We start from the raw sequence: 55,592 nt of genomic DNA, 5'->3' as shown, positions 1-55,592 counted from the left end.
GGCAGCGCCGGAATGCGGAAACGCTGAAAGCGATCGCTCACGCCCGCCCCCCGCTCATCGTGGGGCGGAGGACCATCCGTGGCCACCGCATACGTCAAGTTGCTCCTTCGATCCATCGACTGCGGGCGCATCCGATCGCCCGACAAAACGGTTGTCGTGACCGACCTTAGGCCGCGCCGAATTGTTCAGCAACGGGCACCGGGGAAGTTCGGCGTATGTATGAGTTTGCCGCCCTGTACTTGGGTTCAGGGCGCTCCCTGGCCACTCGGCGGTGTGCCGCAATGCTCAACGGAGACGTAGCCGGGCGCGCACGTCGTCCTTTCGCGCCACTTTGCGGTAAATTGGACGCGGAAGTCCGCCAGCGCACGCTCCTGCGCCTCGGTCGCCAGCCGCTCCCAGGCGGTCGCCTCCTGCTGCGCGCGCGGCAGCGGCCGGGCCGGCGCGTGCCGGATGACCTTGAACACGGCCCGCCCGTAGCGCGTGAGCCGGTTGGGGCGCGCGCGGAAGATCGCCCGGCCCACGGCGTGCGTGTCGGTGCGGTCGAACTCGCGGACCTCCCCGCCGAGCGAGGAGAAGCTCGCACCGCGCCGGAGCTTGGTCAGCGCCGCTCGCGCCGCGCGGCGGTTGTTCGTCGCGAGGTACCGCACCGTGCGCCGCTCGGGGCTGGACTGGGGGTTCGCGTCCACGTACGCCTTCACCTGCTCGGGCGTGACGGACTTCGCGGCCGGCTCGGCGATCTGCGCGTTGATCGCGGCCTGCAGCAGCTCGTGCCGCAGATCGGGGTCGGTCTCGGTCTCGACGATCCCACGCTCGCGGGCCTCGCCCTCGACCCAGTGGCGCTCGATCAGCGTCGCGAGCCGGTTCCCCGCGATCTCCCGCTCCTCGATGGTCTCGCTGTAGCCCGGCCCGGCGACCGTCACAGCCACCGCAAGCGCGACGAACTTCAACACGGGCCCAAATGTAGTTGCGCCTTCGCTACCCTGCGTTCCCGCGTGCCGTCATAGCTCAGCTGGTAGAGCACTTCACTCGTAATGAAGGGGTCCCCGGTTCGAGTCCGGGTGACGGCTCCTCTCGAAAGCCCCGGTCGCCGGGGCTTTCGTCGTCTTGGGGCGCGCTGCCGTCGCGGCGTTGCGGGCCGCCAGCTGAGCGAAGGCGTGCGTGAGCTCGGACGGGCCGATGACCTCGATGTCGGTGTCGAAGCGGTTGAGCGAGGCAGCCAGCCCGATCCAGGACCACGAGCCGGCTTCCAGGACGCAGCGGTCGGGGCCGAGCGGCTCGACCGTGCCGTCGGCGGCGAACGGCCGCACCTCGGTGGCCGGGCGGTGGAGGATGGCCCTGCCGGTGCAGGGCCAGCGGTCGGCCTGATCGGCGCCCTTGAACCGCGCGGCCACGAACTCGGCGACGTCGCCGGCGGGGAGCTCGCGCGCCGCGAAGCGCGGGCCGGTGTGGGCCCGCGGGGTCATGCGGTCGGCGCGGAAGATCCGCCAGTCGTCGCGGTCGAGGTCCCACGCGACCAGGTACCAGCGGCCCTGGGCGGTGACGAGGTGGTGCGGCTGCACCGTGCGCAGCGCCGTGTCCTCGCCGGAGTGGCTCGCGTAGTCGAAGCGCAGCACCTCGCGGGCGCGGGTCGCGGCCGACACCGCGATCAGCACGTCGGGCGCCACCGCCGCCGGGTTGGCAAGGGTGGTGAACGACAACGCGTCGAGCCGGTGCCGCAGGCGCGACGGCATGATCTGCCGGACGGTGGTGAGCGCCCGGAGGGCCGCTTCCGCGATGCCCGCCCCCGTGGCGGTGGCGGCCTGGAGTGCGACCGCCAGTGCGACGACCTGCTCGTCGTCGAACAGCAGCGGCGGGAGCTCGCTGCCCGCCTGCAGCCGGTAGCCGCCGTCCGGCCCCAACGTGGCGCCGATGCTGTAGCCCATCGCGCGCAACCGGTCGATGTCGCGACGGACGGTGCGGTGGGTGATCTCCAGCCGCTCGGCGAGCACGGCGCCCGGCCACTCGCGCCCGGTCTGCAGCAGGGACAGCAACGTGAGGAGACGTGAGGTGGTCGTCGACACCGCCACGAAACTATTCCACGTATAGGACCGGAACGGTCCTATACGGGTGCGAGAGTCGAACCATGAGCATCAAGACGACGACGCACCTCAACTTCACCGGCGACGCCCGCGCGGCGCTGGAGTTCTACGCGTCCGTGTTCGGCGGTCAGCCCGTCATCCGGACCTACGGCGACTTCGGCATGCCCGAGGACGCGCCCGGCGCCGGCAACGTCGTGTTCGGCGAGGTCGCGAGCGACAGCGGGTTCCGGGTGATGGCCTACGACATCCCGGGCCGCGGCGGCGGCGCGCGGGACAACGCGACCCGGCGTGAGAACGGCGTCACGCTCACCGACCAGCCGTTCTTCGTCTCCGTCAGCGGCGAGACCCTCGACGAGGTGCAGGGCCACTGGGACGCGCTCTCCGCCGGGGCGACGATCGTCGAGCCGCTCGCGGCCTCGGCCTGGAGCGCCGGCTTCGGGATGCTCACCGATCGCTTCGGCGTGACGTGGATCCTGGGCGTCGACGGATAGTCGCTCGCCGTCGGAGGCCGCCTACGCTCAGGCGTCGTGTCCGGCGAGCGTCCGCCACGGTTCGACTACGAGGAGCGCGTGCGGCTGGTGCGCGTGACGGGCGACGCTCGAGAGCGTCGACCCGCGGCCCGGCGGCGAGTGGCGCGACGACGTGCTGCTGTGGCTCGTCACCGACGCCTCGGAGCCGGAGGCGCTCGCCGCGCTCGCCGGCTCGGTGACGCAGCGCTTGTCGGCGCTGCCCGAGGTCGACGACGTCGCGTACCGCATCGACCCGCCCGACGCCCTCACCGTGTGGGTGTGGAGCACCGGCGACGCGCTCGAGCTGTTCGGGCGCATCGTCGGGCTCGCGGCCTCCGGGTGGGAGCACCGCGACTCGGTGTTCATCGGCTCGCGCTGGACGCGATCGCGCGCCGCGCCGGAGTTCTTGGTCCCGGGCATCCACGAGGCGGATGTCGCCTACCGGCGCTGGACCGGGCCCGCCCGCCGATCGCGCGCTGAGCTGACCGGCTGAGGGGCGAAACCCCCACGCGGGGTCCGGAGCGCGGCCGTCGAGCCACGTGGGTGAGCCAGGCGCGGCGCTCGAAGTCGAGCGATCGATGAGTTGGCCGAAAATCGACGCACCGTGTCTCGAATGCCACCCTGCCGCGGGTCGATACTGCCGGCGTGAGCTTTCGACGACAGGCGCTGCACCCTGTGTCCGACCCACCGGCCGCGCATCGCGTGAGCGTGCTCGTGCACGACGGCATGGCGCCGTTCGAGCTCGGGATCGTGACCGAGGTCTTCGGCCTCGCGCGGCCCGAGCTGGACGTCGCGTGGTGGTACGAGCTGTCGGTCGTGGCCGAGCGCGCCGGCACGCCGCTCGGCAGCATCGGCGGTCTGCGCCTGTCCGCCGAGCACGGCCTTGAACGTCTCGCGAGCAGCGACACCGTGATCGTGCCGGCCTGGCCGCCCGATCGCGAGGCGTCGCCGGCCGTGCTGGCGGCGGTGCGGGCGGCGCACGCGGGCGGCGCACGGCTGGTCTCGATCTGCTCGGGCGCGTTCCTGCTCGCTCAGGCCGGTGTGTTGGACGGCCGCACGGTCGCGACGCACTGGCGGTACGCCGACGCGCTGGCGCAGCGGTTCCGGCGCCTGCGCGTGAACTCCGACGTCCTGTACGTGGACTGCGGGGACGTCGTCACCTCGGCCGGCAGCGCGGCGGGGATCGACGCCTGCCTGCACGTGGTGCGCAACGACCACGGCAGCGCGGTGGCCAACGTCGTCGCCCGCCGGCTCGTGATCGCGCCGCACCGCGACGGCGGACAGGCGCAGTTCATCGAACGGCCGGTGGGTGCGGCGGACGCCGACGACCTGCTGCGCGAGGCGATGGAGTGGGCGCTCGCCCATCTCGGCGAGCCGATCCGCGTCGAGGACCTCGCCCGGCGCGCGTTCATGTCGCCGAGGACCTTCACGCGTCGCTTCGCCCAGGCGACCGGCACGAGCCCGCTGCGATGGCTGATCGAGCAGCGGGTGGCGGCCAGCCTGGCGCTACTGGAGTCCACGACGCACCCCGTGGATCACGTCGGCACGTTGGTCGGCTTCACGCACACGGCCACGTACCGCCACCACTTCGCGCGGATCATGCGGACCTCGCCGTCGGCGTACCGGCGGGCGTTCCGCGAGCGCCGGCGTTCCGCGTAGGCGCGAACCACGCGGGATCCGGCCGGTTTCGCTCTGGCGCAGGACCCCCCGCCGCCAGAGAATCCACGTATGTCGACCATCGCCCAGCGCGCCTCGCGCGTCTCCCAGATCGCTCCCGCGCCGCCCGAGATCGCCCACCGCCACTTCGTCGACCGCCTGAGCGTGGAGACGGACTGCGCGGACGTCGCCGCCGACCTCGCCGAAGAGATCGCCGACTACACGGTCGTCGACGTGCGCGGGCGCGCCAGCTACGAGCGCGCGCACGTCCCGGGCGCCCTCAACGCTCCCTCGGGCGAGATCGACGCGACGGTCGCCGCCGCGTTGCCGGAAGGCCTGCTCGTCGTCTACTGCTGGGGGCCGGGCTGCAACGGCGCGCACAAGGCTGCGCGCGCTCTGACGGCTGAGGGGCGGCAGGTCAAGGAGATGATCGGCGGGATGGAGTACTGGATCCGCGAGGGTCAGCCCATCGCGGGGACGCAGGCCGAGGCGCTGATCGACCGGGCGGACCATGCGCTCGTCGGGTGAGCGGCCGTGCCGCGCGTGTGGTTCGACTACGCCCCGAGCCCGGTCGGTCCGTTGCTGCTGACGACGGACCGCAGCTGGCGCTTGACCGGGCTGTACTTCCACGAGCATCGCGGCGGGCCTCGGCCTGACGGCTTCTGGACCCGTGCCGGCGCGCCGTTCCAGACGGTGCGCGCGCAGCTGGCCGAGTACTTCGCCGGCGAGCGGACCACGTTCGACGTGCCGCTCGCGGCGGTCGGCACACCGTTCCAGCGCACGGTGTGGGACGAGTTGCGCGCCATTCCGTACGGTCACACGCGCACCTACGGCGAGCTGGCCGAGCGGTTGGGCCGGCCGTACGGTGCCCGCGCGGTCGGCAGCGCCAACGCCCGCAATCCGATCTCGATCATCGTCCCGTGCCACCGGGTGGTCGCGGCCGACGGCGGCCTCACCGGCTTCGGCGGCGGCATGGAGCGCAAACGCCGCCTGCTCGAGCTCGAACGGCGGGCGGCGTGAGCAACGCCGAACTGCTCGCGCGGTTCTCGGCGGCGTGGCTGGCCAAGGACGTCGACGCGCTGATGGCGCTCGTCACCGACGATTGCGTGTACGCCGCGTCCGTCGGTCCCGAACCGGGCACGACGTTCCGCGGGCGCGCGGCGGTCCGCGCGGGCTTCGAGCAGCTGCTGGCCTACGACGCCGAGGCCGAGAACCGCGCCGGCGAGAGCTTCGTCGTCGGCGACCGCGGCTTCGCCGCCTGGGAGTACGTGTACACCGACGCGACCGGGGCGACGCAGACCGTCCGCGGTTGCGACCGCTTCGTGTTCCGCGACGGCCGTGTGGCCGTCAAGGACGCCTTCCGCAAGACCTTCGACAGCAAGGATCACGCATGACCACCGCCACGCCACCGTCCCGCGTCAGCGCCGTGCCCGTCGGCGACCTCGACGCCGCCAGGGCGTTCTTCGACCAGCGCCTCGCCTACGAGACCGACCCGGCGGACATCGCGGCCGACCTGGCGGAGGGGCGGGTGGACTACACGCTGATCGACTGCCGCGCCCGCAACGCGTACGCCAAGGCGCACCTGCCCGGGGCGATCAACCTGCCGCACGCCGAGATGACCGACGCCACGATCGCCGAGCTGCCCGACGGGCTGCTGGTCACCTACTGCTGGGGTCCGGCATGCAACGCCGCCACCAAGGGCGCTCAGAAGCTGCTCGCCGCCGGGCGCGAGGTCAAGGAGATGATCGGTGGCTTCGAGTACTGGGTGCGGGAGGGCAGCCCGGTCGAAGGGCGCGGTCGCGGCAAGCTCGCCTACGAGAAGGACACCACGGGGCTGGTCCTGCTGCAGGAGGACTAGCGCCGGTGTAACGGTCGTGGCGGCCTGAGGCATGAGTAGCCATGGACGCCAGCGATGCACAGCTGTTGCGGGCCGCCGCGCGGGATCCAGAGGCGTTCGGCGTGTTCTACGACCGCTACGCCGCAGCGCTGCTGGCGTGGTTCATGCGCCGGACCGGAGACCCGGTGCTGGCGGCGGACCTGACGTCCGAGACCTTCGCGAAGGCCTTCGCCTCCCGGCGCAGCTACCGCGATACCGGCGCACCCGCCGTCGCGTGGCTGTTCGGCATCGCCCGCCACGAGCTGGGGCGGTTCGCGCGCCGGCGACGCGTCGACGACCGGGCGCGCCGTCGCCTCGGGATCGCCAAGAGCGAGTACGACGACGCGTCGCTGGAGCGGATCGAAGAGCTCGCCGATCTCGACGTCGCACGGGCCGCGATCAGCGCCGCCATGGCCGCCCTGCCGCCCGAGACGGCGCAGGCGCTGACGTTGCGCATCGTCGAGGAGTTGTCCTACGACGAGGTCGCCGAGCAGCTCGGGTGCAGCACGGGAGCGGCGCGCGTCCGCGTCACGCGTGGCTTGAGACGACTGGCCAGGAGCCTGGAGGAGCAATGATCGAGCGTCCGCTCATCGACGTCATGCGCCACGAGCTGGTGGCGGGAATCGCCCACCGCCGCCGCCGCCGGCGCCGCCGCCGCGTCGCGGCCTCGGGCGGCGTCGCTCTGACCCTCGCGGCGGCGCTCGTGCTGGCCCCGGGCGCGCGCCAGCCGACCGCGTCCGCACTCGCGATCGAGCGCGCCGGGGCATGGGTCGAGCTCCGGATCGTGGACGCCGCCGCCGGCTCGGACAAGATGACCCGCGAGCTGCAAGCGGCCGGAATCGCCGCCGAGGTCCGGGTGGTGCCGGTGCCGGCCGAGATCGCCGGCACCTGGGTCTGCGTCGCCGAGCTCCCGGTCACGCTGCCGGAGCCGCGCGACACGGTGCGGCTCGACGAGGTCGAGTACACGGCCACGACCATCCGCGTCGCGTCGGACTTCGCCGACGAGCCGCATACGGGTCGCTTCGTCTTCTTCGCCGGCCGGCCCGCGAACCCGGGTGAGGCCGAGCAGTCCGAGCCGTGCAGGACGATGACGCGGTGACCGTTCCGCCGCGCTCTAGGGCCTGAGCCCGCGGAGGAACGCGGCGAACGTGTCCTCGATGTGCAGCGGCTGCTCGTCGAGGTGCTGCTGCATCTGCAGGCCGTCCATGACGGCGACGAGCACCGCGGCGAGTTGCTCGGGCGCGATCGTGTCGACCATTGCGCCCTCGGCCTGGGCTTGAGCGATCCACTCCGCGAAGCCCTCGCGGGCAGCGCGGTAGCGCCTGCGGAAGTGCTCGTGCGCCGGGTGGTCAGCGTCGATGCTCTCCGCCGAGAGGATCGTGAAGAGCCGGCCGAGGTGCTCGCGCTCGGGCTTGGCCGTGTGGCGCATGACCGCGTCGAGGACGGCGGCGAAGCCCGCGTCGGTCTCAGCGACGGTCTCCGCGAGCGCCTTGTCCTCCTCGTCGCGCTGCTCGAGGACGGCGACGAGCAGCTGGACCTTGGAGGGGAAGTGGTGCAGCAGGCCCTGACGGGTCACGCCGGCCTCCGCGGCCACGGCGTCGATCGCGGTGCCGCGGAAGCCGCGCGCCGCGAACGCGTGCATCGCGGCCTCGATGATGCGGTCGCGGGTGGCGCGGCCTTCGGGGGTGGTGTAGCTCGGCGTGCGGGCCATGGCGGCCCTTCACCGTAGCCATAGAACCGCTTCGGGCGGGGACTGTAAGAACCTGCGTGCGTCAGTTGACGGAACGACCTACAGGTAAGTAGGCTGCGCCGCCTCGACGCGGATCGGTCGCCACCGGCCCGTGGATGTCCACTGGGAGAGGAGATGTGGGTCGTGCGACTCACGAAGTCATTCGCGTGCCTGTTGGCATGCGCCGCCGCGGCCGGGGTCAGCGCGCAGGGCGCACAGGCGGCCGCGACCACCGCGAAGCTGCGCTCGGTCAGCTCGCCGCCGCCGACCGCGCTCGCGCCGGGCGAGGAGCTCACGCTGAGCGGCCAGATCACCAACCGCACGCGCAAGAGCGCGAAGGCGCGCGTCACCGTGACGCTGCAGACGGCCAAGTCGGCCACGGCGATCAGGCTCTCGTCGAAGTCGACGGGCACCATCAAGGCGGGTCGGACCGCCGGCTATCGCCTCAAGCTCACGCTGCCCGCGGTGCTCAAGGACGGCACGTACCTCGTGCGCACGTGCGCGAAGATCGGCACCGGCGCTGATTCTTGCCGCTACGCGAGCCGCAAGCTCAGGCTCGCGGTGGGCGGGCCGCAGACGAACCCGGTGCCCGCGCCGACGCCGACGGCGACCCCGGGCACGCCGGCCGCCACCGCGACGCCGGTCGCGACCGCCACGGCGACGGCGACGGCGACCGGGGAAGTCACCGCCACCCCGACCGCCACCGCCACGGCGACGGCGACCCCCACCGCAACGGCCACGGCCACGGCGACCCCGCTCCCGCAGCCGGGCACCTCCGACGGCCCAGTCTTCGACGTCCTCGTCTTCACCGGCACCGCGGCCGCGGCCGCCTACCAGAGCGGCCTCGACGCCCTCAACGCCGTCGCGGGTGACGGCGGCTTCCGCGTCCACCACACCGCCGACGCCACCGTCTTCACCGAGGACAAGCTCAAGCAGTACCGCGCCGTCGTCTTCCTCGGCGACATCGGCGCGCCGCTCAACGCCGCGCAGGAAGCTGCGTTCGGCGCCTACTACAAGGCCGGCGGCGGCTTCTTCGCGGTCGGCTCCGCGATCGAGTCCGAACCGGAGTGGGACTACCTGACCGAGCTGCTCGGCACGCGCGCCGACGGCGCGCCCGTCGCCGCGGCCAGCGCGACGGTCAAGGTCGCCGACCGCGTCCACCTCGCGAGCCGCTCGCTGCCCGAGTACTGGACCCGCAGCGATCGCTTCTACAACTTCACCGAGAACGTCCGCGGCGTCGCGCACGTGCTCGCCACCGTCGACGAGACCACCTACAGCGGCGGCACGATGACCGAGCTCGCCGACCACCCGGTCGCGTGGTGCAAGGACTACGAGGGCGGCCGGTCCTTCTACACGAACATCGGCGCCGACGGCGACCTGACCGACGCCCGCGCGCGCAAGCACCTCGCGGGCGCGATCCAGTGGACCGCCGGCGAGGCCGACCCGGTCTACAGCGACTGCGGCGCGACCGTGCTCGCGAACTACCAGCAGACCAAGATCTCGGCCAACCCGAACCTCAACGAGCCGATCGGCATGGAGACGCTGCCCGACGGCCGCGTCCTGCAGACCGCGCGCGGCGGTCAGCTGCGCCTGCACGACCCGAAGGACGGCACGTCCAAGGTCATCGGCACGCTGGACGTCTACACCAACAGCGAGGACGGCCTGTACGGCCCGGCGATCGACAACGACTTCGCCGCCAACCACTGGGTCTACCTCTACTACTCGCCCAAGACGGTCGAGAACGTCAAGCAGTCCAACGGCACCACCAAGACGATCACGACCCCGCCGAACGACTCGGCGCCCACCACCGCGCCGAACCTGCGCGCGTGGGACCCGTACGTCGGGTACTTCCAGCTCAGCCGCTTCAAGTTCGTCGACGGCGCCAACCCGACGCTCGATCTGAGCTCCGAGCAGAGAATCATGCGCGTCGACAACAACCGCGGCGCGTGCTGCCACGTCGGCGGCGACATCGACTTCGACACCGCGGGCAACCTGTGGCTGGTCACGGGCGACGACACGCCGTCGGGCGCGGGCAACTCGGGCGGCTTCTCCCCGCACAACGACCAGAAGACCGACGAGACGCAGACGGTCCGCGCCACCGCCCCGTTCAGGCTGACCTTCAACGGCCAGACGACGGCGGAGATCGCCGCCAACGCCAACGCGGCCGCGATCAAGGCCGCGCTCGAGGCGCTCTCGACGATCGACGCGGGCGACGTGATCGTCACCGGCACCGCGGCCAACGCCTCGATCCAGTTCGACGGCCAGTACGCGGAGACCAACGTCGCCCCGCTGACGGCCACCGGCGCCACCGTCACCACCACGCAGGAGGGCGACTGGTTCCAGGCCCCCTACGCCGACGCCCGCCGCACCTCCGGCAACACCAACGACCTGCGCGGCAAGGTCCTGCGCATCAAGGTCTCCGACGACGGCAGCTACTCCAGCCCTTCAGGGAACCTGTTCCCGGAGTCGCAGGACAGCGCGGGCAAGACCCGTCCCGAGATCTACGCGATGGGCTTCCGCAACCCGTTCCGGATCCAGGTCGACCACAACGACGTCGCCTACGTCACCGACTACTCGCCGGACGCCGCCACGCCGGAGACGTTCCGCGGCCCGGCCGGCACCGGCCGCGTCGAGATCGTGCGCGAGCCCGCCAACTACGGCTGGCCGCTGTGCGTCGCGCCCGAGCTCCCGTACTACCGCTGGAACTTCAACACGTCCAAGCCGCTGGACGCCACGCCGACCCAGTACGAGTGCGGCAACCCGGACAAGGGCCCGGACAACACCTCGCGCTGGAACACGGGCGCGAACCTGGACCCGGCCACCGCGCCCGGCTCGCCGAAGGTCCCGCCGATCACGCAGCCCGACATCTGGTACTCGTTCCGCGACAACGCCACCCCGGCGCTGGGCACGCCGTGCCTGGCCTCCTACGACGGCTCGGGCGGCACCTGCCCGCAGCGGTTCCCGGAGCTCTACACCACAGGCGTGGCCCCGCACGGCGCGGCGCCGTACCGCTACGACGACGCCAATCCGAATACGACGAAGTTCCCGCCCTACTACGACGGCGCGTTCGTCCTGGGTGAGTTCAACGTCGACACGCTGCGCGAGGTCCGGCTCGATTCCAAGGACCGGATCTTCAAGATCAACCGCATGCTCGACTGCGGCGTCGCGCTCTCGAGCACGTCCAAGCTCCCGTTCGAGTGCGACAACCCGATGGACATGCACTTCGGCGCCGACGGGTCCTTCTACCTGCTCACCTACGGCGACGGCTTCTTCCAGGCCAACCCGGACGCCGGCCTGTACCGGTGGGAGTACGTCAAGGGCCAGCGCGCGCCGCAGGCCACGATGAACGCGAGCATGAGCAACGGCGTCACGCCGCTCAGCGTGCAGTTCTCCAGCGAGGGCTCGCGGGACCCGGACCCGGGGGACTCGATCCGGTTCGCCTGGGACTTCGACGGCAACGGCACGGTCGACTCGACCGACCCGAACCCGACGCACGTCTACACCACCAACGGCGTCTACACGGCCAAGCTGACCGTGACCGACTCGGCGGAGAAGACGGACACCAAGACGCTGCAGATCGTCGTGGGCAACACCGCGCCGAGCATCGAGATCACGACGCCGCTCGAGGGCGACTTCTTCGAGTGGGGTGACCGGATCCCGTACACGGTCACGGTCTCCGACCCCGAGGACGGGCCGATCGACTGCTCGAAGGTGGTCACGACGTTCGTGCTCGTGCACGACACGCACGGCCACGCCGAGGAGGCCAAGACCGGCTGCTCGGGCACGCTGCAGACGCTGGCCGAGGACGCCTCGCACGGCGGCTACATCGCGGGCGGCATCTCCGCGACCTACGCCGACCAGGGTGCCAACGGCCAGCCCGCACTGTCGGCCACCGACCAGAACGTGGTCCAGGTGCGCCGCCAGCAGGTCGAGTACGTGCAGGAGCACGAGGGCACGTCGGTCGGCGCGTCGACCGAGTCCGACCCCGGCGGCGGCCAGATGCGCAACGGCCTGGACGACGGCGACTGGTTCGCGCTCAACCGGTCCGTGAATCTCAGCCACATGGACAAGCAGGTCAACATCCGGTTCGCCGGCCCGGGCTCGTTCCCGCCGATCATCCCGGTGACCCCGACCGGCACGGAGCTCGCGGACGTCGAGGTGCGTGACGGCAGCCCGACCGGCCCGGTGCTGACCAAGGTGCGCCTGAAGTCCACGGGTGACCTCAACACGTGGCAGACGTTCAGCGCCCCGCTCGACTACGAGGGCTCCAAGCGCCTGTACTTCGTGTTCAAGGCGCTGCCCGGCGGGCCGATCGTCCCCTACATCGGCTGGGGCTCGGTCAACTGGGTGTCCTTCAGCGGCCCGGGGGTCGCCGGCTAGGAGTCCAGCGCGAGGTTGTACTCCTCGCACACGCGGCCGAGCTCCGGCAGGGGCTCGGTCAATGGGAGCGGTTCGCCGTCCGCGGCGAACCGCGCCCGACCCTCCATCAACGCGATGCACGGCCCGTCGTCCAGGTTGGAGCGAAACCAGATGCCGGCCGCCCCGCGCATGTAGAGGTCGCGCGCGATCGTCTGCGAGACGACGCGGATCTTGGAGCGGATCTCCGAGATGTTGAGCTGGGTCATGCCGTGCTCGGCGAGCAGCCGGGCGTGGCGGGTGGCGAGCTTCTCGCGCAGCGCGGGATCGTCGATGTCGACGAGCTCGCCTTCGTGCTCGACGCGCGCGGGCGCGAGCTGGTGCGAGCGCCGCCACGCGGCCGTCACGGCGCGGCCCGGCACCCGCAGCGCCTCCACCGGGACGCCCTGCGCGAGCTGGAACTGCGCGAAGTCGGCCCGCGCCTTGACGTTCGGGCGCAGATCGGCGAGCACCTCGCGCAGCGCCGTGAGCTTGTGCTCGGAGCCGTAGATGGTCCGGTACTCGCGCATCGGGTCGTCGAAGCGGTGCTGCCAGGAGCAGAACTCGTAGGGCGTGTAGTCCAGCGGCGCGTCGGCGTGCCCGACCCGCCACACGCGCTCGCTCTTCACGCGCGAGCGCGCGCGAAGGCCTTGGCGGCGGGCACGACCATGCGCAGATCGTCGAGCGAGCGCGCGTGGCGCAGCACCCAGGCCGGCGCCTCGTCGTCCAGGCGCGAGTTGGAGCCGAAGAACCAGGCCTCGGCGGTCGCTTCGTCGTAGGCGGTGACCAGCAGCCGCGCGGCGCGGTAGGCGTCGCGCAGCCTGAGCCGCGTCATCTGGCCCTTCGGCGGCGTGCCACCCTCGATCCACTTGGCGACCTGCGCCGCGCCCTTGACGCCCGCCACGTACGCCGTGGCCTGCGCGCCCAGGTGGTCGGAGAGGAAGCGCGCGATCTCCGAGATCGGAGCGGTGGTGCCCTCGCGTTCGATCAACGCGGGATCGAGCAGCTGCGCCATCGCCGCCAACTATACCCCGAAAACAGGGCTGAAACGAGGGTGGAAACTACGCGCGACGGCGCGCGAGGGCGCGCGCGCCGCCCAGGTGCGTGCGCAGCAGCTCGGCGGCCTTCTCGCCCTCGCCGTTCGCGAGCGCCTCGGTGATCGCGCGGTGCTCGACGATGAACCGCTCGATCCGGGACGGGTCGCGGGCGACGGTCGTGGCGGCGATCCTCTGGTGGCGGTCGGCCAGTGCGTCGTAGGAGCGGGCGAGCAGGACGTTCCCCGCGGCGGCGATGATCGCGCGGTGGAAGCGCCGGTCGGCCTGGGCGAAGCCGGCGCCGGCGGAGCTGAGCGCGCGCTCCTGCGCGGCGATCGCCTCCTCGAGCTGGGCGGTCAGCTCCTCGCCGCCGGTCTCCGCCGCGCGGCGGGCGCAGTGGCACTCGATCAGCTCGCGCGCCTCGTGGACGTCGTCCGCCTCGGAGGCGGAGATCGGCACGACCAGCGCGCCGCGCCGGGGATAGAGCTCGACGAGCCCTTCGGCCTCCAGCTGCCCGAACGCCTGCCGCAGCGGCGTGCGGCTGATCCCGAGCTCGCGCGCGAGCGCGTTCTCGCTCAGGAGCGTCCCGCCGGGGAAGCGGCCGTCGAGCAACCGTTCCTTCACATGGGCGTAGGCGCGCTGCGCCGCGCTTTGGACGGCCGGTACAGCATCAGTGGACGAAGGGACTATCGACACGGCAACCGAACCAGCTATGGTAGGAGACATCTTGGATGCAAGTTGGCTCCAAGTTGACTCTCCTCCCCAAACCGAAGCGCCCGCGGCTCGCTCCCCTGAAACAAGAGCCGCGGGCGCGCTCCTCCCACAACTGAAAGGAGCGCACCTATGACCGGTGTGATCTTTTTGCTGGCCGTCTCCGCCCTCCTCGGCGGGTCGCTGGTCCTGTCTCGTGACGCCTAGGGCGTCGATGTCGACAGCGTGAATGTCAGCGTCCGGCTGTAGCTGCCGGTGCACAGGGCGTCGCCGGCGCCGATCGCCTGCTTGAACGCGATCGTCGTAGCGGCGTTGGACACCGGGCCGGTCCAGGCGGCCGGTGTCAGCTCCACCTGCAGCGGCTGCGGCAGCTGGAAGGGCCCGTTGGCCAGATGGCCCGGGTCCGAGACCGTCAGCTCGGCGCTCCCCGCCGTGCTGATGACGTTCGCGGTCGTCTGCGCCGTGTAGACGTTCGGCACGCCGGGCACGAACGGCTCGAAGCGGGCCGAATCGCCCAGCGTGAGCGCGAGCGTCGGCGCGACGGTGCCGCCGACGGTGCTGTCGACGGGCGTCTCGAGGTCGTAGACGTTGAACGTCGTCGTGTGGACCTTCGTGTTGCCACGGAGGTCGGTCGCGCGCAGCTCGAGCGTGTGGCCGTTCGGCTCGAGCACCTGGAACGGAGCCGTGTAGGGCGTCCAGGCGCCGCCGTCCAGGCGGTACTCGATCGAGTTCGCCTCGACGCCCACGCCCCACCCGTCGTCCGCGGTCAGCGTGACGGTCGGGTTGTGGTGCCAGCCGTTGACGGCGGCGGGAGTGAACGAGGCGGTGACGTTCGGCGCGTCGACCTCGATCTCCCGCAGCGCCGCCCGGATGTCCGGCAGCGGCCCGACCAGGCGCGTGCCGGTCTGGGGCGTGCCGGTGCGGCGCAGCAGGTCGCGCAGCTGGGCGCTCGTGTAGGGCGCCTGGGCTGTGGCCTTCAGGTACGACTGCACGGCCACGATCGCGTTGACGACGATCGGGCCGGCGCCGGACGTGCCGCTGAACGACCGCGTGTAGCGGCGGGTGAGCATCTCCGGCGCGGTGCCGCCGAACAGGTTCCCGCCGCTGCCCGTGGTGGTGATGTTCTGGCCCCAGCCCTGCAGGTCCACCCGCGTGCCGTGCGAGGAGAAGTTGAGCGCGGCGCGCGTGGTGGAGCTGCCGGCGCCGCCGATGATCGCGCCGGAGTCCCGCACGCTGCGGTCGAAGCGGCCGAGCATGTTCGCCCCGTCGAGGTCCTGGCCGCCGTTGCCGCCGGTCTCCATCACGACGATCCCGAGGTTCGACAGCGCCTTGATCGCGTCGAAGTTCGCCTGGTTCCACTCCACCGGCACGTACGCCGTGCCGCCGGCGGGCCCGACCGTCTGCTGCTCGATCAGCACCACGTCGCCCGCCTTCAGGAACTGCGCGACGTAGGTGAGCGCGCCGGAGACGCTGTACTGCAGGCGCCCGTTGTTGTTGCGCTGGGGCGAGATGCCGCGCATCGTCGCGTCCGGCACGCCGCCGGTGACGCCGAACCCGTTGTCCTTGGCCACCATCTCCCCGAACACGGCCGTGCCGTGCTCGTCGGCGAAGTTGCGGTACTGGACGTAGGTCGTCTTGCCCAGGTCGGTCGCGATCGGGTCCAGCTGCAGGTCCTCGTGCTCGGCCGTCCAGTAGTACTCGAGGTCGGCGATCGTCACGCCCGCCCCGCGCGTGCGCGGGTCCTGCAGCGAGAAGTCGGCGTCGACGCCGGCCGGCGCGGGCCGGTTGTAGCCCTGCAACGCGGTGAAGTCGGGCGTCGGGTTCGTCTGCTGCGGCGGCGGCGCCGCGTCGGGCGCGACGTAGGCCTCCGTGACCTGGCCCGAGGCCAGCAGGTCCGTGATCGTCGCGTCGGGGTCGGTGCCGGCCGGCAGCCTGAGCTGGTGCCAGGCACCCAGGTCGGGGATCGGCTTGCCGGTCTGCGCGCGTGCTCGCGCGTCCAGCTCGTCGAGGTCGACGCCGACCACGAGCGGGTCGAGATCGCCGCGCAGGCGACTGCGGTCGGCGAGCTTGACTTCGAGCACGACGTTCGGCTCCACCGGCTCGACCGACCCGTCGGAGGCGACGAGCCGCGTCGTGTCCTCGTGCAGCGCACCCGCGCGCATCAGCTTCTGCTTGTCGTAGTGGGCGATCACCTCGCCCTCGTCGAGCCCGGCCCGCTCGGGCGGGACCCCGGCGATCGTGGCGCCGGGATCGGTCACCGTGACGGGCACCAGCCCGGGCGACGCGAGGTTGACCGGGCCGGCGTACGCGGCGGGCGCGGACACGGCCGGCAGGAGGGCGGCGGCGAGAAAGCGCTTCATTGCGCGCCACCCTTTCACCGGTGGCCGCGCGGGGCGAGCGCCTACGTGCGGAAAGCGCGCTCGCGCGGTTCGACGTTTGTCGCTATCAACACGAGCGCGAGGATCGGAAACGCGACGACGGCGAGCAGGCCCGTCGTCTGGGCGATCGCGTCGCCGGTCGAGAAGCCGTCCAGATGCGTGATGTGGAAGTACGCGTGGAGCGCCGCCGAGGCGGTCCATGCGACGCACAGCGGGACGATCAGCGCCCGGGCGAGCGTGACCGCCGCCCACGCGAACAGGATCGCGAACGCGAGATAGAAGCCGCCGACGTCACGGATCAGGTGCTCGTTGTACGGCGGCAGCAACTCGACCCAGCCGCGGCCGAGCGGGAACGAGGCGTAGAACGAGCTCGGGCCGAGCGTCCCCTCCAGGCCGGGCAGGAGCGCGGACACGGCGACGGCCGCGAGCGAGATGCGCAGGGCGAGGGTCATCGCAGCTTCTCCGGGTTGCGCTGGAAGTCGATCCGGGTGATGCGTCCGGCGTCGACCGTGAAGCTCACGACGGAGTGGATGCCGTCGCGGCCGTGGCCGGCGAGGCCGGGCAGGCCGTTGATGTCGACCAGCTCCATCTCGGCGCCCCGGCCGAGCGCAGTGATGGCCTTCGCGACGCGCTCGGCGCCCTCGATCGGCTTGCGCGCCGCGTTCACGATCCCGCCGCCGTCGCTGGTGAGCACGACATCCGGGTGCAGCACACCGAGCAGGGCGTCCATGTCGCCCTCCTGCGCGGCGCTCGTGAAGGCGTGGATGATCTCGCGCTGCTGCGCGGGCGTGGCCGGGAAGCGCGGGCGGCGCGCCTCGACCGCCTTGCGCGCCCGCGACGCCTGCTGGCGGGCAGCCCCGGACGAGACGCCGAGCGCGCTCGCGACCTCGTTGAACGAGTAGCCGAACACGTCGTGGAGCACGAACGCCGCGCGCTCGGGCGCCGACAGCGACTCGAGCACCACGAGCAGCGCGAGGCTCACGTCTTCGCCGCGCACGGCGACCTCCTCCGGGCCGGGATCGGCGGACACGATCGGCTCGGGCAGCCACGGCCCGACGTAGGCCTCGCGTCGCACGCGCGCGGACTTGAGGGCGTCGAGGGCGAGACGCGAGACCGTGGTGATCAGCCACGCCTCGAGGTCGCGGACCTGGTCCGCGTCGACGCGCTGCAGCCGCAGCCATGCGTCCTGCAGCACGTCCTCGGCCTCGGCGAGGCTGCCGAGCTGGCCGTACGCGATCCGCAGCAGCCGCGGGCGCAGCGCCTCGAACCGGTCGGCCGACGTCACGCGGCCGCCAGGTAGTCGTCGAACGTCACCGTGCCGTGCGGCGCGGTCGCGCTCGTCAGGCCGCCGGCGCGCAGCGCGCGGGAGGCGGGGAGCGGAAGCGGGACGGCGTGCGAGCCGGTCGCGGTCCGCCAGCGCTTGGCCAGCTCACGCACGCTCACGACCTCCGGGCCGGTGAACTCGGCGATGGTGAACGTCGGCGCGGCCTCGGCCGCCACGGCGAGCGTCCGGCCGACCTCGCGCGGGTCGACGGGCTGCATCGGCGCGCCCAGGGACGGGACGACGCCGAGCTTTGCGCTCTTGGCGAAGATCGCCGCCACGAACGGGTGGAACTGCGTCGCGCGCAGGATCGTCCACGGCACGCCGCCGTCGCGGATCGCGGCCTCCTGCTCGAGTTTGAGCTTGTAGTACGGACCACCGACGCGGTCGATGCCGACGATCGACACGCCGATGTGGTGCTGGACGCCCGCCGCCCGCTCGGCGCGCAGCAGCCGCTGGGTGCCGTCGACGAGCACCTTGCGGGTGCCGCCCGCGGCGTCGATGACCACGTCCGCGCCGGCGAGGGCGCGTTCGAGCCCTTCGCCCGTGACGAGGTCGACGGGGTACTCCGGCGCGTGCCGGGAGAGCACGCGGACGGCGTGCCCGCGCTCGGTCAGCGCGCGCGCCGCTGCGGCGCCGACGGTTCCGGTTCCACCCACGATCGCGATGTTCATATGCAGTGGACGAGCCAGCCGCGCGAAGTGTGACGACTAGGCGACGGCGGGCAGCGGGATCACCTGGTCGAGCCGCTGCTCCTGCGCCTCGTCGGCGTGGTCGAAGATCCGGTCGCGGATCTTGGAGTCGGCGTCGAAGAGCTCCTGGTTGGCGTCGCGCAGCTCGCTCTGCACGCGAATGCGCGCCCGACGGTCGTCCGGGTTCGTGCGCAGGTGCGCCAGGAACGCGTCGAAGGCCGTGATCGTGCGGCGCGTGATGCGCATGTAGTCCGTGAGCGTCTCGCGCACCGCCGGCGACTGCAGCGCGCGCACCTGCGCCTCGGCGGCGCCGAGCTTCGGCTTCACGCGCGTGAGCGCCGTGCCGGCCGCGTCGAGCTGGTCGTCGGCGAGCGCCTCGCTGGTGGCGAGCATGTCGGCCGCGACCGGTTTGTACGCCGCCGACCAGCGCGTGAGCGTGTCCACGTCGCGGTCCGGCATCGGCTCGCCCTCACCGCACGCGACCAGCGCGAGGGCGACCGTGACCAGCATGAGAATCCTCCTCATCGCGGGCATTGTCCCTGGATAGCCTGCGGGAACATGACTTCCTTCCGCGTGGGTGTCCAGGTGCAGCCGCAGCACGCGAGCTTCGACGCCATGCGCCGGGCCTGGCAAGAGGCGGACGCGCTGGGCGCCGACACGATCTTCACCTGGGACCACTTCTTTCCGCTCACGGGCGAGCCGGACGGGCTGCACTTTGAGGGGATCACGTCGCTGGCGGCGATGGCGCAGGTGACCGAGCGCGCGCAGGTCGGCGCGCTGGTGATCTGCAACTCCTACCGCAACCCGGAGCTCCTGGCCGACGCGCACCGGACGATCGACCACATCTCCGGCGGGCGCGCGATCCTCGGCATCGGCGCGGGCTGGTTCAAACGCGACTATGACGAGTACGGCTACGAGTTCGGCGAGGCGCCCGACCGCCTGCGCGAGCTGCGCAAGGCGATGCCGCGGATCAAGGACCGGCTCGGCAAGCTCAACCCGCCGCCGCTCGGCAAGCTCCCGATCCTGATCGGCGGCAGCGGCCCGAAGGTGACGCTCAAGCTCGTCGCCCAGTACGGCGACATGTGGCACTCGTTCGGCGACGCCGAGGCCTACCGGCGCAAGAACGAGATCCTGCTCGAGCACTGCGCCAACGAAGGCCGCGACCCGGCTGACATTGAGCGCACCTGGGGCGTGGGCGACGTCGCCGACGCCGAGGCGCTGGCGGAGGTCGGCGTGACGCACTTCATCGTCGGCATCGGCGGGGAAGGCGACGGCTACGACCTGAGCCCACTGCGCGAGCTGGTCAAGTGGCGGGACGCCTGACGCCCGCGGGCGACTTCGACTACGAGCGCGCCGGCGCGGGCTACGCGCGCCGGCGCCGCACGGACCCGCGGATCGCGGCGCACGTGCACGCGGCGCTCGGCGACGCGCGGACGGTGCTGAACGTGGGCGCGGGCGCCGGCTCGTACGAGCCGGAGGACCGCTACGTCGTGGCGGTCGAGCCGTCGGCGGCGATGCGCGCGCAGCGCCCGTCCGAGCGGCCCGCGGTGAACGCCGTCGCCGAGGCGCTGCCGTTCGACGACGACAGCTTCGACGCCGCGATGGCGATGATCACCGTCCACCAGTGGGCGGACGTGCGGCGCGGCGTGAGCGAGCTGCGGCGCGTCGCGCGCGGGCCGGTGGTGATCCTCACCTTCGATCCCGACGCGCTGCTCGACTTCTGGCTCGCCGAGTACGTGCCCGCGCTGCTGGAGGCCGAGCGGCCGCGCTTTCCCCCGCTCGGCGCGCTGGGGGACCGTGTGCAGGCCGTGCCGATCCCGCTGGACTGCCAGGACGGCTTCATCGAGGCGTTCTACGGGCGGCCGGAGGCGTTCCTGGACCCGGAGGTGCGGGCGGCGCAGTCGGCGTGGGAGAAGACCGGGGTGGACGTCGGGCCCGGCCTGACCGCCCTGGCCGAGGAGCTCGCGAGCGGCGCGTGGGACGCCCGCCACGGCGACCTGCGCAGGCAACCCGAGTACGTCGGGTCGCTGCGCCTGGTCACCAGCAGTTGATGGCGGGCGACGCGGCCGGGCGCGGCACCTCGCGCACGACCGGGACGGCGAACGCGTGGGAGGCGGGGCGGCGGGGAGCGTGCGTGATGAGGGTCATGGGGTTCACCGGAAGAGGCGACGACGCTTGATGTCGTCCTGGTGTGCGGCGGCGAGGCTCAGATGGATCAGCGAGGGGTTCATGACGCTAGGAATCATCGCTTTATGAGGCCTTGATTCCGAGGCGGCAGGCAGGCGTCCGGAAGTGTGGTTCTCGCCGACCACAGGGGGGACAGCCGCACCCCCTTGCACGATGGCTTGCAGGAAGGAGGAGTTGCGCGGGCTAGGGTCGTCGGCCGCATGAGTCGTATTCGTCGCGTCCTGCCGCTTGCGGTGCTCGCTGCCGTGGTTGCTGGGACGGTGCCCGCGCACGGGCAGGAATCGCTGCGGGACCGCGCTTCGCGGCTGCGCGCCGCGGTCGCGGCCGAGGAGGCGCGGATCGCCGACACGCGCGAAGGGCTCGCGGACGCCAACGCGCGCCTCACGCGGCTCAACGACAAGCTCAGCCGCCGCCGCGAGCAGCTCGACCGCACGCAGGACGAGCTCGTGCGCACGCGCGTGCGCCTCACGCGCCTGGAGCGCAAGCAGGACGAAGCGCAGACGCTGCTGGCCGAGAACCTGCGCCAGAGCTACATGGACGGCAAGCCTTCGTTCGTGACGGTCGTCCTTAACGCCGACGGGTTCTCGGACCTGGTGGCGCGCTTCGAGTACCTGCGCCGGATCGCGCGGCGCAACGCGTCCGTGTACGGCGACCTGCGGGACGCGCGCGAGAAGGTGCAGGGCATGACCTCCGAGCTCAAGCAGCTGCGCGGAACCTACGCGGAGCTGGCGAAGAGCGCGGAGCACGACCGCGACCGGGCCGACGCGCTGCGCACCGCGCTGCTCAACCGCGAGGCGCGCCAGCTGCAGCGGCGCAACGGCACGGCGGCGCAGCTCGCCTCCGTGCAGGGCCGGATCGCCGCGATCGAGCGGCGTCAGCGGGCGGCCGCGCGCCGCGCCCAGGCCGCGCGCACCGCGACCCAGCAGGCGCCGCGCGCGTCGGGGGGCGGCTCGAACCCCACCCCGGGCGGCGACGTCGTCGGCCGGATCGTCGCGGCCGCGAACGAGATCGCGACGACGCCGTACGTGTACGGCGGCGGCCACGGCGGCAACTCGTCCGGCTACGACTGCTCGGGCTCGATCTCCTACGCGCTCGCCGCGGCGGGCCTGCTCGACGGCGCGCTCGACTCGACCGGCTTCATGAGCTGGGGCGAACCCGGGCCGGGCAAGCGCGTGACGATCTACGCCAACGCCGGCCACGCCTACATGGTCGTCGACGGGCGCCGCTACGACACCAGCGCGCTCTCGGGCGGCGGCACGCGCTGGACGTCGGAGATGCGCAGCTCCGCGGGCTTCGTCGCCCGTCATCCTCCTGGGTTGTGAGCATCCACGCGCGTACGTTCCACCGGCTCGCGGTGGCCCGGCGCGACACGGAGACGATCGCGGAGCTCGTCGCCGCCACCGGGCTGTCGCGGCGTACCGTCCAGGAGGCGCTGCGCGAGCCGGCGCAGGATCCGCCGCCGGACAAGCGCCGCCCCCTGTCGGCCGAGCACGTGGCGGAGTGGCAGGCGCGGCTCCCGGCGCCCGACCGTGACCTCGACCACGTCGGCGCCACCGCCGACACGGCGGTCCGGCGCGCCGAGTTCCTGCACGACACGTACTGGCTCGACGGCGCGCACCTGATCTGCGTCGGCGACCGGGACCTCACGTCGCTGGCGGTGGCCACGGTCTCGCCCGGGGTGAAGGTGACCGTCGTGGACATCGACGAGCGCGTGTTGGCGGTGATCCGGCGCGTGGCGCGAGACGAGGGGTTGAATGTCCAGACCGCCTTCGCCGACCTGCGGCTCGGCCCGCCGGCGTCCCTGCGCGAGGCGGGCGACCTCGCGTTCACCGACCCGCCGTACACGCCCGAGGGCATCCAGCTGTTCGCCGCGCGGGCACTGCAGATGCTGCGCCCGGACGACGACGCGCGCGTGCTGCTCGCCTACGGGTATGGCGAGGCGCAGGCCGCGCTCGGGTACGGCGTGCAGGAGGCGATCCACGAGCTGCGGCTGCTGATCGAGGCGCTGTACCCGCAGTTCAACCGCTACGTCGGCGCGGAGGCGATCGGCAGCGCGAGCTCGCTGTATGTGACGCGCCCGACGCGCCGCACGTGGGCGGCGGCGGACAAGAAGGGCCGCGCCTCGGCGCGCATCTACAGCGGCGGCAAGGCGTCGCTGGAGTCGGCCGCGCCGGAGCTCCCCGACCTGGGCGGCGCTCGCCGTGAGCGGCTGGAGGTCGACGTCTCCGCCCATCCGGCGCTCGCCGTGCGCGTACTGCTCGCGGCCCCCGCGCGCACGGTCGTGCTCCGCGGCGCGACCGACCTCCCGGACCTGTCGGCGCTCTACACGCGTGAGGGCGACACGTTCACGCTCGTCGAGGGCACGCTGCTGAGGGCGATCGCCGACCGCTCCCGCTCCAAGCTCGCCAACGCGTGGCGCGAGGCGATCATCGCGCGCACGCCGATGACCAAGAACGAGGCGCGCGCGCTCGTCGCCGAGCACGCCTCCGTCGCCGACGTGCTCGAGCGCCGGCTCCCCGAGCTCCCACGCGACGCGCTCGAGGACTTGTTGGTCGCCCTCGCGGAGTGAGACACTGACCGCGCAATGGGAGTCGAGGTCATCGACGAGCGGTCGGTGCAGTTGCGCGTCGCGCTGCTGGTCGCGCGCGAGACGCCGCTCGACGCGTTCTTCGAGCAGGTCTCCCGCGAGGCGGCGCAGCTGCTCGGGATCGACGCCACGGGCGTGATGCGCTACATCGACGACGGCCGCGCGGTCGTCGTCGGCGTCTACCGCGCGGGCGGTTCACGCATGCTGCCGGTCAACGCCGAGCTCGACTTCGACCGCACCGAGAGCGCGCTCGGCCGGGCGCGCGCGGCCCGTGCGCCCGCGCGCGTCTCCAGCTACGACCGCGCCCGCGGGGAGCTGCCCGCGGTGATGCGTTCGATGGGGATGAGCGTCTCGACGGCCACCCCGATCCTGATCGACGGCGAGCCGTGGGGCGCGCTCGTCGGCACCGCGCCGGAGGAGGACGCGCTGCCCGCGGGCCACGAGGCCAAGCTCGTCGGCCTGGCGGAACTCGTCGCCCAGGCGATCGTCAACGACCGCCGGCGCGCGGAGCTGGCCGCCTCCCGCACGCGCCTGCTGGAGGCCGGGGACGAGACGCGGCGCCGGCTCGAGCGGCTCCTGCACGAGGGCGCGCACCAGCACGTGGTGGCGCTCGCGCTCAAGCTGCGCGTCGGGCTCGGGCGCACCGACCCGGCCAGCGCGGAGGCGGAGGTCCTGCGCGACGCGCTCGCGGACGCGATGGAGGCCAGTGCGGAGCTGTCCGAGCTCGCGCGCGGTCTGCATCCGGCTGTGCTGTCCGAGCGCGGGCTGGCGGCGGCGCTGCAGGCGGTCGCGGCGCGTTCGCGCGTGCCCGTGAACCTGCGCGCGTTGCCTGGGCGCCGTCACTCGGCCGTGATCGAGACCACGGCGTACCTGATGGTGTGCGAGGCGCTGGCCAACGCGCAGCGGCACGCGCGCGCGAACGAGTGCTGGCTGCACGCCGACGACCGCGGCGGGGCGCTGATCGTCGAGGTGCGCGACGACGGCGTCGGCGGTGCCGTGGTGCGCGCCGGCGGCGGGCTCGAGAGCGTCTCGGACCGGGCGGCGGCGCTCGGTGGATCCTTTGTGCTGGAGAGCCGTCCCGGCGGCACCGCGGTGCGGATCGAGATCCCGACCGGGATGTGACACTCGTCTGATGGAGATCGAGCGCAAATTCGTGCTGGAGGCGCCGCCGGACGGGCTGGCGTCCCACGATTCACAGCACTTCGAGCAGGGCTACCTCGCCATCGACCCGGCCGGCGCGGAGGTGCGCGTGCGCCGCAAGGACGGCACGGTCTCGGTGATGACGGTCAAGACCGGCATGGGTCTCGTGCGCGGCGAGGAGGAGTGGGAGATCGAGCCCGCCCACTTCGACGCGCTGTGGCCGCTGACCGGCGACCGCCGCGTGGTCAAGACGCGCTACTTCGTGCCGCTCGACGGGGACCTGGTCGCGGAGGTCGACGTCTACGAGGGCGAGCTCGACGGCCTGGTCACCGCCGAGGTCGAGTTCCCGGACGAGGCCACGGCGCTCGCGTTCGAGGCCCCGGCGTGGATGGGCCGCGACGTCACCGAGGACAAGCGCTACGGCAACCGCGTGCTCGCGGTCGACGGCATCCCCGCGTAACGTACGCTCGTGCTGCGCGCGCTCAACCTGGCGGCGAAGGTCGCGCTGATCGGGCTGCTGCTGTTCGCGATCGTCCGGCCGGACCTGCCGCAGTTCGCGGGCAAGGCGATGACGACGCGGCTGTTCACGTTCGGGATCTCGGCCGTCCTGCTGCCGCTGATCTGGCTCGTGTTGCGGCCGCGTCGGCCCTATCCGCACGCGATCGACCTGTGCCTGCTCGCGCCGTTCCTGCTCGACACGGCCGGGAACGCGCTGGATCTGTACGGCGCCGTCGAGTGGTTCGACGACGCCATGCACTACCTCAACTGGATCCCGTGGACGACGGCGTTCGGGCTCGCGCTGGCCGAGTTCGCGCCGCCCGTCCCGCGCTGGGCGCTGTTCGGGCTCGTGCTCGGGTTCGGCGCGGTGACGCACATCCTGTGGGAGCTCGCCGAGTTCTTCACGTTCATCCGCGGCGGTCCGGAGGAGGCGACGGCCTACCGGGACACGCTCGGCGACTTGACGCTCAGCCTGTGCGGGTCGGTCACCGGCGCGCTGATCGTCACACTCGCAGCTTCGCGGACACGGACTGGCCGCCGAACGTCGCCTTGACGGTGACGCGCTTGCCCTTGGAGACCTTGAAGTCGACGGAGACCTGGCCGCGCTTGCCGACGGTGACGGACCTCTTCGTGCCGGGGGTGAGCTTGAACGTGGCCTTGCCGGGCGCGCCGGTGATGAGCGTGGCGCGCAGGCCGCCCTTGCGGCGGGCGAGCTTGAGCGTCGGCTTGCGCTCAGACTTGGTGGGCGCGCCGCCGCCGGAGGTCTGGGTCGGCGGCGTCGCCGTGATCGGGCTGGTGGCGGGGACGTCGGCCGGGCCCCAGTCCGGGCTCTTCGCGCCGGGCGCCAGCAGCGTGCCCGGGCCGCCGGAGGCGCAGTTGTCCGGGATGCTCGTGACGAAGACACCCTGCGCGGTGCCGTAGGCAAACGCCTTGCCGCTCGGCGCGAGGCTCGTGCTCTCGAACTTGCCGCCGCCGAGCTCATAGCAGCGCTCGGCGACGCGTTGGTTGACCTTGTTCGTGAACGGCGTGTGGTCCCAGTCGGGTGCGCCGAACGGGGACATCGTGGTGCGGTACACGCGCAGCTTCTCGTCCTCGCCGCCGGCGATGCCGATCACCGTGCTCAGGTCGCGGGAGAGCTCGACGGCGTCCACGCCGAAGCCCTGCTGGTCGTCGAAGAACCACGGGTCGACCGTGCCGCTGAGGGTGGTGAGGACGGCGTCGTCGTTGAAGATCTGGCCCGAGAACGACCGCACCAGCGTGTCGTTGGTCAGCCAGCTCGGATAGATCCAGCCCGTGAGCAGCGGGTACGCCTCGACGCCGGTGTAGCCGTCCGCGTTGGAGATCGCGACGCCCTGGCGCTGGGTGTAGACGTGGCAGGACGGGACGCTCGTCGCGCTGCACCCCGGCACGTTCTCGTAGGAGTCGTTGAACCACTCGTACGCGACCTTGGTGCCGTCCGGCGAGAGCTGCGGATTGAGCGGGCCGTGGAAGCGATTGACCGGGCCGGCGTTCGGCGCGCCGTCGCTGATCGGCGTGAGGAAGTCGGCCAGCACCTTGCCGTCGCGGGAGAGCTTGTGCAGCCGCTCGCCCGGCGCCAGCGCGATCATCGTGCCGTCATCGGCCTGGGACACCGACGCGTATGTGCCGGTCGACGTGATCTGCACCGTGCGCGACCCGTCGGGCGTGGCCAGGAAGACGTTCCCGCCCTGCACGTAGGCAATCGAATCGGCCAGGGCGGGCGTGGCGACGGCGAGGGTCAACGCGGCGGTCAGCAGTGAGAGGCGCAACATGCGGCCGAGACTGCGCAGTCCGCTTTGCCTCGACCTTGCCCGTGCCTTGCCACAAACTTAAAGCGGGACAGTCCCTCTTTAGGAAAGGCACCCCCGCGCCGGCGAATCGACCGCCGGCGCGAATCGGGTGCGTGCGAAGTGCGACGAGCTCCGAGCGAGCTCAGCCCGTATCGGGCGCGCGGCCCGCGGGCATGAGCCCTGCGAGCGCTGTTTGGACCTTCGACCCATGGAGGCTGGGTTCCTGCCGCTGCATCGCCGGGACCAGCTCGTGGTGGCCGTCGTCGAACACGACGAGGCCGCCGTGGACGGCCAGCCAGGACGCGTCGGCGCTCAGCAGCGCGGCCTTGGCGCGCCACTCGGCCTCGACCGCCGTCGGCGCGAGCGCCGTCGCCTGCACGACGCCCGTGAACGCCGGCTCGCCCGTCGACGGGTCCAGCAGGTGTGGTGCGCGCGGGCGGCGAGGAGCGGTTGCGCAGAGGGCATGCGACAAGGCTCGGCCCGCCCGCCGAGAGCCGTCCGAGAGGAGCCTGAGAGGATGCTGGGGATGGCGGTCCTCTTCGATCTGGACGGCGTGCTGGTGGACTCGCGCGCCGCGTTCCTGAACTCCATGACGCTCGCACTGCGTGACCTCGAGCTCCCGGCGTACCCGCGCGAGGCGCTGCTCCCGTGCATCGGCCCGCCGCTCAAGCTCGGCTTCTCCGAGCTGCTCGTGACCACCCCCGAGGACCCGCGCGTGGACGCGCTGATCGCCGCCTACCGCGGGCACTACGCGACGATCTCGCTCACCGACACGACCGTCGCGCCCGGCATCCCCGCGGCGCTGGCGGCGATCGACGAGCCGAAGGCCGTGGCGACCTCCAAGCCCCGCCACTTCGCCGAGCCGCTGCTCACGGCGCTGGGCCTGCGTGAGCACTTCACCGTCGTGGCCGGGCCGGAGCTGGACGCCCGCGGCGAGACCAAGGCCGAGACGATCACGCGTGCGCTGGCCCTCCTCGAAACCACCGACGCCGTCATGATCGGCGACCGCCGGTTCGACGTCGAGGGCGCGCACGCCAACGGCATCCCGTGCATCGGCGTGACGTGGGGCATCGGCGCTCGCGAGGAGCTCCAGGCGGCGGGCGCCGACGCGATCATCGACGCTCCGCTTGAGCTCGGTCCGGCCCTAGGCGTAATGTCCCGCGCGTGATTGCCGCCTTGAACCTGTACACGATCTCGCTGTTCATCCACATCAGCGCGGCGATCGTCGGCCTCGGGGCGACGTTCGCGCTCTCGATCGCGTTCCCGCTCGCCCTGCGGATGAAGGATCCGCGGCACCTGCTGTTCATGCACCGCCTCAACCTCGAGGTGGTGACCAAGCTCGCCAGCCCGGCGCTCGGGATCATCCTGCTCACGGGCATCATCCAGGTGATCGACGGCGACCTCTCGTTCGGCGAGCCGTGGATCAGCGCGACGTTCGTGATCGTGTTCGTGCTCGGCGGCCTGCAGGGCGCGTACTTCGCCAAGACCGACCGCAAGCTCGCGGCGATGGTCGAGTCCGAGCTGGCGTCCGGCGCCACCCAGCTCTCGCCCGAGTATCAGAAGGAAGCGCAGCGCGAGGGCAGCATGGGCGCGCTCACCGGTCTGCTCGTGCTGGCGGCCGTGTTCCTGATGGTGATCAAGCCCGGCGCCTAGGGCGTCGGCGTGTAAGGGACGCCCGCCGTGGCGGACAGCTGCGGGATCAGCATGTCGGCCTCGATCGCGGTGACCTCCGCGGCCGCCTGCGTCCGCTCCGGCGTGCCCGGTGCGGCCGCGTCCCGGATGCCCCGCCAGCGCACCAGGCGTTCCCCTTGCGCCTGGCCCGTGAACGACGCCGTGAGCACGCGCCTCGGTGACAGGGCCCGCCCCGCCTCGTCGGCGACCTTCTGCCCGTGGCGCAGCTTGACCTCGGCGGCGGCGACGCCCTCGTTCGGGTAGTCGCCCATGATCGAATGGTCGGTGTGAACGCCGGGCGAGGTCGCGGTCCGGCGGTTGACGGCGGTCGTGTCCACGTACTCGTCGAGCAGCCCCATCAGGTGCGAGAGCTCGTGCGCGTACCGGACGGGGTTGGACACGGCGCCGGTGAACCAGTTCCCCGAGTCCATCCGGCCCTGGCCCTTGTGCAACCGGACCGTGTTGTTGCCGCCCGAGGCCGAGAACTGCACGCGCAGGCGCATGGACAGCTGCTCGCCGCTGGCCGTGTCCGTGAGGATGAAGCGGTTGTCCCACAGCGAGACGAACGCGGTCTCGGCCGCGGTCTGCGTCGCCGCCAGCTCCTCGGGCGTGACGTCCGCGTCCGGGACGAGCCGGACCTTCTGCGTCACGACGATCTCGGACCCGACGACCTCGACGTCGAAGCCGGCGTGGCTTCCGTACGTTCCGCCGCCGACCCGGGGCTCGCTGATGCGGAAGGAGGCGGTGCTCGGCGTGCGGGCGACGGTACGCGAGGCGGCGAGCATGCGCGTCACGCGAGCGTTGCCGGCCGTGCGCTGGAGCGCTCCTACGACCTCGGCGCGGGAGTCGGCGTCGGTCTCCGCCAGCAGCTCCGCCGGCCCGGCCGGCGCGCGGGCGGGGGTGAGCGTCGCGGGCAGGGCCTCGACGGTCTCTGCGGGACGCGCGCGCTCGACCTCCGGCGTCGTGTCCGTCGACGGTCGAGGGTCGAGGGTTCCCATGGATCAACCCTCTTCGAGATCACCACCGCGGTCAAGCGCGCGAGCGCTTTCAGTAGGCCGCCGGCCCGTACGGCAGCCGGCCCTCGGTGACCCGCTCGACGACCTCGTCGTAGGCCCGCAGCACGCGCCCGACGCGCTCGTCGTCGAAGCGCTCGCCGGCGGGGATCTCGGCCCGATGCACGGGCGCGTCGCCGTCGCGGACCTCGACCCGCAACGTGTCCTCGCCCGTCGCCCATTCGGTCCGCGTGCTGACGAGCGTGTCGATTCCCGTCTCGCGCATCGCCTCCGCGAAGCGCGCCAGCTCGTCGGCGTCCAGCAAGCCGGTGTAGCGGCGATGGTCGCCCGCGCGGCGGTGGTCGACCTCGACCGAGCCGCCGTGGCGCACCCGCAGCGCGATCTCGCCCGCCTCGAAGTGCTCGGTGCCCGTGGTGAGCTCGACGGTCCAGTCGGCGAGGTCGGCCATGCGCGATGAAGGCGGCACAGCGCGACTATATCCGGCGGCCGCCGGGCTATTTGACCGGTGTCTTGAGCGCCAGCTCGGCCAGCTCGCCGGCCGGCATCGGGCGGCCCATCAGGAAGCCCTGGCCGAAGTCGCACCCGCTCTCGGCGAGCAGGCGGTAGGCCTCGTCGGTCTCGATGCCCTCGCCCACGGCGCGCAGGCCGAGGTTGTGGGCGAGGTCGACGATCGTCTGCACGATCGTCGCGGCCTCCGGATCCTCGTCCATGCCCAGCACGAAGGACTTGTCGATCTTGAGCTCCTGGACCGGCAGCTCACGCAGGTAGGCCAGCGAGGACGAGCCGGTGCCGAAGTCGTCGAGCGAGAGCTCGATGCCGAGCTCGCCGAGCTTGTTCATGATCTCGATCACGCGCACCGGGTCGGCGGCGACGATCGTCTCGGTGATCTCCAGCTGGAGCATCGAGGGGTCGAGCTCCCACTTCTCGAGCAGGGCCTTGACGTCGACCGGCAGGCCGAGGTCGAGCAGGTTCGGCGCGCCGAGGTTGACGGCGACCGGCAACGAGAGCCCGGCGGCCAGCCAGCGCGAGCACTGGGCCAGCGCGTCGTCGAGCACGCGCAGCGTGAGCGGGCGCATCAGGCCGGTCTGCTCGGCGAGCGGCAGGAACGCGCCCGGGCCGAGCAGGCCGAACTGCGGGTGCTCCCAGCGCACGAGCGCCTCGGCCCCGCGGATCACGCCGGTCTGGAGGTCGAACTTGGGCTGGTAGTGCACGACGATCTGGCCGGACTCGATCGCCTCGGGCAGCTCGCCGATCAGCGCCAGCCGCGCACGGGAGTGGCCGTCGCGGGACGCGCTGTAGACCTCGTAGCCGACGCCGCGGCTCTTGGCCGAGTACATGGCGATGTCGGCGCGCTGCATGAGCGACTCGACGTCGCGGCCGTGCTCGGGGAACATCGCGATGCCGACGCTCGCGCGCACGAGCATCGTCATGCCCTGGAAGCGGAACGGCTCCTCGATCGCAGCGCCGAGCTTGGTGGCCATCACCTCGGCCGCCTCGACGGCGGTGTCGAGCGGCATCAGCACGGCGAACTCGTCACCGCCGACGCGGGCCACGAGCTCGGCCTCAGGCGCGCACGCCTCCAGGCGGGGGCCGATCTCGCGCAGCAGCCGGTCGCCGGCATGGTGGCCGAGCGTGTCGTTGAGCTCCTTGAAGTGGTCGAGGTCGATCAGCAGCAGCGCCAGCTTGGTCTTGGCGGCGCGCGCGGCGGTCGTGGTGTCCTCGAGGCGGGCGAACAGCTTGCGGCGGTTGGCGAGGCCCGTGAGCGGGTCGTGCAGCGCGTCGTGCTCGCGCTGGGCGGCGAGCGCGCGCAGCTCGTCCTCGAGCTCGCGGCGGTCGGTCGCGTCGCGCATGTTGAGCACGAAGCCCTCGACGCTCGGGTCGTGCAGGCGGTTGGCGGCGACGACGTCGAAGTGGCGGTGCCCGCCGGCGCCGTGCGCGAGGCGCAGCGTGAGGCTGCGGCGGTGCTCCGGCTTGCCTTCGGCGTCGGTGAAGTAGGCGTCGAGCGCGCTGCGGTCCTCGGGATGGACCAGCTCGTGCACGCGGGTCCCGACGATCGCGTCCGGCGCGTGGCCGAGCACGCCGCGGATCGACTCCGCCTGCCAGCGCACGCGATGGTCGGCGCCGACGATGGTCACGACGTCGGTGGAGTTCTGGACGATCGAGTTCAGGCGGCGCTGGATGGTCTCCGACGTCTTGAGCGCGACGAGCAGCGCCTGGGCCAGCACCGGGGCGAGCGCCACGGCCGCGACGCGGGCGAGGTCGGCCTCGAACTGCTCGTGCCCGCGGCCGGCGTGCGCCGCCAACAGCGCGGCCATCCACAGCGCCCAGCGCGCGACGGCGCGCGCGAAGCCGCCGTAGAGGCTGCGGAACAGCACGCCCAGCAGCGGCAGGAACGGGTCGCCCGGCGCGGCGTGCAGGACGACGAAGACGGCGTAGGCCTCGACGGGCTCCAGCGCGAGCGAGAACGTGCCGCGCCGGTACCCGACGATCCAGTAGACCGCCAGCGCAACCGCCAGCACGATGCCGGCCAGCTTGGAGACCGGGCTCGCCTCGCCGCCCGGGATCGCGACGGCCGCCAGCAGCGCGCCCGCGACCGCGAAGCCGAGGAACAGCAGGCGGAAGCGTGCGAACGGCGTCTGCGGCAGCGGGATGGAGACAGGTCGGATCACCTATTCCAAGCCATCGGACGGATGACCGAGGTCTTTAGGGCGACCACCGATTCCGCGGGGGACCGAAAGATTCAAGTTTTCGGAGTAGTTCGTCGATGGGCACGTGAACCGTTCCGATCCGTGGGGGGATTACGTGCCGACTGCTGAAGAGCGCCTGGCGATTCTTGATGAAGTGCTCACCGAGGCTGCGGGCAAGGGTCTGCTGCAGCTCACACCCGACGACGACGCGCCGCTGGACGGGCGCACGATCTCGCTGAACGGCCGGTCAGTCGTCAGCTTCGGCTCCTGCAGCTACCTGGGGCTCGAGCTCGACCCGCGCCTCCAGCAGGCGACCATCGACGCCGTGCTGCGCTACGGGACCCAGTTCTCGAGCTCGCGCGGCTACCTGTCCTCGCCGCAGTACATCGAGCTGGAGGCGTTGCTGAGCGAGCTGTTCGGCGGGCACGTGCTCGTCACGCCGACCACGTCGCTCGGACATCTCTCGGTGCTTCCCGTGCTCGTGGACTCCACCGACGCCGTCCTGCTCGACCACCAGGTCCACGCCTCCGTGCAGATGGCCGCCAACCAGCTGCGCGTGAAGGGCGCGCACGTCGACCTGGTCCGCCACAACAACATGGAGCGGCTGGAGGCGATGATCCAGCGGCTGTCCAAGGACCACGACCGCATCTGGTACATGGCCGACGGCGTCTACTCCATGTTCGCCGACCTCGCGCCCTTCGCCGAGTTGCGCGCGTTGCTGGACAAGTACCCGCAGCTGTGGCTCTACGTCGACGACTCGCACGGCGTCGGCTGGGCCGGACAGCACGGCCGCGGCCCGGCGCTCGACGTCCTCGGCGGCCACGAGCGCGTGATCGCCGCCTGCTCGCTGAACAAGTCCTACGCCGCCGCGGGCGGGGCGATCGTGTTCCCGGACGCGGAGCTGCGCCGCCGCGTGAAGACCGCGGGCGGCCCGATGATGTTCTCGGGCCCGATCCAGCCGCCGCTGCTCGGCGCCGCGATCGAGTCCGCGAAGATCCACCTCTCCGACGAGCTGCCGCGGATGCAGGGCGCCCTGCGCGAGCGCGTGGCGCTGTTCACGTCGCTGTGCGAGGAGTTCGGCATCCCGCTGGCGACGACCGACGTGACGCCGATCCGCTACGTGCCGCTCGGGCTGCCGGTGGTCGCGCACGACGTGATCAAGGAGATCCTCGCCGACGGCTACTACACGAACCTGGGCACGTTCCCGGCGGTGCCGATGAAGCATGCCGGCGTGCGCATGACGATCACCCTGCACCACACGTCCGAGGACATCCGCGGCCTCGTCGCCTCGCTCGCCAAGCACGTCCCGGCCGCGCTCGAGCGCGCCGGCGAGGCGGCCAAGCGCCGCCACGCGAAGATCGTCGGCGAGCACGGGCCGGCGCTCACCATCGAGCACCACACCCGCGCGACCGCGCTCGACGAGGCCGAGTGGAACTCGCTGCTGGGTGAGCGCGGCACGTTCACCGTCGACGGCCTGAAGTTCCTCGAGGACGCGTTCGGCGGCCCGGGCGCGCGGCCGGAGGACGAGTGGGCGTTCCACTACTACGTGGTGCGCGACCGCAGCGGCAGGGCCGTGCTCGCGACGTTCTTCACCGCCGCGCTGTGGAAGGACGACATGATGGCCTCGGCCGCCGTGTCCGAGCTGGTCGAGGAGCGGCGCGCGCAGGACCCGTACTACCTGACGTCGACGACGTTCGCGATGGGCTCGCTGCTGACCGAGGGCGACCACCTGTACCTGCACCGCAACGCGGACTGGAAGGGTGCGCTCGACCTGCTGATGGCGGCCGTGGGTGAGGACGCGCGGGCCGCGGGCGCGGGGACGATCGTCTTCCGCGACCTGCACACGGCCGACGTGGAGCTGGCCGAGGCGGTCCGCGAGCGCGGCTACGTCCGGACGTCGCTGCCGCAGTCGCTCGTCTACGAGCCCGTGGCCGGCGGCGACGAGGCGTGGCTCGCGCAGCTGTCGCCGAAGGCGCGCGTGCACCAGCGCAAGGCGGTGCTGCCGTTCGACGACGCCTACGCGGTCGAGTGGCTGACCGCCGGTGGCCGCGCGGTGAGCGACGCCGAGCTCGACCACCTGTACGAGCTCTATCTGGCGGTGCAGGCGAAGGGCCGCGACCTGAACTCCTTCCCGCTCCCCAAGCGCTTCCTGCGCGACATGCTCGCGCACCCGTCGTGGGAGCTGATGACGCTGACGCTGAAGGAGGCCGGCGAGGTCGTCGCGTTCGGCGCGCACTTCGTCGGCCCGCGCCACTACGCGCCGATGATCGTCGGGCTCGACTACGCGTACGTGCGCTCACACGGCGCGTACCGGCAGGCGCTGCGCCACGCCGTCGTGCGTGCCCGCGAGCTCGGCTCCAAGCGCGTGCTGCTGGGCATGGGCGCGACGTTCGAGAAGACGCGCTTCGGCGCGCACGTGCAGGACCGCGTCGCGTTCGCGCAGGCCAGCGACCACTACTCGAGCGAGGTGCTGGCGGCGCTGGCCGCCGATTCGCACGGACACTGACCGGGGGGCTGCCGCCCCCCGGGACCCGCGCTTCAGGGCCGGTTGTGGCAGACGGCCTCGATGTTGTGGCCGTCGGGATCGAGGACGAACGCCCCGTAGTAGCCGGGGTGGTAGGCGGCGCGCTCTCCGGGCGCGCCGTTGTCTTGGTAGCCCGCCGCGACCGCCCGCGCGTGCCAGGCGTCGACGGCGTCGTTGGTGTCGACGTCGAACGCGAGGTGCACGTGCTCGGTGACCGGCTCGCCCGTGACGTAGGAGAAGTTCGCGTTCGCGGCGAGGATCTGGACGTGGTCGGGCCGGTCGACGCCGATCTCCATGCCGAGCGCGAGGTAGAAGCGCTTGACCGCGGCGACGTCCTGGGTGCGGAACCACATGTGGTCGAGCGCACCCGGCTCGCGGGTGCGGCTGGTGTGGACCGCCTCGACGCTGTTGCCGTTCGGGTCGCGCAGGAAGCCGCCGTAGTAGTCGTCGCCGTATTCGGGGCGCGGGCCGGGCGCGCCGTCGTCCTGGTAGCCCGCCTTCACGCCGGTGCCGTGGAACGCGTCGACGAGCGCGTGCGTCGGCGCGTAGAACGCGATGTGGAGGTTCTGCGCCGGCGGCTTGTCGTCGGGCACGATCGAGAGGTCGCCCCACTCCAGGTACTCGGGGTCGTCGTGGCGCTCCTTGCCGAGCACGGGCAGGACGGTGTCGTAGAAGCGCTTGGACGCCTCGTAGTCCGCGACGCGGATCGTCACATGGTCGATCACCCCACCTATTGTGCGGAAAGCAGGAACGTGACGAGTTGCTCGAGCTCGGGCGGGCTGATGCGGGTGGCGAAGTCCTCCGGCATCGGGCCGTTGCGCGGCGGCGCGACGATCGCCCGCTTGACGTCGTCGCGCGATTTGCCGACCAGCGCCACCTCCAGGTCCGGACCGATCGGTGCGCTGGAGTTCGCGGGCTCGAACGTGTGGCACGAGCCGCAGCCCTGCGCGACGAAGACGCTCAGGCCGTCGCGCGCGGGGGTCGCCCGCGCGGCGGTCGGCGCGGGGTCGTCCCCGCCCGCGGCGAAGGCGGCGATCGTCATCGCCGCCCCCGCGCAGGCGAGCCCACCGGCGGCGAGGGTGGTGGCTCTCACGCCGCCTGCGGTTCGTGGCGGTGGCGCAGCCGGGCGCCCACGAGGATCAGTGCGGCGAGCAGGAACGCGAGGGCGCCGAGCCCCAGGTAGGTCCAGTTCGGCCCACTGTCGTCGGCCGCGGTCGTGCTCGCGGCGGGGGCGCTCGCCGGGTCGCCGATCCGCACGGCCGGGAACGTGTGCGGCTGCCCGGTGATGAAGCCGTCGTTGACCTCGTACATCCACTCGCCGCCGCGCGGGAACGTCACGCTGACGGCATAGACGCCGGGCTTGTCGGTCGCGCGCGCGGCGAATGTCTGCTCGCTGCCGCCCTGGCGGATCGTCAGCGTCGGCTGCACGTCCTCCAGCGGCGTCCGCCCGTGCTGGAGCACGGTGAGGTTGACGTTCCACGGCTGTCCCGGCTCCACGCCCGCGGGCGTCGAGTCCAGCCCCACCGTGGCCCAGCCTCCGGCGAACGCGCTCGGCGCGGCGACCAGCGAGGCGGCCAGTGCAACTGCGATGAGTAGACGGTGCATGTCCCGTCTACGCCCACCGCGCCCGAGAGGTTCCGAACTTAAAGAGGGACTGTCCCTCTTTAGGAAGTGCGCCACCCCGGAATGTGCGGATTTGGTGCAGGTTTGACCTAAAGGGGACTGTCCCCCTTTAGGTTGGGGAGGGTGCGTACGTGGATCGCCGTGCTCTCCGCGTTGCCCTGGGTGGGGTGGGCCGCGCTGCGCCTGGCGGGCGTGGAACTGCCGTACCCGCTGGTCGCCGCGATCGCGTTCACGCCCTACGCGGCGCTGACGTCGCCGCTGCCGGTCGTGCTCGCGCTGATCCTGCGGCGCAAGGGCGTGGCGATCGTCGCCGCGGTCGCGGCGTTGGCGCTCGGCGCGACGATGGTGCCGCGCGCGGTGGCCGGACCGCGACCGGAGGCGGACGGCCCGCGGCTGGTGGTGATGACGTCGAACCTGTGGCTCGGGCACGCGAACGCCGACGACGTGTTGCGCACGGCGCGCGAGCACGATGTGGACGTGCTCGCGGTGCAGGAGCTGCGGCCCAAGCTCGCGGCGCGGCTGCAGGCGCGCGGCGCCAAGCAGTTCCCGCACCAGATCCTGCTGCCCCACGCCGGCGCCGCGGGCAGCGGGCTGCTCTCCCGGCGCCCGCTCGGCTCGGCGGGCGGCGACCTCCAGCCGGAGGCGGTGCTGCTCAACGGCGGCGCGCCGCCCGTGCGGATCAAGTCCGTGCACCCGCGCCCGCCGGTCACGCGCGCCGCCGAGCCGCAGTGGCGCCGTGCGCTCGCGGCGCTGCCGGGCTCGGACGGGCGCGGCGACGTGCGCATCCTCGCCGGTGACTTCAACGCCACCTTCGACCATCCCGAGTTCCGCGCGCTGCTCGACCGCGGCTACATCGACGCCGCGGACGCCGTCGGGAAGGGCTGGACGCACACCTGGCCGTCGGGCCGCGCGACCGCCCACCGCGGCACGCTGCCGATCACGATCGACCACATCCTCGTCGACCGGCGCGTGCGCGTGGAGCAGGTCACCGTGGTGGACATCCGCCGCAGCGACCACCGCGCGGTGATCGCGTGCTGCGCCTGCCCGCCGCGTAGGCTCCGCGGATGCCGAAGGCGCGCTCGTTCGCGGCGGCGCTGGTCGTCGCGCTGCTCTCCGTGCCGCTCGCGGTGATGGTCCTGGGCGCCCTGCACCCGCCCGGCGAGCCGGCGCCGGTCGGGCTCGAGCTGCTGCGGGTGCAGCCGTCGCTCGCCGCGTTCGAGCGCGCGTTCGACCTGGTGCCGCTCGGCCGCCAACTGCTGAACTCGCTCACGGTGGTCGCGATCGCGGTGCCGCTGAGCGTCGTGTGCGCTTCGCTCGCGGGTTTCGCGATGACCCGCATGGGGCGGCGCGCCCACGCGCTCGCGGTCGGCTTCACGCTCGTCACGCTCACGATCCCGGTGTCCGCGCTGTGGGTCCCGCGCTTTGCGATCTTCCGTGAGCTCGGCGTGCTGGACACCTATGTCCCGCTGATCGCGCCCGCGCTGATCGGTACGTCGCCGCTGCTCGTGCTGCTCGCGTACTGGAGTGCCCGCGGCCTGCCGCGCGACCTGATCGACGCCGCGCGCCTCGCCGGCCTCGGACCGCTGAAGGTGTGGTGGCGGATTGTCGTCCCGCTGACAAAACGCACCCTGTTGGCCATCACTGCACTCTCGTTCGTGGCCCATTGGGGCAACCTGATCGAGCCGCTCCTGTATCTCTATGACGAAGCGAAAGCGACGCTTCCGCTGGGGTTGAGCAGCCTGCGGCAACTCGGTCCCACGGACGCGCCCGTCCTGCTGGCGGGCGCGGTGGTGGCGACCGTGCCACCGGCGCTCGCGTTCGCGCTCGCACAGAGGGCCGTGCTGGACAACACGAGGAGGGCGGGATGGGTTCGACGTTGAGGGGCGTCGTCCTGATGCTGAGCTTGGGGCTCGGCCTGATGGCATGTGGCGAGGACGAGGGTCCTCCGGCCGCACAGCAGGCCGACCAGGCGCTGCCCGCGATCACGTTCCAGGTGACGGGGGACCCGGAGGAGACGCGCGTCTACAAGGAGCTCGCGGCCCAGTACAGGACGGACACCGGCAACACGGTGAACGTCGTCGAGGTGCCCGAGCGCGACGTGCACCTGGCCAAGCTCACCACGTCGTTCTCCGCGGGCAAGCAGCCCGAGGTGTTCCTGCTCAACTACCGCTACCTGGGCGGGTTCGCCGCCCGCGGCGTGATCGACGCCGCCGGCCCGCGCCTGGAGCGCTCCGACGAGCTCGAGCGGGAGGACTTCTATGACATCCCGATGCAGGCCTTCGAGTACGAGGGCACGCTGCAGTGCATCCCGCAGAACGCCTCCTCGCTCGTCGTCTACTACAACGTCGACTGGTTCGAGGCGGCGGGCATCGAGCCGCCGAAGGACCAGTGGAGCTACGAGGAGTTCGCGAAGGTCGCCGAGCGGCTGACCGGCGACGGCAAGCACGGCGTCGGGCTCGACCTGAGCACAATCCGCGTCGGCCCGTGGATCTGGTCCGCGGGCGGCGAGCTCGTCGACGACCCGGTCAAGCCGACCAAGTTCCTGTTCGACACGCCGGAGGGCCGGCGCGGCCTGGAGAACGTGATCGCGCTGCAGCGCAACGGCTGGTCGCCGAGCGCCGACGAGGCCGACGCGCAGAGCGTCGAGGACCGCTTCATGGAGGGCAAGGTCGCGATGTTCCTGTCTTCGCGCCGCGACGTGCCGGTGATGCGCCAGATCACGGACTTCGAATGGGACGTCGCGCCGTTCCCGGTCGACCAGGAGCCGGCCAGCGTCCTGCACTCCGACGGGTTCTGCCTCTCCAAGCACGACAACGCCGACGCGGCCTGGAAGTGGGTCGAGTACGCGCTCAACGCCAAGGGCCAGGAGGTGCTGGCCGCGAGCGGGCGCAGCGTGCCGTCGATCAAGGCCGTCGCGGAGTCGCCGCTGTTCCTGGCGCCGACCGACCCGCCGGCCAGTTCCAAGGTCTTCATCGACGCGCTCAGCCAGATGCACCAGCTGCCGGTGACCAAGAACTGGAGCGAGGTCGAGGGCCTGACCGACGACGCGCTCAACGAGATGTTCTACGGGCGGCTCAGCATCGACGAGGGGATCGAGCGCATCGCCCAGGAGACCGACGGCAAATTCTGAGCGTCGAAGGGCTCTCGGTCCGCTACGGCGGCGTCGACGCGCTGCGCGAGCTCTCCCTGGCGCTGGAGCCGGGCGAGCTCGTCGCGGTGCTCGGCGCCTCCGGGTCCGGGAAGTCGACGCTGCTGCGGGCGATCGCGGGGCTGGAGGAGATCGCCGCCGGACGGGTGCTGATCGGGGGCGAGGACGTGTCCCGGCTCGCCCCGGCACGGCGCGGTGTCGCGATGGTCTTCCAGTCGTTCGCGTTGTTCCCGCACATGACCGTGGAGCGCAACATCGCGTTCGGGCTGCGGGCGCGCGGCGAGTCGACGCAGGCGGTGGCATCGACCGCGGAGGCGCTCGGGCTCTCGGCGTTGCTGGACCGGCGGCCGGGCGAGCTGTCGGGCGGTGAGCGCCAGCGGGTGGCACTGGCGCGGGCGCTGGCGGCGCGGCCGCGCGTGCTGCTGCTCGACGAGCCGCTGTCGAACCTGGACGCGCAGCTGCGGGTCTCGACGCGGGGGGAGATCCGGCGCGTGCAGGAGCGCACGGGCGTGACGACGCTGCACGTCACGCACGATCAGGTGGAGGCGCTCGCGCTGGGGCACCGCGTGGCGGTGCTGCGGGACGGGCGGCTCGAGCAGCTCGGGACGCCCGACGAGGTGTGGGAGCGGCCCGCGAGCGCGTGGGTGGCGCGGTTCGTGGGGACGCCGCCGATGAACCTCGTGCCGGGTGAGCGCGGGCTGTGCGGCTTCCGGGCCGAGGACGCGGCGGCGCGGGTCGATCCGGGCGGCGAGTACGTGTTCGAGCTGGCCGAGCGCGTGGGGGCTGACGTGCTCTGGCACCTGCGGCGCGGGGAGGATCTCGTCGCCGTGCGGGCGGGCGGGGCGGCGCCCGCGGTCGGCGAGCGGGTGGCGGTGGAGGTGCCGGAGGCGCGCGTGCGCTGGTTCGACCGCGAGACGGGGCGCGCGCTGTGAGCGAGAAGCGCCAGCTCGCGCTGATGTTCGCGCCGTACGCGCTCGGCGCGCTGCTGCTGTTCATCGCGCCCGCGCTGTACTCGCTCTCGCTGTCGCTCTATGACGCGGACCTGCTCACCGAGTCGCGCTTCATCGGCTTCGGGAACTTCGCCGAGCTCGCCGGCGACGAGCTCTTCCACGAGGTGCTGTGGCGCTCGGCGCTCTTCGTGGCGATCGCGGTGCCGCTGCGGCTGTTCGTAGCGGTCGGGCTGGCGCTGCTGTTGTTCCGGGTGCGGGCGGGGCGCACGGCGGCGTTCCTGCCGTCGGTGGTGCCCGACGCGGCCTGGGCGGCGGTCTGGATCTTCCTGCTCAACCCCGTCTACGGGCCGCTGAACTGGCTGCTCGGGCTGGTCGGGATCGCGCCCGTGTCGTGGTTCTCCAGCGGCTGGGCGGCGTTCTTCGCGATCATCCTGATGCTGGCGTTCACGGTCGGCGAGGCGTTCATCGTCGCGCTCGCGGCGCGGCAGGAGCTGCCGGAGGAGCTGTATGACGTGGCGCGGCTCGAGGGGGCGCGGCCCTGGTACGTGCTGCGCGCGGTGACGCTCCCGCTGATGGCGCCGGTGCTCGCGCTGCTGGCGACGCGGGACGTCGCGGTGTCGCTGCAGGCGACGTTCACCGCCACCTACCTGCTGACCGACGGCGGCCCAGACCGCGCGACGCTGCTGCTGCCGATCTACTCCTTCGACATGGGCTTCGAGCTGCTGCGCTACGGCTACGCCAGCGCGATGATGCTGCTCGGGTTCCTCGGCTGCCTCGCGCTGGGCGTGGCGCAGTGGTTCGTCGTCAAGCGCTGGCGGCTCGGGCTATCCCACTGAGGCGGTTGTCGGCCAGGACGATCGCGGCGTCGAGGGCCTGGAGGGCCTGGCGGAGGGCTTCGACGGCGTCGTCGGCGAGCCCGGCGGACGGCTCCTCGAGCGCCAGCACGCGCGGGTCGCTCATCAGGCCGCGGGCGACCACGAGCAGCTGCTGCTCGCCGCCCGAGAGCGTGCGGGCGAGCTGCTTCGGGCGGCTCGCGAGCCACGGGAAGCGTGCGTAGACGCGCTCGCGGCGCTGCGCGACGAGCGGCTTGTCGCGGCGGGCGCGGTAGGCGCCGAGCGTGAGGTTCTCCTCGACGGTGAGGTCGCCGAACACGCGCCGGCCCGCGGGGACGAACGAGATCCCGAGCGCGGCGATCCGGTCGGGCTGGGCGTTGGCCAGCTCGACGCCGTCGAGCGTGATCGAGCCGGTCGTGCGTTCGAGACCCGCGAGCGCCGGCGGGAGGTGGGTGACCTCGACGATCTCGCCGTCTGTGACGGAGAAGCTGAGCCCGTCGACGTCCCGGACGGTGAACGTCACGCGCGCACCCGGCCGGCGTCGAGGCGCGTGACCTTGTCGGCGACGCCGCTGAGCAGGTCGAGGTCGTGCTCGACGACGAGCACGGCCCGGTCGAGCGCCTTCAAGCGGGCGAGCACGCGCAGCAGGGCCTCCCGCTCCGCGGCGGTCATGCCCGCGGCGGGCTCGTCGAGCAGCAGGATCGGCTTGCCCGTCGCGACCGTGCGCGCGATCTGCAGCAGGCGCTCCTCGCCCGGGCCGAGGTCGGTGGCGTGGGCGCGGTCGGCGAGCTCGGTGAGCTCCAGGATCGGCAGCGGATCGTCGCGGCGGGCGAGCAGCACCTGCTCGTAGGGCGTGAGCGGCGTGAGCGGCGCGGGGCGCTGGAACGTGCGCGCGACGCGCTCGTCGCGGGCGGCCAGGGTGCGCAGGAGCGTCGTCTTGCCGCTGCCGTTCGGGCCGACGAGCGCGTGCAGCTCGCCGCTCGCGAGTGCGACGTCGACGCCCTTGAGGATGCCGAGCGGGTCCGTGACCTGCTGCGCGGTGAAGCTCGCCGTGGTCGGCTCGGGTTGCGGGCCGGGCGGGACCGGCCGCGGCGGCCGGCGGCGGATGCGCGCCGCCACGTGCGGTCGCAGCCACAGGCAGGCGACGAGCGCGGCCGCGGTCATCACGCCGTTGGCGGCGTCGGTCGAGAGGCCGGTCTCGGCCAGCAGGGAAGCGGCGCGCGGGACGCCCGCGAGCACGAGCAGCGCGAGCAGCGGGCCGGCGATCGGCGCGCCGCCGCCGACGATCACCGCGGCGAACAGCTGCAGCGCGAGCAGCGGGGACAGGTCCGCGGGCGCCGCGACGCCGATCAGCAGCGTGAACCCGGCGCCGCCGGCCGCCCCGAACGCCGCGGCGAGCGCGAACAGCGTGACGATGTGGTGCGTGATCGGGACGCCGAGCTCGGCCGCGACCTCGCGGTCCTCGCGCAGCGCGAGCGCGTCGCGGCCGATCGGGCCGCGCCGGATGCGCTCGCTGATGACGAGCGCGGCGGCGACGAGGACCAGCGCGGTGACCAGGTGGACGGTCGGCGTGAGCGTGAGCTCGAACAGCGGGGTCGCGACGCGGTCGAGCGCGGGGCGCGTGAGGCCCTGCGTGCCGCCCGAGAGGTCGGGGGCGGCGACCAGGATCGCGGCGGCGAGCCAGGCGAGGCCCCAGGTCGCGAGCGCCACCCGCGGCGCGGGCGCCTTCGCCACCAGCCAGCCGGTCAGCGCGCCGAGCGCCGCGCCGCCGGCGATGGAGAGGATCAGCGCGCTGCCGATCGGGAGGCCCGCGCGCTCGAGCTGCATCGCGCCGATCGCTCCCACCGCGAGGAAGGCGCTCTGGGAGAGGACGGGGAGGCCCGCGAACGCGACGACCGGGACGAGGCCGAGCGCGGCCGCGAGCAGGTAGAGGTCGAAGACGATGTCGGTCATCGAGGTCGTCCTGCGTGGGCTCGGCGAGGGGCGCCGTGGTGGCCGGGAGCGCGCGACCCCCGTCCCGCGGAACCGGCTTCGCCGGAAAAGGGGGATGTTCCGCGGAGACGGGGGTCGCGCGCTCCCGGCACGGGCGGCTCGGCGCCGCGCCCGTGGGCCCCGCTGCGGTGGGACCGGCGTGGGCTCATCTACGGGCCGCCAGGAGCACGAGGAGCGTGAGCGCGACGACGTCGCCCCAGCCGCCGCCGAGCTCGGTCACGGCGAACGCCTCGAGCACGCCGAGGGCAAGCCCGCCGGCGAGGGCCAGGCGCAGCGAGGCGAGTCCGCCGATCAGGGCCGCGGCGACGCCCTTGAGGCCGAGCAGCGCACCGTCGGCGGGACCGAGCGCGGCGTCCGGGGCGATCAGGACGCCGGCCAGGCCCGCGAGCGCGCCGGCGAAGGCGAACGCGAGCAGGATCACGCGCTCGGTCGGGACGCCCAGCAGCGCGGCGGCGCCCGGGTCCTCGCTGACCGCCCGCACGACGGCGCCCGCGCCCGTCACGGCCAGCGCGCGCTCGACCGCGATCCCGGCGGCGAGCCCGATGGCGAGCACGATCAGCGCGCGGCCCTCGACGAACACGCCGCCGCCGAGGCCGAGCGTGCCGGCCGTGCCGAGCGGGTCCGGGATGGCGTACGCCTGCTGGGTGAACGGCAGGCCGGCGAGTTCGCGGATCAGCAGCGCGGCCGCCAGCGAGCCCGCGGCCCAGCCGATCACGTCGCCGGCGCGGCCGATCCGGGCCCGGGCGCGGAACGGCCGGATCGCGGCGACGTACACGGCGACGGAGAGCAGCGCGCCGGCGGCCAGTGCGAGCGCGACGAACGCGACGGCCGAGCCGAGGCCCAGGCCGATCGCCGCGGGCGTGCTCCCGACGACGGCGAGCACCGCGACGAACACCGCTCCGACCACGATGTCGCCGTGCGCGAACGCGATCACGGCCGTGAGGCGGTGCACGAGCGTGAAACCGAGCGCGATCAGGCCGTAGGCGGCGCCCGTCGCCAGGCCGGCGATCAGCGTCTGGAGCGCGACGGCGCCGCTCACGTCGTGCCCCTCCGGGCGCGCCGGTGCGCGCCCTTCGGGCGAGTGCTCGCTGCGACGCGAGCCGCCAGGCGAGTGTCACCGCTCACGTCAGGAGACCGTGTAGCGCAGCCGCAGCTTGCCGTCGCACAGCTCGGTGACCTGCACGCTGACCATCTGCTTGCCCTGGACGTGGCCCTCGGCCTCGATCGGCGGCTCGGCGTCCTTGGTGAGCAGCTTGTAGCCCGCGTCGAGCAGGGCCTGGGTGGCGGTGTCGCGCATCGTCTCCAGGTCGTCCACGGCGCCGTCGACGACCGCGTAGAAGCGCTCCGTCTTGCCGAACGGCCCTTCGCTCACGTACACGTGCGCGCCCGGCGGGAACGCGAGCTCGGCGGGCGGCCGGCGTTCGGGCTGCCCGTCGATGGCGGGCGGGCACGCGCGCGCGGCGCCACCATCACCGCCGCACCCGGCGACAGCGAGGACGGCCACGGCGGCCGTGAGCGATGCCGGACGGGCGAGGATGAGCGCATGATGACCGACCCACAGTCGGTTCGCTTCCGACAGGTGGTCGGTAGTCCCGAACGGGCTAGGGCGGTTGAATCCTCACCAGGAGAAAGGGTGCTGCACACACACTCCGGGTCCCGGCTTCTCCTCCCAGGGACTCGGATTTCGGTGGCGGAACCTCCCCGGTCAGGCCTGGACAACCTGACCGGGGACTCCGCATCTCAACGCCGGAGTGGACAGCGATAGGCAAGGACAACGGGGCCCCGACCGGGCCCCGTTCTCCGTTAACGGGTCAGACGCGCATCTAGGCGGCGAGCGCGAGGCGCGGGCGCGGCGGCGAGAACTCGGCCTGCAGCGTGTGCAACAGGCCGCGCAGGCCGGCGCTCTCGCCGGCGATCGCGCGCTGGCGGGGCGCGCCCGGGTCGCCCGCGAGGTGGGCCAGCAGCTGCAGCTCGCGCTCGCAGCCGAGCTCGCGGGCGTGTGGCCAGCACGCGTCCACGAGCGTCGCCAGGCGCCCGGAGGCGGGCACGCAGCGGTTGCGGTGCGGGTCCAGCAGCTGGGCCTCGATGCCGTCGCGGGCGGCGAGGAAGCGGTTCTCGTCGAGCACCTCGGGCGCGTGCGCGAGCTCGGGCTCGGCGCACGTGCCCAGCGCCTCGCAGCGCACCAGGCACTGCACGAGCGCGACGAGCGCGGCCGTGTCGCGGATGCGCGTCTGCGCGTCCATGATCCGCACCTCGAGCGTGCCGAGCCGGGGCTGGAGGCGCACGTCCCACCAGATGAAGGTCGGCTCGGGGATCGCGCCGCAGCGGATCAGGACGTCGATCGACTCCACGTAGTCGCGGTAGTCGGCGAACTCGCGCGGGATGCCGGTGCGCGGGAAGGCCTGGAACACCGGCGTGCGGGCCGACGCGAGCCCGCTGTCGAGCCCGCGGGTGAACGGCGAGTTGGCCGACAGCGCCAGCAGTACGGGGATGTGCGCGCGCATGCCGTTCAGGGCGCGCGTGGCGAGCTCGGCGTCGGGCACGGCGACGTGCACGTGCAGCGCGAACGTCGGCTCCCGCCGCGCGAGCTCGCGCAGCGAGCGGTGCAGGAACTGGTAGCGCGCGCCCGGCGAGACCTCGACGTCCTCGGCCTTGACCAGCGGGTGCATGCCGGCGACCGCGGCGCGCAGGCCGAGCGGCCGCACGGTCGCGGCCAGCGCGGCGCGCATCGAGCGCAGCTCGGCGGCCGCGTCGCTCACCGTGGCGTGCGGCTTGGTCGCGAGCTCGAGCGCGAGCCCGTGCGTCTCACCGCGGGCGTGCTCGGCGAGCTCGTCCGGCATCACGGCCAGCACGTCCTCAGAGCGCCACGCGGGCGAGCCGTCCGGCTCGAGCAGCATCACCTCTTCCTCGACGCCCACCGTCCAGGGATCGAAGTCGGGGTTGGTCCGCCATGTCGCCCATTCGGGTGCCGTCGCCATACGCACCAGCGTGCCCACGCCGGGCCTTCGCGTGTTCCACCCCGCGGTCCAGACTTGGAGGGCGAACGTTGTACGAGCGGTCGTGGTTGAGCCGCCGCCGCGCCCGTACATTCGGTGCCATGAGGCGCGGACGTCCACCGCAGATCGTGGCCTATGGGGGAGGCGGCTTCTCCATGGAGCCCAACAACCCCCTGCTCGACGAGTACGTCCTCGGACTGTGCCGTCGCAAGAAGCCGAAGGTCTGCTTCTTTCCCTCGGCGTCCGGGGACGCCGACCACTACGTCGTGCGCTTCTACAGGCACTTCTCGAGCGAGATCTGCGATCCGTCGCACATCTCCCTGTTCCGGCGTGACTGCGGCCCGGGAGCCGTGCGCGAGCACCTGCTCAAGCAGGACCTGATCTACGTCGGCGGCGGGTCGATCCTGTCGCTGCTCGGCGTCTGGCGCGCCCACGGCATCGACGAGGATCTGCGCGCCGCCTGGCAGGCGGGTGTCATCCTTGTCGGCGTGTCCGCCGGATCGCTCTGTTGGTTTGACTCAGGCCTGACGGCCTACCACCATGACGCGAAGCCGTACCAGGGCCTCGGCTTCCTCTCGCACTCGAACGCGGTGCACTACGAGGAGGAGTCCGACCGGCGCCCGGCCTACCACCAGGCGCTGCGGGAAGGCATGCCCGGCGGATACGCGGCCTCGGACGGGGCCGCCCTGCACTTCATCGGCGACGACCTGCACCGCGTGGTCCTCTCGCGCCCGAACGCTCGCGCGTACCGGGTCGAGGTCGCGGGCGAGGACGTCGTCGAGCATCCGCTGGAGGCCACCTATCTCGGCGAGCGCCCCAAGCTCGAGCTCGCAGCCGCCTGAGCGGCGTCCCACGATCCTCGCGATGGGCGGGGGCGGCTTCACGATGGAGCCGGAGAACCCCGCCCTCGACGACTACGTGCTCGGGCTGGCGAGCGCGAAGGTGCCGAAGATCTGCCTGCTCCCCACCGCCTCCGGCGACGGCGAGGCGCAGATCCGGCAGTTTCACGCCACCTTCGGCGCGCGGGCCTGCGAGCCGATGCACATCTCCTTGTTCCGCCTGGGCTCGCGCCCGATCCCACTGCGCGAGACGCTGATGGAGCAGGACATCGTCTACGTCGGCGGCGGCTCGATGCTCGGGCTGCTCGCGGTCTGGCGCGCGCTCGGGCTGGACAAGATCCTGCGCGAGTGCTGGGAGTCGGGCGTGATCCTGGCCGGGCTGAGCGCGGGCGCGATGTGCTGGTTCGAGTGGGGCGTGACCTCGTCGCTGGGCTCGCCCGCCCCGTCGCCCGGGCTCGGCTTCCTGCCCGGGTCGCTGTCGGTGCACATGGACGGCGAACCCGCACGGTTGCCGGTGTTCCGGGCGGCGATCGCCGACGGCACGATCCCGCCCGGCTACGCGGCCGACGACGGCGTCGCCCTGCTGTTCCGCGGCGCCGAGCTCGACGAGGTCGTGAGCTCGCGCCCGCACCGCAAGGCGCTGCGCATCGACGGCGCCGACGAGCTCTTCACGCCCCGCGAGCTGGCCCGCCCCGACCGGTTCGGCGACGGCGCGGACATCGCCGAGTTCCGCGCCGTGCGTGCGTTGCGCGGGCGTTAGCGCACCGCCACCTCGACGTATACGTCCTTGCGCGCTTTGCCGACGCGCACGGTCTTGGTGCCCTTGACGACCTTGACGGTGCGGCGGGCGACGACCCGCTTGGTCTTCTTGTCGCGGATGCGCACGATCACGGTGCGGCGGGCGTCCGAACGTAGCCGCACGCGGCCGTCCCGCAGGAGGGTCGCGGCGACCGGCGCGGGCGCGGTGGCGCGCGGCGACGGGTCCGCGGCGGCGCGAGGGGACGGCGCCGTGCCCGCGGGCGGGGGCGACGCGTCGCCGGCGCCGGGCGAGGGGGTCGGGTCCGGCGAGGGCGTCGGGTCCGGGTCCGGGGAGGCCGTCGGGCCGGGCTCCGGCGTCGTGCTCGCGTCCGGGCCGGGTGTCGTGGTCGGGTCCGGATCGGGCGTCGTGGTCGGGTCCGGATCGGGCGTCGTGGTCGGGACCGGCGTCGCGGTCCCGGTCGACCACGAGTTCGCCGGCGGCGTCGGGACGGGCGTCACCGACGGGTCCGGGTTGGGCGTCGGGGTCGGCGTCGGCGCGGGGCCGGGACCGATCACCGGGCCGGCGTCCGAGATGCTCTCCGCCGACGCGCCGGCGGGGGTGTAGACCGTCAGCGTCTGGCGCATCCGGTGGCCCTGGTCGGCCGGGGTGAGCCGGTACGCCTGCATCTCGTTCGCGAGCCGCGTGCAGTTCTCGCCCGCCGTGTCGCAGCGCAGCCAGCCGATCCGCCCGGTGGCGCGCTCGGTGCTGACGTGACGGTCGCCGTGCATGAACTCGCCGACCTGGTCGCCGATCGGGGTCGCCGGCGTCTTGCCGTAGTTCTGGCCGCTGGGCGGGCCCTCGAGGATCGGGCCGACCTGCTCGTGGGTGGAGGAGCCGCGCTCGCCGGCGGCGTTGATCGCATAGACGGTGGCGACGAGCTCGTGGCTGACGTCCGCGCTGGTCGCGGTGTAGGCGCGGCCGGTCGCGCCCGGGATCAGCCTGCAGCCCGTCTCATAGTGGCAGCGCCGCCACTCGTAGCGCGTGGAGGTCGGCGCGGGCTCCCACAGCCCGTCCTGCACCGTGATCGTGTGGCCCACGCGCGGCACGCCGTACAGGTACGGGTAGGCGGGGTGGATCGCGAACGGCTTCGGGCCGAGGGCGACGGGACCGGGTGAGCTGTAGAGCCGCTCGGACGCGCCCGCGTCGTTCTGGGCGACGAGGGCGACGCGCATGCGATACCCCGCGTCGGCGTCGGTCAGCGAGTAGGTCCAGCCCACGTGCCCGATGTCCGTGCACGTGGAACCCGAGCAGCGGTGCCAGTGCGCGTCGATCGTCACCGGCGAGCCCGCGAAGTCACCGCCGTAGACGCGCTGCACGGAGCCGGTGGCGGCCTCGCCGACGATGACCGGCGCCTCGCCGCGCGGGGTCGGGGGGCTCGGATCCCCACCGGGGGCGAACCGCGCCAGCCCGCTCACGCCGCGCAGCGACGTGAAGCGGAAGTTCCCGCCGATCAGCAGGCCGCCGTCCGGCAGCGTCTCGACCGTCGTCAGCGTGTTCCCCATCCCCCAGTCCGTGGCCGGCTCGGGCCGGAAGCGGGTCGCGCGGCCGGTCGACAGGTCGATCGACCCGAGGCTCCAGCGCGGCTCCCCGGCCAGCTCGCTGAAGGCGCCCGCGAGGAACAGCTCGGAGCCCGCGGCCTCGATCTCGTGCACGGCCCCGTCGACGACGGGGTACGGCACGTTGAGCCCGTTGGCGTCGATGTGGCGCAGCGGCGAGTCCCGGTCCCAGTACGGGAACCCGCCGACCCAGACGCCGCCGAGACCGTCCGGCTCGAGCGCGTACACGGTCATCTCCGGCTGCGCGGAGACGGGCAGCGCAGCCCGGGTGGCGGTGTCGTACGCGCGCAGCTCGCACGCGGCCACGTACAGCTTGGACCCGACGACCTCCAGCGCGTTGATCGGGCAGTTCTCGGCGAACGAAGGCGCCCAGTCGAGGACCTGCCCCGTCGTCACGTCGATCGCGCCGAGCTTGGTGACCGTGCGCTCGCCGAGCCGGGCGAAGTGGCCGGCGACGAACAGCGTGGACCCGCTGAGTGCCAGCGCGGTGACCGGTCCGCCCCGTGCGGACGGGAACCCGGGACGCCACGCGCCCGTGACGGCGTCGACCGCCGCCAGGTAGGTCTGCGGTTGCCCGCCGACGGTCGCGAACGCACCCCCGATGTACACGGTGTCGCCGGCCTTCTCGACCGCCCGCGCCCACGTGCCGTAGTGCGCCGGGAACCACGCTCCCGGAACGTCCTCCCGGACGGTGCCGGCAAGCTTCGCGTCGAAGGGGAGCACGGCGCCCGTGCGCAGGTCCAGCGCCGCGGCGCCCACGCGTGCGGTGGTGTCCCGCAGCCCGCCACCGGACGTGGCGAGCGCCCCGCCACCGGCGGCCAGCACGGTCCCGCCCGCAACGCTGCTGGTGTAGGGCGCCCGCGCGCCGGTGCGCAGGTCGAAGGCGACGATCGAGCCGCCCGTGGCCACGTACAGCGTGTCGCCCTCGGAGGTGATCCCGTGCGCGTCGGCCGCGACGTCGCCGAACCACGGCAGCCGCTGGCCCGTCGCGAGATCGAACGCGCGCAGCTTGACGTCGTCGTCCTCAGAGGACTCGCCGAGCATGACCACGGCCTGCGGCCCGAGCTCGATCTGCGACACCTCGCCGGCGCGGAACTGCCGCGGCGAGAGCGTCGCCGAGTCGTCCGTGCTCAGCATCACCGGGCCGGAGCGCTCCTGGTTGCGCACCCAGCCGAACGAGCCGCCGAGGTAGACCTGCGTACCGCGGGCCGCGATGGCCTGGATGTGCACGGATTCCTCCAGCTCCGCGTCCCAGTCGAGCACGCGCCCGGTCGCGAGATCGAGCGCGGCGGCGCCGCGGCGCGGCGAGTCGAAGGCGCCGGCGACGAACATCCGGTCACCGGAGATCGACAGGCTCTCGACCTGCCCGATCCCGCCGGGCGGGCCCCAGTCGAGCACCTCGCCCGTGCGCGCGTCCAGCTTGGCGAGCCCGCTCTTGGCCTTCCCGCCGATCACGCTGAACGTCCCGCCGACGTACAGCACGTCGCCGCGCTTCTCGATCTCCATCACGAGCCCGGACGCCTGCGCGCGGAAGACCGGGTCGATCGTCCCGTCCGCGCGCAGGTGGACGAAGTTCACCCGGCGCTGTCCGAGCACGCGGTCGAACTCGCCGCCGACGTAGAACCCGCCCTCGCCGTCGGGCTCGAGCGCGCGGACGCTGAGTCCCGGGATGTCGTCCTCGAAGTCCAGGCCCCCGCCGGCACCGTCGCTGGTGATGTCCGGGAAGTCGCGGCGCACGGCGCCGCTGGCGTCCAGGAACGTGAGCGAGCCGCTCGGCCGGCCGAGCTCGTGCATGGAGCCGGCGAGGTAGGCCGTGTCGCCGTCGATCAGGGCGTCGGCGACCCCGTGGGCGGAGGGGAACGGGACGGGGGCGGAGCCCGGCGAGGCGGCCGCGGGAGCGGCGCACAGGAAGGCGGCGAAGCAGAGGAGGGGGGCGATCCGGGGCATGGGCGCGTTGGCTCTATGCCCCGATCGCCTAGCTCTTAGACCACTCGACTTGCGTTGATCGGTGGAAGCCGACGCCGAGCCCGTCGAGCAGCTCACCGTGGCGCGCGAGGCGGGTCCGGAAGTCCTCCCACGAGCGGTGCCGCGTCCAGCCGACCTCGGCCGTCGCGAGCAGCCGCGGGAAGACCATCGCGTCGATGTCGGCGCGGGTCTCGATCGTCTCGGTCCACAGCGCGGCCTCGACGCCGATCACGTCGGCGCCGTCGATCACCGTCTCCGGGTCCCAATCGTAGGCGTCGCGGACGTCGACGGCGCCGGCCCAGGTCAGGCCGAGCCGGGTGTCGTCGTCGTACTTCTGGTCCAGATAGGTGTGCGGCGCGGGCGACATGATGAGCGGCAGGCCCTGGTCGGCCGCGGCCTTGGCCGGCTTGGCGTCGGACCAGTGCTGGACGATCGTGCCCTGCGGGAGCTTGGCCACACCGGCCTCCTCCCACACGATCGGCGTCTTGCCCTGCTCGAGCACGAGCGAGCACGCGTCCCACATGAAACGCACATAGTCCTCGTGCGCGAGCCCTTCGACCTCGTCGCCGCCGAGGTGGAAGTGCTCACCCGGAATCGCCCGCACGACGTCGCCGAGCCAGCGCAGGACGATCTCCGACCGCACGTCCAGCGACACGCCCGGGCTGCTCCAGGTGGTGAAGGGCTCGGGCGCGTCGCGCCCCCACAGCTCCGGGTAGGCGCGCAGCGCGGCGTTGACGTGGCCGGGGACGTCGACCTCGGGCACGACCGTGATCGAGTGCGTCGCCGCGTGCGCGACGATCCGGTCGTAGTCCGCGCGCGTGAAGAACCCGCCGGCGCCGCCGCCGACCGCCGTCTCGGCACCCACCGCGGTCAGCCGCGGCCACTCCGGCACCTCGATCCGCCAGCCCTGGTCGTCGGTCAGGTGCAGGTGCAGGACGTTGAGCTTGTAGAGCGCGGCGAGGTCGAGCAGTCGCAGCACCTCGTCGACGCCGAAGAAGTGGCGGGCGACGTCGAGCATCACGCCGCGCCACGCGGAGCGGGGCGCGTCCTGGATGGACAGCGGACCCGACGTCTCCCCGAGTTGACGCAGCGTCGCGCGGCCGCGTGCCTCACCGGCGTCGTCGGCGGCGCTGAAGGTCACGCCGTCGGCGGACACCGAAAGCGAGTAGCTCTCCGCGGGCCCGTCCGAGCGGGCGCAGTCGAGGTCGCCGGGCAGCGCGACCGGCTCACCCGGCCGCGCCTCGAGCACGGCCGGGGCCGGGATGATCACGCGGGGGTGGGCTGGCCGCCGCCGCGGCCCTTGACGACCTTGGTCGCCACGAGCGCGGCCACACCGGCACCGACGACGACCGGAATGCGCTTCACGATCGGCGTCTTCTTCGCGACCTTGTAGACCGCGGTGCCCTTCGCGGCCTTCTTGGCGCCCTTGGCGCCGCCGCGAGCCGCCTTGGTGGCGGTCTTGATCTTCAGGTAGTCGACAGCAAGCTCAGCGACCTGCTGCTTCCGGCTCTTCTGCTTTCTGAGGGCCATCTGGCAAAGGTACCCCCATCAGAGTGCCGCAAGCACCTTTGGTGCGACCTGCTTCTTGCGGCTCATCACACCCGGCAGCGGGATCACGTTGTCGACGGCCTCGGTGGCGAACGCGCTCTCCAGCGGGCCGGCGTCGCCGCTCACGTACAGGTCGGTGTCCTTGGCCATGATGTCCGTGACCATCAGCGCGTAGACCGCGAAGCCGCTGCGCTCGCGGACCTTGTCCATCGCCGCGAGCAGCTCCGCCTTGCGCGACTCGACGCCCTGGCCGACCGTCTCGACCTGCGCGATCCCGATCGTCTGTCCGCCCGGGAGCTCGTACTCCTTGAGGTCGCGCGACACGATCGAGTCCGCGTCCACGCCCTCGAGGTCCGACGTTCTCTCGAACATCTCGCGCCCGAAGGCCATCGGGTCGATCGCCAACACGCGCCCGAGATACTCGACGGCCGCCCAGTCGCGCTCGGTGGTGGTCGGCGAGTTGAGGATGACCGTGTCCGACATGATCGCCCCGAGCAGCATCCGCGCGGACGAGCCGCTCGGCTCCATCCCGTTCTGGCGGAAGCGCTCGATCACCAGCGTCGAGGTGGAGCCGACGGGGTCGAACGTCGCGCGCACCGGCACGGTGGTCTCGATCGACCCGATGTGATGGTGGTCGAGGATCTCGACGATCTCGGCCTGCTCGACGCCCAGCACGCTCTGCGCCTGCTCGGCGTGGTCGACGAGCAGCACGCGCCGGGGCTGCGGGCTCACGAGGTCGGTGCGCGTGACGAGCCCGATCGGCTTGCGGCCTCCGTCCACCGCGACGGCCGCGCGGTAGTGGACCTCCTTGACCTCGTCGGCGACGTCCGAGAGCAGGTCGTCGGGCCGCACGGTCAGCGGCTGCGGGTCCATCAGCGCGCGGCACGGCGCCGACAGCGTGATCATGCGCGCGGTGACGTAGCTGTCCAGCGGCGAGGTCACGAGCGGCACGCCGCGCTCGGTCGCCAGCGCGACCGTCTCCGGCTCCGGCGCGACGCCGTTGGACACCACGAGCAGGCCGACGCCGAGCTCGATCGCCGCGTGCTGCGCCGCCTTGCGGTTGCCGACCACGGCCACGTCGCCCGGGCCGATCTCCGACGGCAGCGCGCCGATGTCCATCGCCATGCACCAGATCTGGCCCGCGACCTCGTCGTCGCCGCCCGCGAGCACCTCGCCCTGCAGCACCTTGACGATCGCGCTCACGCTCGTGGGCGCGTCCAGCTCGGACGGCTCACGCGACTCGCGGATGTACCGGCGAGCGAGCGCCCGCTCGGTCATCACGCCGGCGAGCGCGCCGTCCGGGTTGACGATCGGGACCAGGTCGAGGTCCTGGCGGGCCATCAGCCGGCCGACCTCGCGGATCGGCTCGGAGCTGTCGGCCTGCGGGAAGTCCTCGCGCATGACGTCGCGGACGCGCAGCATCACGTGCGGCAGGAACTCGGGCTCGGGCGCGCGCGCCTGCTCGAGCACCCAGCGCGTCTGCGTGTTGAGCTCGCCGAGCCGGACGGGGACGTAGCGGTTGCGCGGATCCACGCGGCCCATGAGCTCCGCGTAGCCGACGGCGGACGCGATCGAGTCCGTGTCCGGGTTGCGGTGACCGGTGACGTAGATGATGGGGAGCGCGGAGATGGGCGATCAGGATACGGCGCTCCCTCCCGGCGGCCCGGCCCTCCTGGCCGGGCCGCGGGAGAAGGTGACGCCCTGTGTCAGGAGGGGGGTCCTTGGCAAGAGCGTCGTGTTCCGGTCCTCGGCGCGCGATACGCAGCGGCGGGCGCGGGGGTTCAAATGCCGTTCCGGTTCGGCTATACAGCGCAAATGGGCGATCTCGCGCCGGGCATGGTGGTCGCGGGCTACCGGATCGAGGCGCTGATCGGGCGCGGCGGCATGGGCGTGGTCTACGCCGCCCGCCAGACCGGGCTGGACCGCGTCGCGGCGTTGAAGGTGATCGCGCCCGAGCTGCTCGACGACCCGCAGGTGCGCGAGCGGTTCCTGGCCGAGGCGCGCGCCGCCGCGAGCGTGGACCACGCGAACGTCATCCCGGTCTACGACGCGGGTGAAGCCGACGGCGTCGCCTACATCGCGATGCGGCTCGTCGGAGGGGAGGACCTGCGCTCGCTCGTGCGGCGCCGCGGGCCGCTCGAGCCGGACGCCGCCGCGGAGATCGTCGTCCAGGCGGGCGCCGCGCTGGACGCCATCCACCGCGCCGGCTTCGTGCACCGCGACGTCAAGCCGGCGAACCTGCTCGTCGACGACGAGGAGCACGTCTACCTGACCGACTTCGGGCTCGCCAAGGCGGTCCTCACGCGGACCGGCGGCACGCGCACGGGCCAGTGGGTCGGGACGCTCGACTACGTCGCGCCCGAGCAGATCCGCGGCGGGCGGATCGACGCGCGCGCGGACGTGTACGCGCTCGGCGGCGTGCTGCACTACGCGCTCACCGGGCGCGTGCCGTTCGAGCGCGAAGGCGACGAGGCCAAGCTGTGGGCGCAGCTGTCGGCGCCGCCACCGCAGCCGTCGGCGCTGCGGCGCGGGCTGCGGCGCTCGTTCGACGGCGTCGTGGCACGGGCGATGGCGAAGGTGCCCGGGGAGCGCTATCCGTCGGCCGGCGACCTGGGGCGCGCGGCCCGCGCCGCGGTCCGGGGCCGCGCCGCGGCCGAGCCGGAGCGGATGGTGGCCCGGGGCGCGGCGGCACCCGGCGAGGCGCAGACCGAGCCCGGCATCGCCGCCGAGGCCTCCACGCGCACGGCCCGGCCCGTGCCGGCGACGGGCGAGGGCGGTGCGCGCCGCCGCTGGCTCGCAGCGCGTCGGTCCGCTGCCGGGGGGGCCCGCGGGTCCGGTGGGGGCGCGCC

Annotated in this window: 57 protein-coding genes and 1 tRNA gene (1 of these 58 running past the window's edge); 29 read left to right on the top strand and 29 right to left on the bottom strand. The window is 72.7% G+C overall.

What is annotated here, in order from left to right:
- Positions 1–41 carry the 5' portion of a response regulator gene (locus OJ962_RS22670; protein ID WP_202955080.1) on the bottom strand. Its footprint begins 433 nt before the window's first position, so 41 of the gene's 474 nt are visible here — the first part of the coding sequence; the start codon lies at positions 39–41; its stop codon lies off the left edge, out of view.
- Positions 42–245: 204 nt separating this feature from the next.
- The gene (locus OJ962_RS22665; RefSeq protein ID WP_202955081.1) at positions 246–950 is read right to left on the bottom strand and encodes a peptidylprolyl isomerase; all 705 of its coding nucleotides are present in this window, start codon (positions 948–950) and stop codon (positions 246–248) included.
- A 44-nt stretch (positions 951–994) separates the two neighbouring features.
- Between OJ962_RS22665 and OJ962_RS22660 the strand changes: the two genes are divergently transcribed.
- Positions 995–1,067: transfer RNA gene (locus tag OJ962_RS22660), tRNA-Thr, on the top strand.
- Here OJ962_RS22660 and OJ962_RS34510 read toward each other — a convergent pair.
- Entirely contained in the window at positions 1,023–2,060 is a 1,038-nt protein-coding gene (locus OJ962_RS34510) for a helix-turn-helix transcriptional regulator (RefSeq protein WP_407697535.1), read from the bottom strand. The two genes, OJ962_RS22660 and OJ962_RS34510, sit on opposite strands and share 45 nt — an antisense overlap.
- A 62-nt stretch (positions 2,061–2,122) precedes the next feature.
- Between OJ962_RS34510 and OJ962_RS22650 the strand changes: the two genes are divergently transcribed.
- The 9 genes from OJ962_RS22650 to OJ962_RS22610 all read left to right on the top strand — a co-directional run bounded on the left by OJ962_RS22650 (position 2,123) and on the right by OJ962_RS22610 (position 7,218).
- The gene (locus tag OJ962_RS22650; protein ID WP_202955083.1) at positions 2,123–2,569 is read left to right on the top strand and encodes a VOC family protein; all 447 of its coding nucleotides are present in this window, start codon (positions 2,123–2,125) and stop codon (positions 2,567–2,569) included.
- Between the two features lie 151 nt (positions 2,570–2,720).
- Positions 2,721–3,080 (top strand): hypothetical protein, encoded by a 360-nt coding sequence (locus OJ962_RS22645; RefSeq protein ID WP_202955085.1) that lies wholly within the window; start codon positions 2,721–2,723, stop codon positions 3,078–3,080.
- Positions 3,081–3,232: 152 nt separating this feature from the next.
- The gene (locus OJ962_RS22640; RefSeq protein ID WP_202955086.1) at positions 3,233–4,246 is read left to right on the top strand and encodes a helix-turn-helix domain-containing protein; all 1,014 of its coding nucleotides are present in this window, start codon (positions 3,233–3,235) and stop codon (positions 4,244–4,246) included.
- Positions 4,247–4,315: 69 nt separating this feature from the next.
- Positions 4,316–4,771 carry a rhodanese-like domain-containing protein gene (locus tag OJ962_RS22635; RefSeq protein ID WP_202955087.1) on the top strand — a complete coding sequence of 152 codons (456 nt, stop codon included), beginning with the start codon at positions 4,316–4,318 and terminating at the stop codon, positions 4,769–4,771.
- Between the two features lie 6 nt (positions 4,772–4,777).
- Positions 4,778–5,263 carry a methylated-DNA--[protein]-cysteine S-methyltransferase gene (locus OJ962_RS22630; protein ID WP_270006616.1) on the top strand — a complete coding sequence of 162 codons (486 nt, stop codon included), beginning with the start codon at positions 4,778–4,780 and terminating at the stop codon, positions 5,261–5,263.
- Positions 5,260–5,637 carry a nuclear transport factor 2 family protein gene (locus OJ962_RS22625; protein WP_202955088.1) on the top strand — a complete coding sequence of 126 codons (378 nt, stop codon included), beginning with the start codon at positions 5,260–5,262 and terminating at the stop codon, positions 5,635–5,637. The genes OJ962_RS22630 and OJ962_RS22625 overlap by 4 nt, the downstream gene beginning before the upstream one ends.
- Complete coding sequence (locus OJ962_RS22620; RefSeq protein WP_202955089.1) at positions 5,634–6,101, top strand: rhodanese-like domain-containing protein; 468 nt, start codon at positions 5,634–5,636, stop codon at positions 6,099–6,101. Before OJ962_RS22625 ends, OJ962_RS22620 begins: the two co-directional genes overlap by 4 nt.
- A gap of 41 nt (positions 6,102–6,142) precedes the next feature.
- Entirely contained in the window at positions 6,143–6,694 is a 552-nt protein-coding gene (locus OJ962_RS22615) for an RNA polymerase sigma factor (protein WP_202955090.1), read from the top strand.
- Entirely contained in the window at positions 6,691–7,218 is a 528-nt protein-coding gene (locus OJ962_RS22610; RefSeq protein ID WP_202955091.1) for a hypothetical protein, read from the top strand. Before OJ962_RS22615 ends, OJ962_RS22610 begins: the two co-directional genes overlap by 4 nt.
- 15 nt (positions 7,219–7,233) lie before the next feature.
- On the opposite strand, the gene OJ962_RS22605 is transcribed toward OJ962_RS22610, so the two are convergent.
- The gene (locus OJ962_RS22605) at positions 7,234–7,830 is read right to left on the bottom strand and encodes a TetR/AcrR family transcriptional regulator (protein ID WP_202955092.1); all 597 of its coding nucleotides are present in this window, start codon (positions 7,828–7,830) and stop codon (positions 7,234–7,236) included.
- Positions 7,831–7,992: 162 nt separating this feature from the next.
- Here OJ962_RS22605 and OJ962_RS22600 point away from each other — a divergent pair, with 162 nt between their 5' ends.
- A complete protein-coding gene (locus OJ962_RS22600; RefSeq protein ID WP_202955093.1) occupies positions 7,993–12,228 on the top strand; it encodes a ThuA domain-containing protein in 4,236 nt (1,411 codons plus the stop codon).
- Here the strand turns inward: OJ962_RS22600 and OJ962_RS22595 are convergent.
- The 8 genes from OJ962_RS22595 to OJ962_RS22560 all read right to left on the bottom strand — a co-directional run bounded on the left by OJ962_RS22595 (position 12,225) and on the right by OJ962_RS22560 (position 18,904).
- On the bottom strand, positions 12,225–12,857 hold the full coding sequence (locus OJ962_RS22595; RefSeq protein ID WP_270006615.1) for an RES family NAD+ phosphorylase: 633 nt from the start codon (positions 12,855–12,857) through the stop codon (positions 12,225–12,227). The two genes, OJ962_RS22600 and OJ962_RS22595, sit on opposite strands and share 4 nt — an antisense overlap.
- A gap of 11 nt (positions 12,858–12,868) precedes the next feature.
- Positions 12,869–13,258, bottom strand: a complete 390-nt coding sequence (locus OJ962_RS22590; RefSeq protein WP_202955095.1) for a hypothetical protein — start codon at positions 13,256–13,258, stop codon at positions 12,869–12,871.
- A 46-nt stretch (positions 13,259–13,304) separates the two neighbouring features.
- On the bottom strand, positions 13,305–14,003 hold the full coding sequence (locus OJ962_RS22585) for a GntR family transcriptional regulator (RefSeq protein WP_238931603.1): 699 nt from the start codon (positions 14,001–14,003) through the stop codon (positions 13,305–13,307).
- A gap of 188 nt (positions 14,004–14,191) precedes the next feature.
- A complete protein-coding gene (locus OJ962_RS22580) occupies positions 14,192–16,348 on the bottom strand; it encodes an OmpL47-type beta-barrel domain-containing protein (RefSeq protein WP_202955097.1) in 2,157 nt (718 codons plus the stop codon).
- A 41-nt stretch (positions 16,349–16,389) separates the two neighbouring features.
- Positions 16,390–16,818 carry a hypothetical protein gene (locus OJ962_RS22575; RefSeq protein WP_202955098.1) on the bottom strand — a complete coding sequence of 143 codons (429 nt, stop codon included), beginning with the start codon at positions 16,816–16,818 and terminating at the stop codon, positions 16,390–16,392.
- Positions 16,815–17,651: an RNA polymerase sigma factor SigJ gene (gene sigJ, locus OJ962_RS22570; RefSeq protein WP_202955099.1), complete on the bottom strand. Its 837-nt coding sequence runs from the start codon at positions 17,649–17,651 to the stop codon at positions 16,815–16,817. Before sigJ ends, OJ962_RS22575 begins: the two co-directional genes overlap by 4 nt.
- Positions 17,648–18,346 carry an SDR family oxidoreductase gene (locus OJ962_RS22565; protein ID WP_202955100.1) on the bottom strand — a complete coding sequence of 233 codons (699 nt, stop codon included), beginning with the start codon at positions 18,344–18,346 and terminating at the stop codon, positions 17,648–17,650. Before OJ962_RS22565 ends, sigJ begins: the two co-directional genes overlap by 4 nt.
- Before the next feature lie 51 nt (positions 18,347–18,397).
- Complete coding sequence (locus OJ962_RS22560; protein WP_202955101.1) at positions 18,398–18,904, bottom strand: hypothetical protein; 507 nt, start codon at positions 18,902–18,904, stop codon at positions 18,398–18,400.
- Between the two features lie 33 nt (positions 18,905–18,937).
- Here OJ962_RS22560 and OJ962_RS22555 point away from each other — a divergent pair, with 33 nt between their 5' ends.
- From OJ962_RS22555 to OJ962_RS22525, 7 genes are all read left to right on the top strand, one after another.
- Entirely contained in the window at positions 18,938–19,702 is a 765-nt protein-coding gene (locus OJ962_RS22555; protein ID WP_202955102.1) for an LLM class F420-dependent oxidoreductase, read from the top strand.
- The gene (locus tag OJ962_RS22550) at positions 19,687–20,430 is read left to right on the top strand and encodes a class I SAM-dependent methyltransferase (RefSeq protein ID WP_202955103.1); all 744 of its coding nucleotides are present in this window, start codon (positions 19,687–19,689) and stop codon (positions 20,428–20,430) included. The genes OJ962_RS22555 and OJ962_RS22550 overlap by 16 nt, the downstream gene beginning before the upstream one ends.
- A 336-nt stretch (positions 20,431–20,766) precedes the next feature.
- A complete protein-coding gene (locus OJ962_RS22545; protein WP_202955104.1) occupies positions 20,767–21,888 on the top strand; it encodes a coiled-coil domain-containing protein in 1,122 nt (373 codons plus the stop codon).
- Positions 21,885–23,135, top strand: coding sequence for a bis-aminopropyl spermidine synthase family protein (locus OJ962_RS22540; protein WP_202955105.1), 1,251 nt, complete (start codon positions 21,885–21,887; stop codon positions 23,133–23,135). Before OJ962_RS22545 ends, OJ962_RS22540 begins: the two co-directional genes overlap by 4 nt.
- 15 nt (positions 23,136–23,150) lie before the next feature.
- Positions 23,151–24,275, top strand: a complete 1,125-nt coding sequence (locus tag OJ962_RS22535) for a GAF domain-containing sensor histidine kinase (RefSeq protein WP_202955106.1) — start codon at positions 23,151–23,153, stop codon at positions 24,273–24,275.
- A 10-nt stretch (positions 24,276–24,285) separates the two neighbouring features.
- Positions 24,286–24,753, top strand: a complete 468-nt coding sequence (locus OJ962_RS22530) for a CYTH domain-containing protein (protein ID WP_202955107.1) — start codon at positions 24,286–24,288, stop codon at positions 24,751–24,753.
- Positions 24,754–24,762: 9 nt separating this feature from the next.
- Entirely contained in the window at positions 24,763–25,344 is a 582-nt protein-coding gene (locus OJ962_RS22525) for a hypothetical protein (RefSeq protein ID WP_202955108.1), read from the top strand.
- Here OJ962_RS22525 and OJ962_RS22520 read toward each other — a convergent pair.
- Together OJ962_RS22520 and OJ962_RS22515 are read right to left on the bottom strand one after the other, a co-directional pair.
- Positions 25,295–26,581, bottom strand: a complete 1,287-nt coding sequence (locus tag OJ962_RS22520) for a TolB-like translocation protein (RefSeq protein WP_202955109.1) — start codon at positions 26,579–26,581, stop codon at positions 25,295–25,297. The genes OJ962_RS22525 and OJ962_RS22520 overlap by 50 nt on opposite strands.
- Positions 26,582–26,741: 160 nt before the next feature.
- A complete protein-coding gene (locus tag OJ962_RS22515; RefSeq protein WP_202955110.1) occupies positions 26,742–27,071 on the bottom strand; it encodes a hypothetical protein in 330 nt (109 codons plus the stop codon).
- A 54-nt stretch (positions 27,072–27,125) separates the two neighbouring features.
- Here OJ962_RS22515 and OJ962_RS22510 point away from each other — a divergent pair, with 54 nt between their 5' ends.
- Both OJ962_RS22510 and OJ962_RS22505 read left to right on the top strand, forming a co-directional pair.
- Entirely contained in the window at positions 27,126–27,767 is a 642-nt protein-coding gene (locus OJ962_RS22510) for an HAD hydrolase-like protein (protein ID WP_202955111.1), read from the top strand.
- A complete protein-coding gene (locus OJ962_RS22505; RefSeq protein WP_202955112.1) occupies positions 27,764–28,252 on the top strand; it encodes a DUF2269 family protein in 489 nt (162 codons plus the stop codon). Before OJ962_RS22510 ends, OJ962_RS22505 begins: the two co-directional genes overlap by 4 nt.
- On the opposite strand, the gene OJ962_RS22500 is transcribed toward OJ962_RS22505, so the two are convergent.
- From OJ962_RS22500 to OJ962_RS22490, 3 genes are read right to left on the bottom strand one after another with little or no spacing between them, the layout of a single operon-like run.
- Entirely contained in the window at positions 28,249–29,268 is a 1,020-nt protein-coding gene (locus OJ962_RS22500) for a hypothetical protein (protein WP_202955113.1), read from the bottom strand. The genes OJ962_RS22505 and OJ962_RS22500 overlap by 4 nt on opposite strands.
- 49 nt (positions 29,269–29,317) lie before the next feature.
- Positions 29,318–29,749: a hypothetical protein gene (locus OJ962_RS22495; RefSeq protein WP_202955114.1), complete on the bottom strand. Its 432-nt coding sequence runs from the start codon at positions 29,747–29,749 to the stop codon at positions 29,318–29,320.
- A gap of 28 nt (positions 29,750–29,777) precedes the next feature.
- Positions 29,778–31,952: a putative bifunctional diguanylate cyclase/phosphodiesterase gene (locus OJ962_RS22490; protein ID WP_202955115.1), complete on the bottom strand. Its 2,175-nt coding sequence runs from the start codon at positions 31,950–31,952 to the stop codon at positions 29,778–29,780.
- Between the two features lie 172 nt (positions 31,953–32,124).
- Here OJ962_RS22490 and OJ962_RS22485 point away from each other — a divergent pair, with 172 nt between their 5' ends.
- The gene (locus OJ962_RS22485; RefSeq protein ID WP_270006614.1) at positions 32,125–34,476 is read left to right on the top strand and encodes a bifunctional aminotransferase class I/II-fold pyridoxal phosphate-dependent enzyme/GNAT family N-acetyltransferase; all 2,352 of its coding nucleotides are present in this window, start codon (positions 32,125–32,127) and stop codon (positions 34,474–34,476) included.
- Positions 34,477–34,508: 32 nt separating this feature from the next.
- Here the strand turns inward: OJ962_RS22485 and OJ962_RS22480 are convergent, their stop codons facing one another.
- From OJ962_RS22480 to OJ962_RS22470, 3 genes are read right to left on the bottom strand one after another with little or no spacing between them, the layout of a single operon-like run.
- On the bottom strand, positions 34,509–35,219 hold the full coding sequence (locus OJ962_RS22480; RefSeq protein WP_202955117.1) for a VOC family protein: 711 nt from the start codon (positions 35,217–35,219) through the stop codon (positions 34,509–34,511).
- A 5-nt stretch (positions 35,220–35,224) separates the two neighbouring features.
- A complete protein-coding gene (locus OJ962_RS22475; RefSeq protein WP_202955118.1) occupies positions 35,225–35,587 on the bottom strand; it encodes a c-type cytochrome in 363 nt (120 codons plus the stop codon).
- Positions 35,584–36,099: a FixH family protein gene (locus OJ962_RS22470; RefSeq protein WP_202955119.1), complete on the bottom strand. Its 516-nt coding sequence runs from the start codon at positions 36,097–36,099 to the stop codon at positions 35,584–35,586. Before OJ962_RS22470 ends, OJ962_RS22475 begins: the two co-directional genes overlap by 4 nt.
- Positions 36,100–36,240: 141 nt before the next feature.
- Between OJ962_RS22470 and OJ962_RS22465 the strand changes: the two genes are divergently transcribed.
- From OJ962_RS22465 to OJ962_RS22445, 5 genes are read left to right on the top strand one after another with little or no spacing between them, the layout of a single operon-like run.
- Positions 36,241–37,248, top strand: coding sequence for an endonuclease/exonuclease/phosphatase family protein (locus OJ962_RS22465; protein ID WP_202955120.1), 1,008 nt, complete (start codon positions 36,241–36,243; stop codon positions 37,246–37,248).
- Positions 37,182–37,997 carry a carbohydrate ABC transporter permease gene (locus OJ962_RS22460; protein ID WP_202955121.1) on the top strand — a complete coding sequence of 272 codons (816 nt, stop codon included), beginning with the start codon at positions 37,182–37,184 and terminating at the stop codon, positions 37,995–37,997. Before OJ962_RS22465 ends, OJ962_RS22460 begins: the two co-directional genes overlap by 67 nt.
- Positions 37,982–39,247 carry an ABC transporter substrate-binding protein gene (locus OJ962_RS22455; RefSeq protein WP_202955122.1) on the top strand — a complete coding sequence of 422 codons (1,266 nt, stop codon included), beginning with the start codon at positions 37,982–37,984 and terminating at the stop codon, positions 39,245–39,247. The genes OJ962_RS22460 and OJ962_RS22455 overlap by 16 nt, the downstream gene beginning before the upstream one ends.
- The gene (locus OJ962_RS22450; protein ID WP_407697534.1) at positions 39,241–40,197 is read left to right on the top strand and encodes an ABC transporter ATP-binding protein; all 957 of its coding nucleotides are present in this window, start codon (positions 39,241–39,243) and stop codon (positions 40,195–40,197) included. Before OJ962_RS22455 ends, OJ962_RS22450 begins: the two co-directional genes overlap by 7 nt.
- Entirely contained in the window at positions 40,194–41,051 is an 858-nt protein-coding gene (locus tag OJ962_RS22445; RefSeq protein ID WP_202955123.1) for a carbohydrate ABC transporter permease, read from the top strand. Before OJ962_RS22450 ends, OJ962_RS22445 begins: the two co-directional genes overlap by 4 nt.
- On the opposite strand, the gene OJ962_RS22440 is transcribed toward OJ962_RS22445, so the two are convergent.
- The 5 genes from OJ962_RS22440 to OJ962_RS22420 form a co-directional block, all read right to left on the bottom strand.
- Entirely contained in the window at positions 41,020–41,571 is a 552-nt protein-coding gene (locus tag OJ962_RS22440; protein ID WP_202955124.1) for an ATP-binding cassette domain-containing protein, read from the bottom strand. The genes OJ962_RS22445 and OJ962_RS22440 overlap by 32 nt on opposite strands.
- Positions 41,568–43,001 carry an ABC transporter permease subunit gene (locus tag OJ962_RS22435; RefSeq protein WP_202955125.1) on the bottom strand — a complete coding sequence of 478 codons (1,434 nt, stop codon included), beginning with the start codon at positions 42,999–43,001 and terminating at the stop codon, positions 41,568–41,570. Before OJ962_RS22435 ends, OJ962_RS22440 begins: the two co-directional genes overlap by 4 nt.
- Before the next feature lie 184 nt (positions 43,002–43,185).
- On the bottom strand, positions 43,186–44,079 hold the full coding sequence (locus OJ962_RS22430) for an ABC transporter permease subunit (protein ID WP_202955126.1): 894 nt from the start codon (positions 44,077–44,079) through the stop codon (positions 43,186–43,188).
- An 87-nt stretch (positions 44,080–44,166) separates the two neighbouring features.
- Positions 44,167–44,544, bottom strand: a complete 378-nt coding sequence (locus OJ962_RS22425) for a hypothetical protein (protein ID WP_202955127.1) — start codon at positions 44,542–44,544, stop codon at positions 44,167–44,169.
- 319 nt (positions 44,545–44,863) lie between these two features.
- Complete coding sequence (locus OJ962_RS22420; protein WP_202955128.1) at positions 44,864–46,018, bottom strand: carboxylate-amine ligase; 1,155 nt, start codon at positions 46,016–46,018, stop codon at positions 44,864–44,866.
- Between the two features lie 119 nt (positions 46,019–46,137).
- On the opposite strand from OJ962_RS22420, the gene OJ962_RS22415 reads away from it, so the two are divergent.
- On the top strand, positions 46,138–46,878 hold the full coding sequence (locus OJ962_RS22415; RefSeq protein WP_202955129.1) for a Type 1 glutamine amidotransferase-like domain-containing protein: 741 nt from the start codon (positions 46,138–46,140) through the stop codon (positions 46,876–46,878).
- A gap of 22 nt (positions 46,879–46,900) precedes the next feature.
- Positions 46,901–47,635 carry a Type 1 glutamine amidotransferase-like domain-containing protein gene (locus tag OJ962_RS22410; RefSeq protein ID WP_202955130.1) on the top strand — a complete coding sequence of 245 codons (735 nt, stop codon included), beginning with the start codon at positions 46,901–46,903 and terminating at the stop codon, positions 47,633–47,635.
- On the opposite strand, the gene OJ962_RS22405 is transcribed toward OJ962_RS22410, so the two are convergent.
- The 4 genes from OJ962_RS22405 to OJ962_RS22390 are packed head-to-tail and all read right to left on the bottom strand — an operon-like array spanning position 47,632 to position 54,354.
- Positions 47,632–51,177: a PQQ-binding-like beta-propeller repeat protein gene (locus OJ962_RS22405; protein WP_202955131.1), complete on the bottom strand. Its 3,546-nt coding sequence runs from the start codon at positions 51,175–51,177 to the stop codon at positions 47,632–47,634. The genes OJ962_RS22410 and OJ962_RS22405 overlap by 4 nt on opposite strands.
- 28 nt (positions 51,178–51,205) lie before the next feature.
- Positions 51,206–52,465: a family 20 glycosylhydrolase gene (locus OJ962_RS22400; RefSeq protein WP_202955132.1), complete on the bottom strand. Its 1,260-nt coding sequence runs from the start codon at positions 52,463–52,465 to the stop codon at positions 51,206–51,208.
- On the bottom strand, positions 52,462–52,725 hold the full coding sequence (locus OJ962_RS22395) for a hypothetical protein (protein ID WP_202955133.1): 264 nt from the start codon (positions 52,723–52,725) through the stop codon (positions 52,462–52,464). The genes OJ962_RS22400 and OJ962_RS22395 overlap by 4 nt, the downstream gene beginning before the upstream one ends.
- A gap of 18 nt (positions 52,726–52,743) precedes the next feature.
- Positions 52,744–54,354, bottom strand: coding sequence for a putative manganese-dependent inorganic diphosphatase (locus tag OJ962_RS22390; RefSeq protein WP_270006620.1), 1,611 nt, complete (start codon positions 54,352–54,354; stop codon positions 52,744–52,746).
- Between the two features lie 204 nt (positions 54,355–54,558).
- Here OJ962_RS22390 and OJ962_RS22385 point away from each other — a divergent pair.
- Positions 54,559–55,592 (top strand): serine/threonine-protein kinase (locus OJ962_RS22385; protein WP_270006613.1); only part of this gene is annotated, 1,034 nt, incomplete at its 3' end.

It is taken from the genome of Solirubrobacter deserti (assembly GCF_027587175.1).
Taxonomy (GTDB): domain Bacteria; phylum Actinomycetota; class Thermoleophilia; order Solirubrobacterales; family Solirubrobacteraceae; genus Solirubrobacter; species Solirubrobacter deserti.
This window is presented reverse-complemented; position numbering and strand designations above follow the sequence as displayed.

What these genes read in the sequence shown, in the direction of transcription:
- OJ962_RS22650 (WP_202955083.1), top strand. Translation starts at nt 2,123, where the DNA reads ATGAGCATCAAGACGACGACGCACCTCAACTTCACCGGCGACGCCCGC.
- OJ962_RS22635 (WP_202955087.1), top strand. Translation starts at nt 4,316, where the DNA reads ATGTCGACCATCGCCCAGCGCGCCTCGCGCGTCTCCCAGATCGCTCCC.
- OJ962_RS22620 (WP_202955089.1), top strand. Translation starts at nt 5,634, where the DNA reads ATGACCACCGCCACGCCACCGTCCCGCGTCAGCGCCGTGCCCGTCGGC.
- OJ962_RS22615 (WP_202955090.1), top strand. Translation starts at nt 6,143, where the DNA reads ATGGACGCCAGCGATGCACAGCTGTTGCGGGCCGCCGCGCGGGATCCA.
- OJ962_RS22610 (WP_202955091.1), top strand. Translation starts at nt 6,691, where the DNA reads ATGATCGAGCGTCCGCTCATCGACGTCATGCGCCACGAGCTGGTGGCG.
- OJ962_RS22605 (WP_202955092.1), bottom strand. Translation starts at nt 7,830, where the DNA reads ATGGCCCGCACGCCGAGCTACACCACCCCCGAAGGCCGCGCCACCCGC.
- OJ962_RS22590 (WP_202955095.1), bottom strand. Translation starts at nt 13,258, where the DNA reads ATGGCGCAGCTGCTCGATCCCGCGTTGATCGAACGCGAGGGCACCACC.
- OJ962_RS22585 (WP_238931603.1), bottom strand. Translation starts at nt 14,003, where the DNA reads ATGTCTCCTACCATAGCTGGTTCGGTTGCCGTGTCGATAGTCCCTTCG.
- OJ962_RS22580 (WP_202955097.1), bottom strand. Translation starts at nt 16,348, where the DNA reads ATGAAGCGCTTTCTCGCCGCCGCCCTCCTGCCGGCCGTGTCCGCGCCC.
- OJ962_RS22575 (WP_202955098.1), bottom strand. Translation starts at nt 16,818, where the DNA reads ATGACCCTCGCCCTGCGCATCTCGCTCGCGGCCGTCGCCGTGTCCGCG.
- OJ962_RS22560 (WP_202955101.1), bottom strand. Translation starts at nt 18,904, where the DNA reads ATGAGGAGGATTCTCATGCTGGTCACGGTCGCCCTCGCGCTGGTCGCG.
- OJ962_RS22555 (WP_202955102.1), top strand. Translation starts at nt 18,938, where the DNA reads ATGACTTCCTTCCGCGTGGGTGTCCAGGTGCAGCCGCAGCACGCGAGC.
- OJ962_RS22545 (WP_202955104.1), top strand. Translation starts at nt 20,767, where the DNA reads ATGAGTCGTATTCGTCGCGTCCTGCCGCTTGCGGTGCTCGCTGCCGTG.
- OJ962_RS22535 (WP_202955106.1), top strand. Translation starts at nt 23,151, where the DNA reads ATGGGAGTCGAGGTCATCGACGAGCGGTCGGTGCAGTTGCGCGTCGCG.
- OJ962_RS22530 (WP_202955107.1), top strand. Translation starts at nt 24,286, where the DNA reads ATGGAGATCGAGCGCAAATTCGTGCTGGAGGCGCCGCCGGACGGGCTG.
- OJ962_RS22520 (WP_202955109.1), bottom strand. Translation starts at nt 26,581, where the DNA reads ATGTTGCGCCTCTCACTGCTGACCGCCGCGTTGACCCTCGCCGTCGCC.
- OJ962_RS22510 (WP_202955111.1), top strand. Translation starts at nt 27,126, where the DNA reads ATGGCGGTCCTCTTCGATCTGGACGGCGTGCTGGTGGACTCGCGCGCC.
- OJ962_RS22500 (WP_202955113.1), bottom strand. Translation starts at nt 29,268, where the DNA reads ATGGGAACCCTCGACCCTCGACCGTCGACGGACACGACGCCGGAGGTC.
- OJ962_RS22470 (WP_202955119.1), bottom strand. Translation starts at nt 36,099, where the DNA reads ATGCACCGTCTACTCATCGCAGTTGCACTGGCCGCCTCGCTGGTCGCC.
- OJ962_RS22460 (WP_202955121.1), top strand. Translation starts at nt 37,182, where the DNA reads ATGCCGAAGGCGCGCTCGTTCGCGGCGGCGCTGGTCGTCGCGCTGCTC.
- OJ962_RS22455 (WP_202955122.1), top strand. Translation starts at nt 37,982, where the DNA reads ATGGGTTCGACGTTGAGGGGCGTCGTCCTGATGCTGAGCTTGGGGCTC.
- OJ962_RS22435 (WP_202955125.1), bottom strand. Translation starts at nt 43,001, where the DNA reads ATGACCGACATCGTCTTCGACCTCTACCTGCTCGCGGCCGCGCTCGGC.
- OJ962_RS22420 (WP_202955128.1), bottom strand. Translation starts at nt 46,018, where the DNA reads ATGGCGACGGCACCCGAATGGGCGACATGGCGGACCAACCCCGACTTC.
- OJ962_RS22415 (WP_202955129.1), top strand. Translation starts at nt 46,138, where the DNA reads ATGAGGCGCGGACGTCCACCGCAGATCGTGGCCTATGGGGGAGGCGGC.
- OJ962_RS22410 (WP_202955130.1), top strand. Translation starts at nt 46,901, where the DNA reads ATGGGCGGGGGCGGCTTCACGATGGAGCCGGAGAACCCCGCCCTCGAC.
- OJ962_RS22405 (WP_202955131.1), bottom strand. Translation starts at nt 51,177, where the DNA reads ATGCCCCGGATCGCCCCCCTCCTCTGCTTCGCCGCCTTCCTGTGCGCC.
- OJ962_RS22395 (WP_202955133.1), bottom strand. Translation starts at nt 52,725, where the DNA reads ATGGCCCTCAGAAAGCAGAAGAGCCGGAAGCAGCAGGTCGCTGAGCTT.